Source organism: Janthinobacterium sp. 75 (assembly GCF_004365495.1).
Taxonomy (GTDB): Bacteria; Pseudomonadota; Gammaproteobacteria; order Burkholderiales; family Burkholderiaceae_D; genus Janthinobacterium.
Genome location: NZ_SORD01000002.1, coordinates 517,175 through 569,151, shown reverse-complemented (window position 1 = coordinate 569,151; position 51,977 = coordinate 517,175). Strand labels below are relative to the sequence as shown.

The 51,977-nt window shown below is 61.0% G+C and carries 39 protein-coding genes, 2 rRNA genes and 1 pseudogene (1 of these 42 cut by a window edge); 27 read left to right on the top strand and 15 right to left on the bottom strand.

The features are described 5' to 3' along the window. Positions 1-122: ribosomal RNA gene (locus tag C8C89_RS26850) — 23S ribosomal RNA — on the top strand; the annotation flags it as partial. Between the two features lie 138 nt (positions 123-260). Next, positions 261-373: ribosomal RNA gene (rrf, locus tag C8C89_RS26845) — 5S ribosomal RNA — on the top strand. A 130-nt stretch (positions 374-503) separates the two neighbouring features. On the opposite strand, the gene uraH is transcribed toward rrf, so the two are convergent. Continuing rightward, positions 504-857 carry a hydroxyisourate hydrolase gene (gene uraH, locus C8C89_RS26840; RefSeq protein WP_010395048.1) on the bottom strand — a complete coding sequence of 118 codons (354 nt, stop codon included), beginning with the start codon at positions 855-857 and terminating at the stop codon, positions 504-506. Between the two features lie 121 nt (positions 858-978). Between uraH and puuE the strand changes: the two genes are divergently transcribed. The 10 genes from puuE to C8C89_RS26790 all read left to right on the top strand — a co-directional run bounded on the left by puuE (position 979) and on the right by C8C89_RS26790 (position 18,158). Then, on the top strand, positions 979-1,932 hold the full coding sequence (gene puuE, locus C8C89_RS26835) for an allantoinase PuuE (RefSeq protein WP_101483973.1): 954 nt from the start codon (positions 979-981) through the stop codon (positions 1,930-1,932). 99 nt (positions 1,933-2,031) lie between these two features. Continuing rightward, positions 2,032-3,498, top strand: a complete 1,467-nt coding sequence (xdhA, locus tag C8C89_RS26830; RefSeq protein WP_133994149.1) for a xanthine dehydrogenase small subunit — start codon at positions 2,032-2,034, stop codon at positions 3,496-3,498. A 10-nt stretch (positions 3,499-3,508) separates the two neighbouring features. Continuing rightward, on the top strand, positions 3,509-5,854 hold the full coding sequence (gene xdhB / locus C8C89_RS26825; protein ID WP_133994147.1) for a xanthine dehydrogenase molybdopterin binding subunit: 2,346 nt from the start codon (positions 3,509-3,511) through the stop codon (positions 5,852-5,854). 9 nt (positions 5,855-5,863) lie between these two features. Further along, positions 5,864-6,943 carry a xanthine dehydrogenase accessory protein XdhC gene (xdhC, locus tag C8C89_RS26820; RefSeq protein ID WP_133994205.1) on the top strand — a complete coding sequence of 360 codons (1,080 nt, stop codon included), beginning with the start codon at positions 5,864-5,866 and terminating at the stop codon, positions 6,941-6,943. Between the two features lie 9 nt (positions 6,944-6,952). After that, a complete protein-coding gene (gene guaD / locus C8C89_RS26815; RefSeq protein ID WP_133994145.1) occupies positions 6,953-8,269 on the top strand; it encodes a guanine deaminase in 1,317 nt (438 codons plus the stop codon). 43 nt (positions 8,270-8,312) lie between these two features. After that, positions 8,313-9,815, top strand: a complete 1,503-nt coding sequence (locus C8C89_RS26810) for an adenosine deaminase (RefSeq protein ID WP_133994143.1) — start codon at positions 8,313-8,315, stop codon at positions 9,813-9,815. A gap of 792 nt (positions 9,816-10,607) precedes the next feature. Beyond that, complete coding sequence (locus C8C89_RS26805) at positions 10,608-14,018, top strand: TonB-dependent receptor (protein ID WP_133994141.1); 3,411 nt, start codon at positions 10,608-10,610, stop codon at positions 14,016-14,018. A gap of 113 nt (positions 14,019-14,131) precedes the next feature. Continuing rightward, positions 14,132-15,829 (top strand): bifunctional metallophosphatase/5'-nucleotidase, encoded by a 1,698-nt coding sequence (locus C8C89_RS26800; RefSeq protein WP_166674926.1) that lies wholly within the window; start codon positions 14,132-14,134, stop codon positions 15,827-15,829. A gap of 17 nt (positions 15,830-15,846) precedes the next feature. Beyond that, positions 15,847-17,076, top strand: a complete 1,230-nt coding sequence (locus C8C89_RS26795; protein WP_133994139.1) for a phospholipase D-like domain-containing protein — start codon at positions 15,847-15,849, stop codon at positions 17,074-17,076. A 14-nt stretch (positions 17,077-17,090) separates the two neighbouring features. Then, positions 17,091-18,158, top strand: a complete 1,068-nt coding sequence (locus C8C89_RS26790) for a S1/P1 nuclease (RefSeq protein WP_133994137.1) — start codon at positions 17,091-17,093, stop codon at positions 18,156-18,158. Between the two features lie 54 nt (positions 18,159-18,212). Here C8C89_RS26790 and C8C89_RS26785 read toward each other — a convergent pair whose 3' ends face one another. Continuing rightward, positions 18,213-18,977, bottom strand: coding sequence for a DeoR/GlpR family DNA-binding transcription regulator (locus tag C8C89_RS26785; protein WP_133994135.1), 765 nt, complete (start codon positions 18,975-18,977; stop codon positions 18,213-18,215). Positions 18,978-19,072: 95 nt separating this feature from the next. Between C8C89_RS26785 and C8C89_RS27470 the strand changes: the two are divergent. Further along, a pseudogene (locus C8C89_RS27470) lies at positions 19,073-19,657 on the top strand (NUDIX domain-containing protein); the annotation flags it as partial. Between the two features lie 425 nt (positions 19,658-20,082). Here C8C89_RS27470 and C8C89_RS26775 read toward each other — a convergent pair. The 7 genes from C8C89_RS26775 to C8C89_RS26745 all read right to left on the bottom strand — a co-directional run bounded on the left by C8C89_RS26775 (position 20,083) and on the right by C8C89_RS26745 (position 28,218). Beyond that, on the bottom strand, positions 20,083-21,054 hold the full coding sequence (locus tag C8C89_RS26775) for an ABC transporter permease (RefSeq protein WP_101483983.1): 972 nt from the start codon (positions 21,052-21,054) through the stop codon (positions 20,083-20,085). Positions 21,055-21,058: 4 nt separating this feature from the next. Next, entirely contained in the window at positions 21,059-22,138 is a 1,080-nt protein-coding gene (locus C8C89_RS26770) for an ABC transporter permease (protein ID WP_133994131.1), read from the bottom strand. Beyond that, positions 22,135-23,664 carry an ABC transporter ATP-binding protein gene (locus C8C89_RS26765; protein ID WP_101483985.1) on the bottom strand — a complete coding sequence of 510 codons (1,530 nt, stop codon included), beginning with the start codon at positions 23,662-23,664 and terminating at the stop codon, positions 22,135-22,137. Before C8C89_RS26765 ends, C8C89_RS26770 begins: the two co-directional genes overlap by 4 nt. A gap of 81 nt (positions 23,665-23,745) precedes the next feature. Beyond that, complete coding sequence (locus C8C89_RS26760; RefSeq protein ID WP_101483986.1) at positions 23,746-24,741, bottom strand: BMP family ABC transporter substrate-binding protein; 996 nt, start codon at positions 24,739-24,741, stop codon at positions 23,746-23,748. A 396-nt stretch (positions 24,742-25,137) separates the two neighbouring features. Next, complete coding sequence (locus C8C89_RS26755; RefSeq protein ID WP_133994129.1) at positions 25,138-26,040, bottom strand: LysR family transcriptional regulator; 903 nt, start codon at positions 26,038-26,040, stop codon at positions 25,138-25,140. An 87-nt stretch (positions 26,041-26,127) separates the two neighbouring features. Beyond that, entirely contained in the window at positions 26,128-27,048 is a 921-nt protein-coding gene (locus C8C89_RS26750) for a pseudouridine-5'-phosphate glycosidase (protein WP_101484873.1), read from the bottom strand. Between the two features lie 12 nt (positions 27,049-27,060). Next, positions 27,061-28,218 carry a carbohydrate kinase gene (locus tag C8C89_RS26745; RefSeq protein ID WP_133994127.1) on the bottom strand — a complete coding sequence of 386 codons (1,158 nt, stop codon included), beginning with the start codon at positions 28,216-28,218 and terminating at the stop codon, positions 27,061-27,063. Positions 28,219-28,607: 389 nt separating this feature from the next. Here C8C89_RS26745 and xapA point away from each other — a divergent pair, with 389 nt between their 5' ends. The 7 genes from xapA (at position 28,608) to C8C89_RS26710 (ending at position 37,242) form a co-directional block, all read left to right on the top strand. Then, positions 28,608-29,447 (top strand): xanthosine phosphorylase, encoded by an 840-nt coding sequence (gene xapA / locus C8C89_RS26740; protein ID WP_070312734.1) that lies wholly within the window; start codon positions 28,608-28,610, stop codon positions 29,445-29,447. Positions 29,448-29,564: 117 nt separating this feature from the next. Beyond that, positions 29,565-30,758, top strand: a complete 1,194-nt coding sequence (locus C8C89_RS26735; protein WP_101483990.1) for a phosphopentomutase — start codon at positions 29,565-29,567, stop codon at positions 30,756-30,758. Then, positions 30,755-31,714 (top strand): deoxyribose-phosphate aldolase, encoded by a 960-nt coding sequence (gene deoC / locus C8C89_RS26730; RefSeq protein ID WP_133994125.1) that lies wholly within the window; start codon positions 30,755-30,757, stop codon positions 31,712-31,714. Before C8C89_RS26735 ends, deoC begins: the two co-directional genes overlap by 4 nt. A 42-nt stretch (positions 31,715-31,756) precedes the next feature. Further along, entirely contained in the window at positions 31,757-34,108 is a 2,352-nt protein-coding gene (locus tag C8C89_RS26725) for an aldehyde dehydrogenase family protein (protein ID WP_133994201.1), read from the top strand. Positions 34,109-34,183: 75 nt separating this feature from the next. Further along, entirely contained in the window at positions 34,184-35,506 is a 1,323-nt protein-coding gene (deoA, locus tag C8C89_RS26720; protein ID WP_133994122.1) for a thymidine phosphorylase, read from the top strand. A 106-nt stretch (positions 35,507-35,612) separates the two neighbouring features. Then, a complete protein-coding gene (locus tag C8C89_RS26715) occupies positions 35,613-36,020 on the top strand; it encodes a cytidine deaminase (RefSeq protein ID WP_101483994.1) in 408 nt (135 codons plus the stop codon). 10 nt (positions 36,021-36,030) lie between these two features. Continuing rightward, the gene (locus C8C89_RS26710) at positions 36,031-37,242 is read left to right on the top strand and encodes a nucleoside deaminase (RefSeq protein WP_133994120.1); all 1,212 of its coding nucleotides are present in this window, start codon (positions 36,031-36,033) and stop codon (positions 37,240-37,242) included. Here C8C89_RS26710 and C8C89_RS26705 read toward each other — a convergent pair. The 6 genes from C8C89_RS26705 to C8C89_RS26680 form a co-directional block, all read right to left on the bottom strand. Continuing rightward, positions 37,239-38,402, bottom strand: a complete 1,164-nt coding sequence (locus tag C8C89_RS26705; RefSeq protein WP_133994118.1) for a dipeptidase — start codon at positions 38,400-38,402, stop codon at positions 37,239-37,241. The genes C8C89_RS26710 and C8C89_RS26705 overlap by 4 nt on opposite strands. A gap of 11 nt (positions 38,403-38,413) precedes the next feature. Then, on the bottom strand, positions 38,414-38,836 hold the full coding sequence (locus C8C89_RS26700) for a VOC family protein (protein WP_101483997.1): 423 nt from the start codon (positions 38,834-38,836) through the stop codon (positions 38,414-38,416). Between the two features lie 161 nt (positions 38,837-38,997). Next, the gene (locus C8C89_RS26695; protein WP_133994116.1) at positions 38,998-39,267 is read right to left on the bottom strand and encodes a hypothetical protein; all 270 of its coding nucleotides are present in this window, start codon (positions 39,265-39,267) and stop codon (positions 38,998-39,000) included. Positions 39,268-39,404: 137 nt separating this feature from the next. Next, a complete protein-coding gene (locus C8C89_RS26690) occupies positions 39,405-39,920 on the bottom strand; it encodes a hypothetical protein (protein WP_133994114.1) in 516 nt (171 codons plus the stop codon). A 93-nt stretch (positions 39,921-40,013) separates the two neighbouring features. Continuing rightward, a complete protein-coding gene (locus C8C89_RS26685) occupies positions 40,014-40,691 on the bottom strand; it encodes a TetR/AcrR family transcriptional regulator (RefSeq protein ID WP_101484000.1) in 678 nt (225 codons plus the stop codon). 10 nt (positions 40,692-40,701) lie between these two features. After that, complete coding sequence (locus tag C8C89_RS26680; protein WP_243858456.1) at positions 40,702-42,105, bottom strand: PLP-dependent aminotransferase family protein; 1,404 nt, start codon at positions 42,103-42,105, stop codon at positions 40,702-40,704. 253 nt (positions 42,106-42,358) lie between these two features. Between C8C89_RS26680 and C8C89_RS26675 the strand changes: the two genes are divergently transcribed. From C8C89_RS26675 to C8C89_RS26645, 7 genes are all read left to right on the top strand, one after another. Then, on the top strand, positions 42,359-43,675 hold the full coding sequence (locus C8C89_RS26675) for an aspartate aminotransferase family protein (RefSeq protein WP_133994110.1): 1,317 nt from the start codon (positions 42,359-42,361) through the stop codon (positions 43,673-43,675). A gap of 8 nt (positions 43,676-43,683) precedes the next feature. Further along, positions 43,684-45,186 (top strand): CoA-acylating methylmalonate-semialdehyde dehydrogenase, encoded by a 1,503-nt coding sequence (locus C8C89_RS26670; RefSeq protein ID WP_133994108.1) that lies wholly within the window; start codon positions 43,684-43,686, stop codon positions 45,184-45,186. A 45-nt stretch (positions 45,187-45,231) separates the two neighbouring features. Beyond that, positions 45,232-46,599: an NAD(P)-dependent oxidoreductase gene (locus C8C89_RS26665; protein WP_101484004.1), complete on the top strand. Its 1,368-nt coding sequence runs from the start codon at positions 45,232-45,234 to the stop codon at positions 46,597-46,599. Continuing rightward, a complete protein-coding gene (preA, locus tag C8C89_RS26660) occupies positions 46,599-47,879 on the top strand; it encodes an NAD-dependent dihydropyrimidine dehydrogenase subunit PreA (protein ID WP_208327820.1) in 1,281 nt (426 codons plus the stop codon). The genes C8C89_RS26665 and preA overlap by 1 nt, the downstream gene beginning before the upstream one ends. A 123-nt stretch (positions 47,880-48,002) precedes the next feature. After that, positions 48,003-49,487: an NCS1 family nucleobase:cation symporter-1 gene (locus C8C89_RS26655; RefSeq protein ID WP_133994106.1), complete on the top strand. Its 1,485-nt coding sequence runs from the start codon at positions 48,003-48,005 to the stop codon at positions 49,485-49,487. 17 nt (positions 49,488-49,504) lie between these two features. Continuing rightward, positions 49,505-50,896, top strand: coding sequence for a dihydropyrimidinase (gene hydA, locus C8C89_RS26650; RefSeq protein ID WP_101484007.1), 1,392 nt, complete (start codon positions 49,505-49,507; stop codon positions 50,894-50,896). 10 nt (positions 50,897-50,906) lie between these two features. Continuing rightward, a protein-coding gene (locus tag C8C89_RS26645; RefSeq protein ID WP_133994104.1) for a Zn-dependent hydrolase crosses the window boundary here: on the top strand, positions 50,907-51,977 show its 5' portion. Its footprint extends 165 nt past the window's final position; the window shows 1,071 of its 1,236 coding nt (coding positions 1-1,071); the start codon lies at positions 50,907-50,909; its stop codon lies off the right edge, out of view.

The window sequence follows — 51,977 nt, the reverse complement described above, 5'->3', positions numbered from 1 at the left end:
GATTTCCCAGAGCCTTGAGCTCTTTGAAGGGTCGTTCGAGACCAGGACGTTGATAGGCTGGGTGTGGAAGTGCAGTAATGCATTAAGCTAACCAGTACTAATTGCCCGTACGGCTTGTCCCTATAACCTTAGCAGGTACAGAGGATAAGACGGTACAACGTTGTGAGTTTGTTGATACTACTATTCATTACCCCAATCTTTGCTTCTTCCAGATTCAGGCTTTGTCGCTCAATTGAGGACAAATGCCAGTACAAGTTATGCCTGATGACCATAGCAAGTTGGTCCCACCCCTTCCCATCCCGAACAGGACCGTGAAACAACTTTGCGCCGATGATAGTGCTGCAACCAGTGTGAAAGTAGGTTATCGTCAGGCTTGTTATTCGTAGTAGAGAAAAACCCCACCGGACTCCGGTGGGGTTTTTTTTCGTCTGCTGCTTTGTCTTGCAAAGCAAACAGGCGTAAAAAAAGCAGCGCTGCGCGCTGCTTTTGTCGCTTAACGTCGCTTAACTCCCTCGATAAGTCGAATACGACCAAGGAGATACCACCAGCGGTACGTGGTAGTTTTCATCGGTATGTGCAATGCCGAAGGCCAGGGTAACCAGGTCGATGAAGCGCGGTGTAGGCAAGTCGAGGCCTTGGGCGGCGAAGTAGTCGCCTGCGTTGAACACCAGCTCATACTGGCCCGCTTTCATGCTGTCGCCTTCCAGCAAAGGCGTGCTGCAACGGCCGTCGCTATTGGTCATATCCATCTTTAACAGCACTTTTCCTTCCGGCGCGACTGAAAACAAGGCTACCTTGACACCGGCTCCCGGTCTGCCGTGGGCGATATCGAGTACATGCGTGCTGAGTTTTCCCATTTGCTATCCTGTATATAGGGTGAGTGAATGTGCTTATCGTGCAAATCATATACCGGTGACTACGCCCCGCTATATGATTGGGCATATAGCCAACATTGTCCTCCTATAGGCGCGCCTCCGCATGAACAATTACGAACATTATCCACGCGACTTGATCGGCTACGGCCGCACGCCACCCCATCCTCAATGGCCAGGCAAGGCCCGCATCGCGCTGCAATTCGTCCTCAATTACGAGGAGGGGGCGGAAAATAGCGTGCTGCATGGCGACCCCGCGTCGGAAACGTTTTTATCGGAAATGATCGGCGCGGCCGCTTTTCCTGCGCGCCACCTCAGCATGGAGTCGATTTATGAATATGGCTCGCGCGCCGGGTTGTGGCGCCTGCTGCGCATGTTTGAGGAGCGGCGCTTGCCGTTGACGGTGTTTGGCGTCTCGATGGCCTTGAAGCGCAATCCGGATGCGGTGGCCGCGTTCCAGGAACTGGGACATGAAATCGCCTGTCACGGCTTGCGCTGGATTTCTTATCAAAATATGGATGAAGCGACGGAACGCGAACACATGCGTGTCGCCGTGCAGATCATCCGTGAATTGACGGGAGCCGCCCCGCAAGGCTGGTACACGGGGCGTGATTCGCCCAATACACGTAAACTGGTGGTCGAGCACGGCGGTTTCCGCTACGACGCCGATTATTACGGCGATGACTTGCCATTCTGGGAGAAAGTGGCGTATACGGATGCAGCCGGCATGCCGGCCGTGCAGCCGCAGTTGATCGTGCCCTACACCCTGGATACGAACGACATGCGCTTTGCCGCCATGCAAGGCTTTAATTCGGGTACGCAGTTTTTCGATTATCTGAAGGATGCCTTCGATGTGCTGTATGCGGAAGGCGATCCGAACGGCTTGAATCAGCCGAAGATGCTGTCGGTGGGCTTGCATTGCCGTCTGGTGGGGCGTCCTGGACGGGCCGCGGCACTGGCGCGCTTTCTCGACTATGTACAGCGACACGAGCAGGTGTGGATCACGCGTCGCATCGATATTGCCGAACACTGGCATGCGACACATCCCTATGCCGCTTGATAGGTATTGATATTGGATGATAAGTAAAATCAGTCTTTGCATATAGTTGTCCCATATGCCGGTGTTAATCTCCTATACTGGGACTATACCGAGGCCAGCATGTCAGAACCGATCCGCTTTTACTACCGTGGTGCCGTACAGGAAGTACGTAACGCCGCCCCTACGCAGACTGTGTTGCAGCACCTGCGGGAGGATTTGCATTGCACGGGCACCAAGGAGGGCTGCGCGGAAGGCGATTGTGGCGCCTGCACCGTCGTCATCGGCAGCCTGGTCGATGGCCAGGTCGAGATGAAGGCCGTCAACGCCTGCATCCAGCTCACCCCTACCCTCGACGGCAAGGCCCTGTTTTCCGTGGAAGACTTGCAACAGCCCGATGGCGCCTTGCACCCGGTGCAGCAGGCGATGGTCGAGTGCCACGGTTCCCAGTGCGGTTTTTGTACGCCAGGTTTCGTGATGTCGTTGTGGGGCATGTATCTGCAGAAAAACGGCGAAACCCCCACGCGCTGCGAAATCGACGATACGCTGTCCGGCAATTTGTGTCGCTGCACGGGCTACCGGCCGATCATCGATGCGGCCAGGCGCATGGGCGAGTTGCCGCATGTCGCGTTTGACCGCGATGCTCTGGCGCAACAATTGCAGGCGCTGCAGCGCGGCGGCCTGAGCACCTATGAACATGGCGGCCAGCACTTCCACGCACCGCGCAGCATCGACGAACTGGTGGCGCTGCGCGCGGAAAAGCCGCAAGCGTGCCTGCTGGCCGGCTCTACTGACGTGGGCTTGTGGGTCACCAAGCAACTGCGTGACCTCGGTGACATCATTTATCTGGGCAACGTGGCCGCGTTGAAAACCATCAGCATCGTTGACGGCAAGCTGCACATCGGCGCTGGCGCCAGCCTCAACGATGCCTATGCGGCGCTGTGCCAGCACTATCCAGACGAGTTGTCGGAACTGTGGCAGCGCTTTGCCTCTTTGCCGATCCGCAACGCGGGTACTTTGGGCGGCAATGTGGCCAATGGTTCGCCCATCGGTGACTCGATGCCGTGGCTGATTGCGCTGGGTAGCGATATCGTGCTGCGCGGCCCCGGAGGCCAGCGCGTGATGCCGCTGGAAAACTTCTATCTGGCTTACCAAAAGAAAGATCTGCAACCTGGCGAATTCGTCGAAGCCGTGCGCGTACCCTTGCCGCGTGCCGATGTGCATTTCCGCACGTATAAACTGGCGAAGCGTTTTGACCAGGATATTTCGGCCGTGTGCGCCGCGTTTGCCTTCCGTCTGGATGGCGACGTGATCGTCGATGCGCGCATCGCCTTTGGCGGCATGGCGGCCACGCCGCAACGGGCAGCGCAAACGGAAGCATTTTTGCTTGGGCAGGCGTGGACGGAGGACAACCTCGTCATCGCCATGCGCTTGCTGGCCGACGATTACGCGCCGCTGTCGGACATGCGTGCCTCGAATACCTACCGCATGACGACGGCGCAAAACCTGTTGCGCCGCTTCTGGCTGGAAACACGCCCTGGTGCGCCGCTGCTGCGCACTGCCGTCAACGCCTACGCTTGCCGCGCCTGAAAGGACCAGCATGAACCATCCTGTCACGCCCGAATTGCAAGCGCCCGCCTGGGCCGCCGTGGGCAAGCCCAGCCCCCATGAATCGGCGCAATTGCATGTGCTGGGGCAAGCCACGTACACGGACGATATCGCCGAATTGCAGGGTACTTTGCACGCGGCGCTGGGCCTGTCGCAAAAGCCTCATGCGCGCATCACGGCCATGGACTTGTCGGCCGTGCGCAATGCGCAGGGTGTCGTCGCCGTCTACACGGCGCAGGATATTCCCGGCACCAATGATTGCGGCCCCATCATCCATGACGACCCCATCCTGGCTTTTGATCTGGTGCAATACGTGGGCCAGCCCATCTTCATCGTCGTGGCCGATACGCATGACCATGCGCGCCGCGCCGCCCGCCTGGCGCAAGTGTCGTATGAGGAATTGCCCGCGATCATGACGCCGCAGGCGGCCAAGGCGGCGCAATCGTACGTGCTGCCGCCGATGCAGCTGACGCGGGGCAACTACCAGGCCGCGTTCGAGAAGGCGCCGCACGTGGTCAAGGGCCAGCTGTATGTGGGCGGCCAGGAACAGTTTTACCTCGAAGGACAGATTTCCTACGCCATCCCCAAGGAAGCGCAAGGCATGTTGGTGTTGTGTTCGACCCAGCATCCGAGCGAGATGCAGCACGTGGTAGCGCATGCGCTGGGCGTGCATTCGCATAACATCACCGTCGAATGCCGCCGCATGGGCGGTGGTTTCGGAGGCAAGGAATCGCAATCGGCTCTGTGGGCGGCGGCGGCATCGATTGCGGCAGCCAAACTGAAGCGCCCCGTGAAGCTGCGTGCCGACCGCGACGACGATATGTTGGTGACGGGCAAGCGCCACTGTTTTTACTATGAATACGAAGTGGGCTATGACGATGACGGCAACATCCTTGCCGCCAAGGTCGACATGACCACGCGCGCCGGCTACTCGGCGGACTTGTCCGGTCCCGTCGCCACGCGCGCCGTCTGTCACTTTGATAACACCTATTATTTGTCCGACGTGGATATCCGCGCCGCCTGCGGCAAGACGAATACCCAGTCGAACACGGCTTTTCGCGGATTCGGCGGGCCCCAAGGCGCCATCGCCATCGAGTACGTGATCGATGAAATTGCCCGCCATTTGCAACGCGATGCGCTCGATATCCGCCTGCTCAATTTCTATGGTCGCAATGATGCGGAAGGGTGCAACGTCACGCCTTACGGGCAGAAAATCGTCGATAACGTGATCCATGAACTCGTTGCCGAACTGGAAGACAGCAGCGATTACCGGGCGCGTCGCCGCGCCATCGATGCCTTTAACGAGGCCAGCCCTGTCTTGAAGAAGGGCTTGGCATTCACGCCCCTGAAATTCGGCATCGCCTTCAACGTCACGCATCTGAACCAGGCCGGTGCGCTCGTGCACGTGTACGTGGATGGCTCAGTGCTGGTCAACCATGGCGGCACGGAAATGGGACAGGGCATCAATACCAAGGTGATGCAGGTGGTGGCGCACGAACTGGGACTGGACCTGGACAGAGTACGTGCCACGGCCACCGACACCAGCAAGGTGGCGAACACCTCGGCCACGGCAGCGTCCACCGGCGCAGACCTGAACGGCAAGGCGGCGCAGGATGCGGCGCGCCAAATCCGTGAACGCCTGGCCGGTTATGCGGTCAAACTGTATGGCGGCGAGCCAGCTTGCGTGCGCTTCTTCGACAATCACATCCACGTCAACGGCCATGTCGTGCCGTTTGCCGAGCTGGTGCAGAAGGCTTACCTGGCCAGGGTACAACTGTGGTCGGATGGTTTTTATGCCACGCCCGGCCTGTCGTGGGATGCGAAGACGATGACGGGCCATCCGTTTTCCTACTACGCGTATGGCGCGGCCGTGGCCGAAGTGGTGGTCGATACCTTGACGGGCGAATGGAAACTGCTGCGTGCCGACGCCTTGTATGACGCGGGCCAGTCGCTCAATCCCGCGATTGATCTGGGTCAGGTGGAAGGCGCATTTATCCAGGGCATGGGCTGGTTGACCACGGAGCAGCTGTGGTGGAATGCGGCGGGCAAGCTGATGACGCACGCGCCATCGACATACAAGATTCCCGGCATTTCGGATTGTCCGGAAGATTTCCGTGTGAAACTGTTCCAGAACCGCAACGTGGAAGACAGCATCCACCGTTCCAAAGCCGTGGGCGAGCCGCCGCTGCTGTTGCCGTTTTCCGTGTTCTTTGCCATCCGCGACGCCATTTCCAGCGTGGGAAATCACGCCGTGCAGCCGCCGCTGAATGCACCGGCCACCAGCGAGGAAATCCTCAAGGCAATCATGGCCGTACAAGCGGTTTGCGCCAAGGTATAGGAACAGATGATGAGCGACTGGTTGACGGCAATCGAGAACGACACGCAGGCATCCGTGCTGGTGACGGTGGCCCTGGTGGAAGGCTCGGGTCCGCGCGAAGCGGGGGCGAAGATGCGCGTCACCCTCGATGGCCAGGTCGATACCATCGGTGGCGGCCACCTGGAATTGCGTGCAGTAGAAATCGCCAAGACCATGCTGGCCACGGGAGACACCCATGCGCGGCTCGAGCGTTTCGCGCTGGGCCCCAGCCTGGGCCAATGCTGCGGCGGCGTCGTGCACCTGGCATTTGAGCATGTCGACGCCAGCCTGACAGCGTTGCTGGCCGCCTTGCGCGAGCGCCGTCAGCAGGATAGTTGGCGCCTGACGGCGCTCGATGGCGACACCGCCGCCGCCCTGTTCGATGCGGCGGGCGCGCTGATCGCCGGTGTGCCGGCACAGGCGCCGGACACGTTTTCGCGCGAACGCAGTACCCATGTTGCGCAGGATGGCACGGGGCGGCGCTGGCTGGTCGACCCTTGCCGGGCACCGCGCGCGCACCTGACCTTGTTCGGCGCCGGCCACGTGGGCGCCGCCATCGTGCGCGCGCTGGCCCACTTGCCCTGCAATATCACCTGGGTTGACGAGCGCGAAGACATGTTTCCCGCAGCGTTGCCTGCGGGGTTGCCAGCGAATGTGCGCATCGCCGCCACCGATATGCCGGAGGAATTTGTTGCGATGGCGCCGCCGGGCGGCAGTTTTCTTGTCATGACACATAGTCATGCGCTCGATCAGCGCCTGACGCAAGCCATCATGGAGCGCGAGGATGCGGGCTGGTTCGGCTTGATCGGCTCGCAAACGAAACGCAAGCAGTTCGAGCACCGTCTGCAGGCGCGCGGCGTGCCGGATGAGCGCATTGCCGCCATGGTGTGCCCGATCGGCATGCCAGGCATCCGCAACAAGGCCCCGGCCGTGATCGCCGCCTCCGTGGCCTGTCAATTATTGATGGTGTGGGAAGAGGCCGCCAGCGCGGCCCTGGCCGCACCGCTGCGGCTGGCTAATGCCAGCACGCCACTGCGCCGCCCAACCCGCGCCGCCATTCACCCCTTATAGAAAGAAGTCATGCCGATTGTTCCTGCCACATTGCAAGCTTACCGTGCCAGCTTGCTGCACTTCCACGCCGATCCCGCTGTCAACGAGGAGGCGCACGCCTGGCATGCGGATGGCTTGCTGATCGTGGCTGATGGCAAGGTCGTGGCAGCGGGCGATTACGCGCAACTGCTGGCCACCTTGCCGCCCGGCACGCCTGTCGTCGATTACCGGGGCAAGCTGATCGTGCCCGGCTTTATCGACACGCATTTGCATTTCCCGCAGACGGAAATGATCGCCTCGCCCGCGCCCGGTTTGCTGCCGTGGCTGGAAACGTACACTTTCCCCACCGAACGCGCATTTGAAGACCCTGTCCATGCGCGCGATGTGGCCGAGTTTTTCCTCGATGAACTGCTGCGCTGCGGCACCACGACGGCCATGGTGTATGGCAGCGTGCATCCGCAATCGGTCGATGCCTTCTTTGGCGCCAGCGAGGCGCGCGGCTTGCGCATGGTGGCGGGCAAAGTCATGATGGACCGCAATTGTCCTGAATTCCTGCGCGACACGGCCGAGTCCGGTGCGCGTGAAAGCGAGGAACTGATCCGGCACTGGCACAAGCATGGCCGCTCGCTATATGCGATCACCCCCCGTTTCGTACCCACCTCGACGAACGAACAGATGCACCTGGCGGGCGAGCTGGCGCGCGCCTATCCGGATACGTATCTGCAAACCCACGTGTCGGAGAACGAGGATGAGTGCCGCTGGGTGCGCGAACTGCATCCGCAGGCGCGCAGCTACCTCGATGTGTATGACCAGTACGGCATGCTGCGCCCGCGCGCCATGTTTGGCCACTGCATCTGGCTCGATGAGCGCGACCGCGCGCGCATGGCGGAAACGTCCTCGGCGGCCGCCATTTGTCCCACATCCAACCTGTTCCTGGGCAGCGGCCTGTTCGATTTCGAGCGGGCCGATGCGGCGAGAGTGCTGCTGTCGCTGGCCACCGACGTGGGCGGCGGCACCTCGTTCTCGATGTTGCAAACCATGAACGAAGCCTATAAAGTAGCACGCTTGAAAGGCAGCTATCTGCCCGCCTTGCGCATGTTTTACCTGGCAACCCTGGGCGCAGCACGGGCCATGCAACTGGAAGGCATCCTGGGCAATTTCACGGCTGGCACGGAAGCGGATTTTATCGTGCTCGACAAGCAATCGACGCCGCTGCTGGCTCGCCGCACGGCCGGCTGTCAAAGTCTGGAGGAATTGCTGTTTGCCTTTGCGCTGCTGGGCGACGACCGGGCCGTGGCTGCCACCTATTCAGGCGGGCAATGCGTGCATGTGCGGGGGCAGGGCTGACCTACCCGTTGTTCCATACGAATTATCCTGAGCGAGAACGCGAATGCACAAGAAACTCACTGGCCTGGCGCTTGGCGCCGCGCTGGCATTGACCGGACCGGCGCAAGCAGCCAAAGCAGTGGCCGCCCCAACTTCCAACGAAGCTGCCACCGCGCGCCATTTTGCCGCCTTGGTTGCGGGTACGCAGCCGAAGACGGCCGAGTTGAGCCTGTTCTTTTCCATGATGCCCAAGGGCGGGGACTTGCATCACCATTACTCAGGCGCCATTTACGCCGAGCAATTCCTCGACTGGGTCGACAAGGAGAATTACTGCGTCAACAAGACGACCTACCGCATCGAAAGCAACAAGGACGTCGTGGCGGCCGAGCGCGCCAAGCCGGCCGCGCAGCGTGGCTGCCTGTCGTCCACGGAAGTGTTTGCCGATGCGGGCCTGTATGCGGAATTGCTGCAGCGCTGGTCAACCAAGGATTTCTACAACCACGGCGCCATCCAGACGCCGCCGGACCGCACTTTTTTTGATACCTTTGGCTATTTCGGCCCCGTGGCGTCGAGCAACACGGCGGATGGCCTGAAAACCCTGAAGCAGCGCGCCATCGCGGAAAACCTCAGCTACATCGAGACGATTTTCGAGCTGTCGCCCTTCGTGCAGAACGCGCAGTTCGACCAGCAAGTGCTGGCGCCGGGCTTGCAGCCGGCAGCGTTGCAAGCCGTGCTGGCCAACTGGACGCAGAGCCTGGAGCAGGACGCCAGCTTTCAGAAAAGCATCACCGCCTACAACGATAACGTCAACGCCAGCAGTGCCGGCATTGACGATGCGAATTTCACCATGCGTTACCAGGCGTATGTGCTGCGTTTCCTGTCGCCATCGCAAGTTTTTTCCTCGATGGTGGCTGCGTTCAAGGCAGCGAGCCTGAATCCGCTGCTGGTGGGCGTGAACATCGTGGGCCAGGAAAGCGTGAACGTGTCCATGCGCGATTACAGCCTGCACATGGAAATGTTCAAGTTCCTCAAGGCAAAGTATCCGAACGTCAAGATCGCCCTGCATGCCGGCGAGCTGGCGCTGGGCATGGTGCCGCCGGAAGGCATGGCCTTCCATATCGCCGAAGCCGTCGATGTGGCGGGCGCCGACCGTATCGGCCACGGCATGGATATCGCCTACGAGCACAATGCGCTGGCCACCATGCAGAAGATGCGCGAGCGGGGCATTCCCGTGGAAGTGAATCTGACCAGCAACGATTACATTCTCGGTATCAAGGGCCAGGCCCATCCGATCACCCTGTACCGCAAGTATGGCGTGCCATTCGTCATCTCCACTGATGATGCGGGCGTTTCGCGCAATACCCTGTCGAATGAATATGTGCTGTTTGCCAGCCAGTACAAGACCGATTATGCGGAAATCAAAAAGCTGTCCTATAACAGCCTGCGGTATTCCTTCCTGGCGGAAGCGGACAAACAACGTTTGCTGAAAGCACTCGATGCCCGTTTCACCCGTTTTGAAGCGGACATTGCCGCAGCCGACAAGGCAGGCAAGAGCAACAGACCGTAAGTTGCGCGACGTTCACGACTGATACTATCAAGGCGGCCGGATCTTCCGGCCGTTTTTCATTTTCCCCCTCAAACCTTCGCGATGCTATTTTGCTAATTTTGTGGCAGCCATGCGACACAATTCACACCAGATGCACGACTTTATACAATTTCCTGGATGAATCAATTTCAAGTACATATTGCTCATTTATAATCTCGCGCCATAAGCCCGGACGCTGCCAGCACGATATCAATCCAGCTAGTTACTCATGCTATTTATACTTTAAACATATAAATATGTAAAAAAAAACGTATTTGTCATCCATTTTTTGATGATGCATAGTGGGATGAGGGTGATATTAAAAAGTCACAATTTACTTTGGCGATATCGTATGAAGATGGGTATTTGCAGTAAATAAAGGTGAGATGCAGAGTGAAACACACAGTCGCGCAGCTAGATGACGACATTCTTCTGTATTTTGCCACCGTGTCACAGTCTTGAAATATTTAACAATTACACTCGCGGCTTGCCATGTTAGCCGGGTAAGGCTGTCGGGTGAATGACACAGGTGCTAGCGCCCTGGGTCGTACGGATCGGTCGCAGTTTTTTCCGCCGTTTTTGTCTGGATAGGAATAGTTGTGATGTGTGGAGCGGCGTTTTGTGATGGTCTTGTCAGGACCGCAGCCAGTCCCGCCGGCGTAACAGTTGCAGCATCGTAAAGAGGAGATCTTGAGTTTGTGTTGCTGTGCGGCGCAGCCGGACGGTGGGGCAATCCAGGATTTTCAAAAATAATAGTCTTTTCTGGGGTTAAAGATGATCAATCACAAACGACTTCGGCTAACGCAAATCGCGTTCAGCCTGTCTATTGCACTGGCGGCGGTACCATCGTTCGCGCAGAACACTACTTCCTCCATTGGTGGCCGTATCTCGGCCACGGACGGCAAGCCGGCAGCTGGTGCGCAAGTCACTATCGTTCACGTAGATTCCGGTTCGGCGAGCAACGTGACCACCGATGCAGAAGGCCGTTACGTCGCTCGCGGCTTGCGCGCCGGCGGTCCTTACACCATCACCATTACGAAGAATGGCGTAGTTGAAAAACGCGAAGGCGTGTTTATCGCCCTGGCCGAAACGGCCAACGTCGACGCCACGCTGGGCGCCGACATGCAAGTGGTGAAAGTCAGCACCAATGCTATTCGCAATCAGGTTTTCAACCGCAACAACATGGGTGCCGGCACCAATATCGGCCCGACCGAACTGGCTACCCAGGCATCGATCTCGCGCAGCCTGCAAGACTATGCCCGCGCCGACCCACGCCTGTCGCAAACCGACAAAGAGCGCGGTGAAATCTCCGTTGCCGGTCAAAACTCGCGCTACAACTCGATGACGATTGACGGCGTGGCCGTGAACGACACCTTCGGCCTGGAAGCGTCCGGCACCGCGACCGGCAAGCAGCCGATTTCGATCGAAGCGATCCAGTCGGTGCAGGTTAACGTTGCCAACTATGACGTCACCCAAAAAGGCTACACCGGCGCGAACGTCAACGCGGTGACCAAATCGGGCACCAACAAGGTCAAGGGTAGCGTCTACTACGTTTTCCGTAACGACACCATGGCGGGCGACCGTTACAACAGCACCGACGACACTTACTACGCAGCGCCGAAATCGAAAGACACCACCAAGGGCATCACCATGGGTGGCCCGCTGATCGAAGACAAGCTGTTCCTGTTTGCCAACTACGAAAAAACCACCAGCTCGCGCGGCGCGCCAGCATTCGGTCCTATCGGCAGCGCACAGACCAACGTCGCCATTACCCAAGGCGCCATCGATAGCGCGATTGCTATTGCCAAGGACAAATACGGTATCAATGCCGGTACTTCGGCAGTTCCTACGGGTTCCGAATTCACGGCAACGGAAAAGTTGCTCAAGCTGGACTGGAACTTGACCGACACCCAGCGCATGATGCTGCGTTACACCAAGACCGAACAGTCCGAGCCGATTTACACGGGTTTTTCCGGCACTGGCCTGTCGCTGAGCTCGTACTGGTATGACCAGAACAAGAGCCTGGAAACCCTGGTTGGTCAATGGACCGCCGAGTGGACCCCGACCTTCTCGACCGAAGTCAAAGTGTCGTCGCGCGACTACGACAGCGTACCGCGCAACAACGCTTATCTGCCGGCAATCGGCCTGCAGTTCAGCGGCGCGCTGCCAGCTGGCGCACCTTCTAGCCTGGCTACTGGCAACCGCTTCCTGAACTTTGGTACGGAACTGAGCCGTCAGCGTAACATTCTTGGCACCAAAACCAAGGATTTCTACGCAGCCGGTACCTGGTCGCTGGGCGACCACGAAGTCAAGTTCGGCACCGACTACAGCAAGAATGACGTTTATAACGCGTTCCTGCAGAACGTCAACGGTAACTACACCTTCGGCTGTATTAACAGCAGCGCCACGTTTGCCTATTCGTTCGGCGCCATCAATTGCGGTAATGCCACGGCAGCGCAATTGCAGGCAGCCGTGCTGGAAAACTTCAGCCGTGGCCGTCCTAGCTCGTACACCTACCAGGTGCCACAAGCAGGCCGTACTCTGGACGATGCCGTGGCGACGTTCTCGCTGAAAAACATCGGCCTGTTCCTGCAAGATACCTGGGAAGTCAACAAGCAGCTGACGTTGACCGCGGGCCTGCGCATCGACGGCACCCGCATCGGCGAAAAGCCGATCTACAATGCGCGTGCAGCACAGGCAACTGTCGCTCGTACCACGCCTAACGGTCGTCAGACCGGCGGTTTCGGTATCGATAACTCGCATACCATCGATGGCGAAAACCTGTATCAGCCACGTTTTGGCTTCAACTACAAGCTGGAATCGGCGCGTCCGACGCAAATTCGCGGCGGCTTCGGCTTGTTCCAGGGTGCGGCGATGAGCGTCTGGCTGGGTAATCCTTACCAGAACACCGGTATGGCAACCCAGAACATTACTTGCGCCTCGTCTGCCGGCACTTGCCCGACCACCGATGGCTTCTTCAACCCCGATCCAACCAAGCAGCCATCGAGCGTGCCAGCGGTTATCCCGGCAATGAAGGTCGATGCCTTGAGCACGGACCTGGCGCAACCATCGGTGTGGAAAGCCAACCTGGCCATCGAACATGAGCTGCCATGGATGGGCCTGATTGTCAGCGCGGAATACCTGCGTTTCCAGACCAAGAGCGCGATTTACTACGAAGAGCTGAACATGGGCGCGCCAACGGCAACCGGTAGCGATGGCCGTCCAATGTACTATGGTCCTAACGCCTACAATACGGCTTGCTGGAATGCAAATGGCGCCCTGATCGGCGGCGCAAATTGCAGCGCCTTGACCAAGGCTGGCAGCAATGCAGCCTTCGGCCAGGTGCTGATGGCTAAAAATACCGACAAAGGCGAGTCGAACGTGCTGACCCTGTCGGTGCGCAGCCCGACCCGTGATGGCCTGTCGTGGGGCTCGTCGTACACGTACAGCGATGCCACGGAAGTGTCACCACTGACGTCGTCGACCTCGAGCTCGAACTGGGGTTCGCGCGCCGTGTTCAATCCGAACGAAAACGTGGCGTCCAACTCGAACTACCTGGTCAAGGATCGCTTCACGGCCAACATCAACTGGCAAAAACGTTTCTTCGGCGAATACAAGACCACCTTCGGTCTGTTCTATGAAGGCCGTAGCGGTAAGCCATACAGCTGGACCATCAACAACGACTTGAACGGTGACGGCCTGGCCGGCAACGACTTGATGTACATCCCTAGCGCGCCAGGTTCGGGCGAAGTGGTGTTCGCCGGTGCGACGCCAGCAGCACGCGCCGCCAATGAGGCAGCGTTCTGGAAAGTGGTCAATGCGAATGGCGACCTGCGCAAAGCCAAAGGTAGCGTGATCGGCCGTAACGAGAGCTTTGCTCCATGGACCAACAGCTTCGATGTGCGCATGAGCCAGGAAGTACCGGGCTTCTTCAAGGGTAACAAAGGCATCTTTACCTTCGATATCCTGAACGTCGGTAACCTGCTGAATCGCAAATGGGGCCGCATCAATGAAGTGGGCTTCCAGGGCTCCGGTGGCCTGGTGCGCAGCTTCGTTGACAATGTCGGTATGGAAAACGGCAAGTATGTGTACAACACCCGTCCTGTGGTGGAAAGCCTGGAAACGCGTCAAGTCAAAGGCGAATCGCAATGGGCGCTGCAAGCAACGATCAAGTACGAATTCTAATTTCGTCCTTGCCTCGTAGCTCGGCAAAGTAAAAAACGGCTGGTGGCGACACCAGCCGTTTTTTTTATACACAAGATGGTTTACTCTTCCCACTTTTCAATAAATATCATTCCATGGCTCACTTCCTACGCACTCCGGTCGCTGCCGCGGCCCTGATCCTGATCCTGTCCGCCTGCAGCAACCTGGCGCCTGCACCCAGCGGCCCGATTGAAGTGAATTTGGTTGCCCTGAACGATTTTCACGGCAACCTCGACCGCAGCAAATTCACCTACACGAGCGCTGCCGATGCGGAGCGCAAGACGGTGCAGGCCGGTGGCATCGATACCTTGTCCGGCGCGTTGACGGCCTGGCGGCGCGAAGATGCGCAGCTGATCTTTGTCGGCAATGGCGACCTGGTCGGTGCCAGCCCCGCCATGTCGGCGCTGTGGGCGGACGAACCGAGCATTGTCGCCATGAATATGCTGGGCATGAAGGCTAGCTCGGTCGGCAACCATGAATTTGACCAGGGCAAGGAGGAGCTGCTGCGCCAGCAGCGCGGCGGCTGCGAGTCGTCGCGCTCCGACAAGGCCTGCAAGTTCACGCCCGACTTCAAGGGCGCCAGCTATACCTATCTGGCCGCCAACGTGATCGACAAGCAAACGGGCAAGTCCCTGCTGCCGGCCTACCGCATCGAAGAGGCGCATGGCGTCAAGGTGGGCCTGATCGGCGCCGTGCTGAAAGATACCCCGTCCGTGGTGACGGCCGCCGGCATTACCGGCTTGCAGTTCGGCGATGAAGCCGACGCCATCAACGCCACCTTGCCGCAGTTGCGCGCGCAGGGCGTAGGCGTGTTCGTCGTGCTGTTGCATCAGGGCGGCGAGACGAAGGAAGCCGTCGACCAGCCCGATTGCAGCCAACTGAAGGGCGCAGTGGTCGACGTGGTGAAACGTCTCGACCCTGCCATTCAACTGGTCATCAGCGGTCATTCGCACCAGGGTTATCTGTGCCGTGTCGATGGCCGCCTGGTGACGCAGGCACAGATGGGTGGACACATGTTGACGCGCATTAAGCTCAAGGTCGATCCCCTCAAGAATGCGCTGATCAATGCCAGCGCGCAAAACGTTGTCATGTTGCCGGGAATGTATGAGCCGGACCCGGCCGTGGCAGCTTACCTGGAATCGGTGAAGCAGCGCAGCGCGCAAGAATTGTCGCGCCCCGTGGCCGCCATCGCCGTGCCCACCGTGGGCCGCAGCACCAAGGGCAGCGGCGCTTCCGCGCTGGGCGACCTGGTGGCCGACAGCACCCTGTTCGGCGCGCGCGCTGCCGGTGCACAAATCGGTCTGATGAACAATGGCGGCATCCGCAAGGATCTGGAAGCGGGCGCCGATCTGATGACGAACGTGGGCCAGAACCAGGCGGTTGTCCCGTTCGGTAATACCCTGATCGTGGTCAGCCTGTCCGGCGCACAAATTCGTACCTTGCTCGAGCAGCAATGGCCGGGTGCCGAAGCGGAAGACAACAACTTGCTGCAAGTGTCCGAAGGTTTCAGCTATCGCTGGGACAGTACACGTCCCCAGGGCCAGCGCGTGCTGCCGGGCAGCATCATGCTCAATGGCGTGGCTATTGATGACAATCAACAATACCGTGTCGCCGCCAATAGTTTCCTCGCTGGCGGCGGCGACCGTTTCACCGTGCTGGCGGCCGGCACCCGCCGCCTCGACACGGGCGTGCGCGATATCGACGCCTTCAGCGATTACCTGATTGCCCGCGCGCGCGCCGGCAAGCCCGCTGGCAGCGCCACGGCAGCCGGCCGCATCGTGCGCGTCAAATAACATTTCAAGGAATAACCATGCGTCGCTTATTTGTTTCCGTACTTCTCTCCAGCCTGTTCGCAGGCACGGCCCACGCCGATTTCACCATTCCCGGCTTTGAGCTGGTGCATACTTCGCCCGTGGAAACCACCTTGGCCAATCCCGACCTGCGCGAGCCCGTCGCCGTGTGGAGCGAGCTGTTCGATGCGGCAAAAAAAGAGATCGTCATCGCCCAGTTTTATGCCGTCAGCAAGCCGGGTACGGCTTTTGACAAGGTGCTGGCCAGTTTGACGGCCGCCGGCCAGCGTGGCGTGAAAATCCGCTTCCTGCTGGACCAGAAGGGCGTGGGCTTGTCGGAAGCGGCGACCATCGCCCAGATCAAGGCGATTCCTAACCTGGACTTGCGCCTCATCGATTTTAATAAAATCACGGGCAACGGCATCGTGCACGCGAAATACCTGGCCGTCGATGGCCAGGTGGCGTACATCGGCAGCCAGAATTTCGACTGGCGTTCGTTCGAGCACATCCATGAGACGGGTTTGAAGATCACGGAAGCTACGATGGTGAGCCAGGTGCAAGCCATCTTCGAGCAGGATTGGCAAGCCCAGGCATTGACGTCCCAGGGCGGCCGCGCCACGGTGCTCAACAGCAAGGTGGTACCGGCCAACTACGCGCAAAACGCCTTTTTGCTGGCCAGCCCGAATGCCTACAACCCGGCTGGCGTGGGCGATTCGGAAACGGGCTTGCCCGCCTTGCTGGCCGAAGCGAAAAGCGAAGTGCGCATTCAGCTGCTCGACTATGCGCCCTTGTCGTATGGCCCGAACCGCACGCGTCCGTACTACGCCGTGATTGACAACGCCGTGCGCGCAGCTGCCCAGCGTGGCGTGAAGATCAAGCTGATGGTATCAAGCTGGAATACGGAAGCGCCGGCCATCGCCTACCTGAAAAGCCTGGCCCTGCTGCCGAACGTCGAAATCCGCATCGTGACGATTCCTACGGCTTCGACAGGGTTCATTCCGTTTGCGCGCGTGATCCACAGCAAGACCATGAGCATCGATGGCAAGCTGGCCTGGGTCGGCACGAGTAACTGGGCGGGAGGCTATTTCGACTTGTCGCGCAACCTGGAAGTGGTACTGCGCAATGATGCCATGGCGCAGCGGATTGCCGCGCTGCATGAACAGACGTGGAGCTCGGCGTATGCGCAGCCCATCGACATCAACAAGCAGTACCCGAAACCGGCCAAGGCAGCGCCGCAAGGCAAGGAGTAATGGTGAGAAAATCGATGAAGAAGTTACTTTGCGTGCTGGCGCTGGGCGCCGCTTTTGCTTCCGGCAACGTACTGGCCTGGGGCAACGACGGTCACCGCGCCGTGGGCGCCATCGCCGACCAGTTGCTCAAGGGCAGCGCCGCCCAGGTTCAGATGGCCAAGTTGCTGCTGCCGGGCGAAAGCCTGGAAAAGATCGCCAACTGGCCCGACTGCGTGAAGGGTACGTATTGCGGCCCGCAATCGCCGGAAATGTTGACCTATGTCGCGGCAAACCCCAAGCATGGCCAATACCATTACACGAACGTGCCATTCCAGAACGAGCACTACCATGACCATGGCGTGGGCACGGCTGACGACGATATCGTGCAAACGCTCAAGCAGGCTATCCTGGTATTGCAGGGCAAGGCTGATGCCGCCAGCAATCCGCATGGCTTCAGCCAGCGCGAGGCGCTGATCCTGATCACGCACCTGGTGGGCGATATCCACCAGCCATTACATGTTGGCAATGCGTTTCTCGGCAAGGATGGCCAGTTTTTCGTGCCCGCCACGCAGGCACAGATCGACGACGTCGCCATTTTCAATGCGCGCGGCGGTAACGACTTGCTGCTCGACGATGCGAAGATCACGGCGCTGTCGGACGCCGTGATTCCCGCGCCGCTGCCGGTGGAAGAAGGCATGGCGAAAGCTCCCGCCTATCCGAAGTCGCCTACCAAGCCCCTGCATTCGTACTGGGATACGACCGTGGTCGATTACGCCATGCGCCGCCTGAGCACGCGCACGCCGCAGCAGTTTGCGCGTACGGTGATTGCCAGCCAGCCACAAGTGAGCGGCAATACTGGCGACCCTGCCACCTGGCCGTATCAGTGGGCTGATGCCTCGCTGGCGGCATCAAAAATTGCTTTCACGGACGTGGTAGCCGGTCCGGCCACGCAGCAGACCAGCCGCAAGGGCGAGGTGTATAAGGTGTGGGCCTTGACGGTGCCGGACAATTACCCCGTGCCCAGCTCGGCGCTGGCGAAGCAGCAACTGATCGAGGCGGGCTATCATCTGGCTGCCGTGTTGCAGGTGATTTGGCCACAGTAATTTGGCGGCGACAGGCTGAGGAATAGAAAGAAAGCGGCCTGCGGGCCGCTTTTTTTATGCCAGGGTGATGGCAATTCCCATGTCGCGGTAGGGCGCGACCAGGGCGTCTTCGATGTCGCTGTGCACGATGATGTCGCTGACCTGGCTCAAGGGCGCGATCTGGAACGGCGAGGCCGTATTGAACTTTTCCGGCGAGGCCAGCACGACAGTGCGGTTTGACGCCTCGCTCAGCGCGCGTTTCACGCACGCTTCTTCATAGTCCCCGGTGGTGATGCCCGCTTGCGGATGCAGGCTGGCCACGCCCATGAAGTACAGGTCGGCGCGGATGCGGCCGATGGCTTCCACTGTCGCTGCGCCGACGCCCACGATGGAGTGTTTGTACAGGCGCCCGCCCAGCATCAGCACCTCGATTGATGGGTGATTCACCAGTTCGACGGCAATCGAGGGACTGTGCGTGACGACGGTGGCGTGCAATTCGCGCGGCAGCTGGCGCGCCAGTTGCACGGCGGTCGTGCCGCCGTCAATGAACACCACGTGTCCCGCTTGTATCATGGCCGCGGCTGCGCGGCCGATGGCGGGCTTGGCTTCGGGTGAGATCTGTTCACGCCCGGCAAACGGCGCCAGGGCGGGCGAGCGGGGCAGCAAGGGCAAGGCGCCGCCGTGCACACGTTCCAGCAAGCCCTCCTTGGCCAGTTCGCGCAGGTCGCGCCGTATCGTATCTTCCGACAAGCCCAGGGCGTCGCTGACGGCCCTCGCGACGATCTGTCCTTCGCGCTGGAGCAAGTCCAGCAGGTATTGTTTGCGCTGATGTGTGAGCATGGATTTTCTTGAGTTTTCTTGTATTTTCTTGATATTGCACGAGTCTGCATGATAAAGTCGGCAAAAGCAAGTACACGCAAGCACAAGGAGATGACATGCGCGAAGACAGTACAAAGCAGGAACGGGTTCGCATCCAGCAAGTGCAGACCCTGTCGCACGACTGGTATCTATTGCAAAAGACGACGTTCGACTATCTGCGCCACGATGGCCAGTGGCAGACGCAGACGCGGGAAACCTATGACCGCGGCGATGGCGCCACCATCTTGCTCTACAACAAAGTCAAACGCACGGTGATCCTGATCCGCCAGTTCCGCTTTCCCACGTATCGCGAGGGGCACGATGGATTCCTGATCGAATCAGCGGCCGGCTTGCTGGAAGAAGCCAGCGCGGAGCAGCGCATCCGCGCCGAGGTGGAAGAGGAAACCGGTTACCGGGTGGGGCAGGTGCAAAAGATATTCCAGGCCTTCATGAGCCCCGGTTCCGTGACGGAGCGTTTGCATTTCTTCGTGGCCGAGTACGACCCCGCCAGCCGCATCGGCGACGGCGGCGGCCTGGCGCACGAGGGAGAAGACATCGAAGTGCTGGAATTGCCGCTGGCGCAGGCACTGCAGATGGTGGCCGATGGCCGCATCTGCGATGGCAAGACCATCATGCTGCTGCAGCATGCGCAGTTGCACTTGATGCCGCGCAAACGGGGACTGCAGATTCTGGTTGCCGGCCCTTACCGTTCGGGCACGGGCGACGATACGGTCTTGATTGCGCGCAATGTAGCGGCCATGGAAGCCGTCTGCCTGCCCTTGTACGCGAACGGTCACATGCCCGTGCTCGGTGAATGGCTGGCCTTGCCCATGCTGGCGCTGGCCGGCTCAACCCGGGTGGGCGACCTTGTGTATGAAGAACTGTTCCATGCACACGCGACGCGCCTGCTCAGCCACTGCGATGCCGTGCTGCGCATCGGCGGCGCGTCCCAGGGCGCCGACCAGATGGTGGATGTGGCGCATGGCCTGGGGCTGCCGGTCTATTTGTCGCTGGACGAGATTCCACCGGCGTAAAAAAAGCGAAGCCCGCGGGCTTCGCTTTTTTTTGCATCAAGTTACAGTCAGACTTAGCGAGATTTTACAAAGGGGATGCCAATAGCTTTTGGCGCGATGGATTTCGCCATCAAGCCCGCCAGCACGATCACCGTGACCACGTAAGGCACCATCTGGATCAGCGAGCCGGGGATGCGGCCCACGACTGGTAAATCCACGCCTTCGATCTGGATCTGGATGGCCGCGAAGAAGCCGAACATCAAACAGCCGAGGAAAGTGTAGACAGGGCGCCAGTTGCCGAACACCATGGCCGTCAGGGCCAGGTAGCCGGCGCCGGCCGACATGTCGCGCAGGAAGAAGCCGCTTTGCACGATGGCCAGATAGGCGCCCGAGAACGAGCACAGAACGCCTGCCACCAGCATCGCCATGTAGCGCGTTGCTTCGACGCTCACACCAGCGGAGTCGGCCGCATGCGGGTTTTCGCCGCAGGCACGCAGGCGCAGGCCGAAGCGCGTGTGGTACAGCAGCCAGTGCACGAGCGGTATCAGGAGGAACGCCACGTAGACGAGGATGGAATGGCCGCCGATCAGGTGGGCATACACCCAGCCGATGAAGGGAATGTGTTCCACATACTGCGTGCCTGGCAAGACCACGTCGAACAAGCGCGCCGAACCGAGGTCGGGCGTACGGCCGCCTTGCTGGAAGAAAAATTGTGCCAGCACAAACGTCAGGCCGCTCATGGCAATGTTAATCGCCATGCCCGCCACCAGCTGGTTGCCCTTTTGCGTGATGCTGACATACGCTTGCAGCAGGGCCAGGGCGACGCACACGAGCATGCCGGCAGCCATGCCGTAGTATGGGTTTTGCGTCGTGTAGGCCACGGCGGCGGAGGCGAAGGCGCTGGCCAGGATCTTGCCTTCCAGGCCGATGTCGATCATGCCGCTGCGTTCGGCAAACAGGCCGGCCATGGCGGCAAAGATCAGGACGGGCGCATTGCGCACGGTCGATACCAGGATGCTGGCGAATTGAAAGTCGTCGAGTGTCATGGTGTTAGCCTTTGGTGCGCTTGAGCAGGGCGGAAATGGCCGGTGCGTAGAAGTTTTCCATGGCGCCGCAGAACAGGATGATCAAGCCCTGGATGAAAATGAAGGTTTCCGTCGGGATATTCGGTTTTTCCAGCGACAGGTCGAAGCCCCCCTGGATCAGGGCGCCGAACAGCACGGCCGACAAAAAGATGCCGACCGGATGCTGGCGGCCCATCAGGGCGATGGCGATGCCGATGAAGCCGGCGCCGCCGACGAAATTGAGCGACAGATAATGCGTCGAACCCATGATGGAATTGACGGAACCGAGGCCCGCCAGCGCGCCGGAAATCAGCATGACGATGATGATCATCTTGCTGATCGACACGCCCGCGTAGTGCGCCGCATGCTTGTTGAGGCCGGTGGCGCGCAGCTTGAAACCCCACGACGAACGCCAGACCATCACGCCATAGATCACCAGCGCGGTAATTGCCAACAGAAAACTGATGTTCAGCGGCGTATCGCCCAGCGACGGGAACCAGGTGGAGAGGCGCGGCATTTCGCCGCTTTCCGCGAAGACACGGCTGGCCGTGTTCTGTTCGCCGGGCGGAATCAGGTACTTCACGATCACGAAGTTCATCAGGCTGGCGGCGATGAAGTTGAACATGATGGTGGTGACCACGATGTGACTGCCGCGCTTGGCTTGCAGGTAGCCGGGCAGCAAGCCCCACAGCGCGCCGAACAGGGCCGCGCCGATCATGGCTGCGGGAATCAGCAGCCATGCGGGCAGCGTCTGGTCGAAGGCCAGCATGGCTACCGTCAAGCCCAGGCCGCCGATATACATCTGGCCTTCGGAACCGATATTGAACAGGCCGGCCTGCATCGCCACGGAAACCGACAGGCCCGTGAAAATGAAGGTACTGGCATAGAACAGGGTGTAGCTCAAGCCTTCCGGATTGAGGATGGCGCTGTGGATCAGGATCGACAGCGATTCGGCCGGGTCTTCGCCCAGCATATAAATGACCAGGGCTGCGACCAGCAAGGCCGACAGCAGGTTTAACATGGGCATGACAAAGGCTGTCGCCCAGCGTGGCAAGTCGTTATTCATGATTTATGCATTCCCCCCATCAGCAGACCGATGCGGGTGGTATCGAATTCTTCAATTTTCAGTTCGCCGGTGATGCGTCCGCCGCACATGACCAGAATGCGATCGGCCAGCGCCCGCACTTCTTCCAGTTCGACGGACACCAGCAGGATCGCCACGCCCGCGTCGCGCAGGGCCAGCAATTGCGTATGGATGCTTTCGATGGTGCCGATGTCGACGCCGCGCGTGGGCTGGCCCACCAGCATCAGTTTCGGCTTGGCCAGCACTTCGCGCGCGATCACCACCTTTTGCTGGTTACCGCCAGACAACAAGCCGATGCGCAGGTCCGGATTGGCCGGGCGCACGTCGAAGGTTTTCAGCAGTTGCGCGCAGCGGGCGCCGATGGCCTTGAAGTTGAACAGGCCCCAGCGGTTTTTCAGGTGATCCTGGTAACCGAGGATGGTGTTTTGCATGACGGAGAAATTTTTCACCACACCATCGCGCAAGCGGTCTTCCGGAATGTGGGCGATGCCCAGTTCGCGGAAGGCCAGCGGCAAGCCGTCGGCATCAGTGCGCTTGCCAAACGGCAAGTCCTTGTCCAGGAAACGCAGCTTGCCGGACGTCGGCAAACGCATGCCGGACAGGATTTCCAGCAATTCGCTCTGACCATTGCCGGAAACACCCGCGATGGCGACGATTTCGCCGGCGCGCAAGTTGAAACCGATGTCGGCCAGCAGCTTGACTTGCTGCGCGTCGGCCAGTTGCAAACCGTCCACTTCCAGCACCGTGGCGCCCGGATTGTAGGGCGCGCGTGGCAAGTGGCTCTGGATGGGGCGGCCCACCATCATGTTGGCCAGTTCCTCTTTCGAGGTGCCGGCTGTCGCCACGGCACCCACCACCGTGCCGCCGCGCATGACGGTGACGTTGTCGGTGATTTCCAGGATCTCTTGCAGTTTGTGCGTGATCAGGATGATGGTCTTGCCCTGTTCCTTGAACAGGCGCAGGATTTCAAACAGCGAGGCCGTTTCCTGGGCCGTCAGCACGGCCGTCGGCTCGTCGAGGATCAGGATGTTGGCGCTGCGGTAAATCTGCTTGAGGATTTCCACGCGCTGCTGCGCCCCGACGGAGAGGTCTTCGATCTTCGCCAGCGGGTCGACGTCGAGGCGGTAGCGCGCGCAAATCTCGCGCAATTTGGCTTCCGCTTCGGTACGGTGGCTGGCCAGGCGGAAACCGCCTTCCGTGCCCAGCATAATATTGTCGAGGACGGTGAAGTTCTCGACCAGCATGAAATGCTGGTGCACCATGCCGATGCCGAGATTGATCGCTTCCTGGCTGTTGCGGATAGGCTGTACTTTTCCGTCGAGCAGGATTTCTCCGCCGTCGGCACGGTAATACCCGTACAGGATACTCATCAAGGTCGATTTGCCGGCGCCGTTCTCCCCCACCAGGCCGTGGATACTGCCCTTGGCGATGGAGAAACTGACGTCGGCGTTCGCCTTCACATGTCCAAACTGCTTGGAAATGCTGCGAAATTCTACTGCTGGCTGCATAGGTTCATAACTGGATAGTTTCATGGAAACGCGCCGCGCGGAGACAGGCCCCGGCGGCGCGCTAAAAGATACGGAGAAAAATTAAACCGGGCAGCTGCTGCCGACGCGGTAATCGATCACTTTGATCTTGCCATCGATAATGTCCTTACGCGCACCCAACACGCGTTTTTCGATTTCCGGCGTAATCAGCTTGCGGTTGTTCGCATCGAGCGCCCAATCCACGCCGCCTTCTTTCAAGCCTTTATAGCTGACGCCGCCCTTCCAGGTGCCGTTCTTGACTTCCATGAAGCTGTCATACACCGTGTTGTCGACGCGCTTGACCATCGAAGTCAGGATGCTGCCCGGGTACAAACCATTCTGGTTCGAATCAACGCCGATGGCCAGCTTGCCTTTTTCCTTGGCCATTTGCAGGGTACCCATGCCGCTGCCGCCAGCGACGGCGAAGACGACATCGACGCCGCGCTCGAATTGCGAGCGGGCCAGTTCGCCACCCTTGGCCGGGTCATTCCAGGCGCCGGACGTGGTGCCGACCATGTTTTGCGTGATTTCCGTCTTTGCATTGACGGCCTTGACGCCTTGCGCGTAGCCGCAGGCGAAGTTGCGGATCAGAGGAATATCGATGCCGCCGATGAAGCCGACCTTCTTGCTCTTGCTGGCCATGGCTGCAGCCACACCCACCAGATAAGAGCCTTCTTCTTCCTTGAAGACGACGGAATTGACGTTGCTGCCGGCAGCCTGGCCGTCGATCAGCACGAATTTCACGTTAGGGAATTCTTTTGCGACTTTTTGCACGGCTTGCGTTTGCGCAAAGCCGATGGCGGCGATCATGTCGAGTTTCTTGCGGGCCAGGCCACGCATGACTTGCTCGGCTTGCGTATCGCTCGATGCCTGAACTTCGATGAAGGAAATGCCTGTGTCTTTTTTGAAGCGCGATGCGCCTTCGAAAGCGGATTGGTTGAACGACTTGTCGAACTTGCCGCCCGCGTCATACACGACACCCAGTTTTGGGGTAGCCGCGGACGCTTGAGCAGTCAGAAATACGGCTGCGATCGTCAAACTAAATTGTGTAAGTTTCATGAATTGGCTCCTGGAAGATCGATATTGTATATTTTTTATAGGTGAAACATATAATTTGGGGCTGATTTAGCCTGTTTTTGATGCACGAGATGATAATTCCTTATCAACATTGCACCGTATTGCACAAGATCATTGCCGGCCTCGTGTGCTTTTATGTCAACAGTGTGATGCTCATGCAACAGTCGCGCCCCGTCTCTTTTATAGTTACAACATCGAATGGGGCTGCCGGAGCGGGCTGGGATGCGCCGTCAATGGACGGGCAGGGCAGGCGCAGGACCGGCGCCACGATGGGCGTCCGAATCACTATGCATCATGCCAGATATGTATGACAAATACGTTTTTGTTTAACTATTTATATGAATGCCATATAAATAGCCCTTGTCAGGCCGGGCAGCGTCAGGATGATGGGGGATTGATGATATTCAGGAAGGCCCGCACGACGGGAGCGTCGTCGAGCGTGGTGTAGCTGATGTACAGGTTGGCCGACGGCGGATTGGTCTTGATCGGCAGGAAGACGACGCCGGGCCAGCCGATGCGGCTTGTCGTTTCCGGCACCAGAGTCACGCCCAAGCCCGCGCCCACCATGGCCAGCAGGGTTTGCGGCTCGCTCGCTTCCTGGAAAATTACGGGTTCGAAACCGGCATTGATGCAGCATTGCACCAGGTAGCGCGGAAACGCGGATTTATCGAGGTTCAGGGTCAGCATCGGCTCGTGGGCGATGTCGATCAGCTCGATGGCCGTGTTTTTTGCCAGCGGATGGTGTTCGTTGACGGCCACGCAGACATTTTCGCGGAAGCACAGCTCCTGGCGCAGGTTGTCGTGGCGTAAGTCGTCGTCATTGAGCTTGGGTTCGCGCCAGAAACCCACGTCGATCTGCTTGGCGCGCAAGGCTTCGTATTGCACTGTGGGACCAAATTCGTGGATGGTCCAGCTGACGCGGGGAAATTTGGTCTGGAATTCTTCCAGCAGGCTGGGGATGGGACCCCACATGGCCGAGCCGACGATGCCCACGCGCAAGCGGCCCACTTCGCCACGGTCGATCTGGCGGATGGTATCGATGGTCATGCGCATCTTGGCCAGCAGGTCGGCCGCTTCGTTCATCAGCGCCTTGCCTGCCACGGTCAGCTCGAAGGTACGCGTGGTGCGCGCAAACAGGCGCACGCCCAGTTCGCTTTCCAGTTTCATGATCTGCTGGCTCAGGGGCGGCTGCGAGATATGCAGACGCTCGGCGGCGCGGCTGAAGCTTTTCTCCTCGGCGACGGCAAGAAAATACTTTAACTGTTTCAGATCGATGGACATGCTTTCCTTGGCGTTGCGTGGTGCTTGGCGATGGAACGGCGCGCAGACCTTGACGCAGGCATGCGCGCTTTCTTTACAGCAGTCCTATTATCGTGCCACGACTGCCTGCATGGCAATGGCAAGTGCCGTACCGACCTGGGCATTGTGCTTGACCAGGGCGATATTCGTCGCCAGGCTGCGCCCGTCCGTCAGCTGCTTAATGCGCGACAACAGGAATGGCGTGACTTGCTTGCCTTTCACGCCGCCCGCATCCGCTTCCTGCAAGGCCTGCGTGGTGATCGCATCGATTTCTTCCTTGGGCATGGCTTGCGCGGCTGGCACGGGGTTGCTGACGATCACGCCGCCTTTCAATCCCAGTTGCCACTTGGTACCGATGAAGGCAGCCTGCTCGGCGGCCGTGTCGAGGCGGAAATCGGCTTTGTAGCCGCTTTCGCGCGTGAAGAAGGCGGGGAAACCTTCCTGGCCTACGCTGATGACGGGCACGCCATGGGTTTCCAGGTATTCCAGGGTCAGGCCGATGTCGAGGATGGATTTGACGCCCGCGCAGACGACGGCCACCGACGTTTGCGCCAGTTCCTGCAAGTCGGCGGAAATGTCGAAGCTGGTTTCTGCGCCGCGGTGCACGCCGCCGATGCCGCCCGTGACGAATACGGCGATGCCGGCCAGTTCCGCGCAAATCATGGTGGCGGCCACGGTGGTGGCGCCCAGCTTGCCTTGCGACAAGACGAACGGCAGGTCGCGGCGGCTGACTTTCATGGCGTCGGGCGAAGTGCCCAGCAATTCCAGCTGCTCGGGCGAGAGGCCTACGCAGATTTTGCCGTCGATGATGGCGATAGTGGCCGGCACGGCGCCGCCGTCGCGGATGATCTGTTCCACTTCGCGTGCCATTTCCACGTTTTGCGGATACGGCATGCCGTGCGAAATGATGGTCGATTCTAGTGCCACGATGGCCTTGCCGGCGGCGCGCGCGTCGAGGACTTCTTGCGAGAACGAGAGGAAATTATTCAGTTGCGTCATGGTTCAATCCTGTTGAAAGAGGGTAGGGGGAGGTGGCGCCAGATCGGCGTCGTCGATGTCGTCGAGCGCGCCCGCCGAAATCAGGGGCGAGACGGTGGCATCGGATTCCAGCGTCATGGCGGCCAGCTTCAGGCCGCGCCGGCACGCCAGTTTCAAGTCGCTGCTGTCGTGGTAGAGCGACCAGCAGACGGCGGCGGAAAACGCGTCGCCGGCGCCCGTCACGTCGACGGCGTCCACTTCGCGCGCGGCCAGATGCACGACAGGCGCGTCCGGGCTTTCGCCATCTGTAAAGTACACGCCTTCGCCGCCGCAGGTGACGATCACCTGGCGCGCGCCCTGGCGCTGCACTTCACGACAGGCGGCGCGCACGTCAAACGCCGTTGGCAAGGCCCGCGCCACGCGCGTTTCCAGTTCGCCCCGGTTAAGGATCAGCAGGTGCAAGCCCGTCAGGTCTTGCGGCAAGTGCGCCATCTTCGGCTGCGAGACGGCGACGATGACGAGCGGCGTCGCGTTGGCCGCGTCCTGGCGCGCGTCGGCCAGCAATGCCTGCACGCTGTCGTGGCCCAGGTTCAGGTCGCAGACGGTGAGGGCGGCGGCGGCGCGCTGCGGTTGACGGCTATGCAAGAAGGCCGGGGTCAGCTGTTCGTAGAGTTGCATGTTGGCCATCGCCAGCAGCATTTCGCCATGTTCGTCGAGCACGGCCGTATAGGTGCCGCTGCTGGTGTTGCTCAGATGCAAGCTGCCGCGCATATCGATGCCCGCGTCTTCCGCATGCGTCTGCAGGGCGTGGCCGGCCGCGTCGTCGCCCAGCGCCGTCAGCAAGGCGACGGGAATAGCCAGGCGGGCCAGGTTTTCCGCGATGTTGCGGCCTACGCCGCCAAACACTTCTTCCGAACGCACGGGATTCGAGGTCCCCATCTGCAGGGTTGCCATGGTGCGCATCTTGCGGTCGAGGTTGGCGGCGCCTATGCACAGCACGGGGCGGCTATCGGGCAGCACGTAGGCGCGTCCCAGCAGGCGGCGCTCGCGGATCAATCCGGCGATGTGGCCGGCGACGGCAGAGCGCGACAAGCCCAGTTCGCTCGCCAGGTCTTGCTGCGAGATGAAGGGGTTGTTGCGGATCAGCGTGTACAGCTGGTCTTTTTTATTGGTATCGGTCACAAGGTTTTCACTGAAGGTTTAAACATTTGTCTGAAACTGTAAACATTTGTCTGTTTGATGTCAAGTTCGTGTCAGGAGAGCGCGAAACGTGTTCGTATGGAGCATGTATGCATGCATTTCCGGGGCATCGCCGGGGCGTGGCCGCTGCTGGCAGGCGAGCGCTTGCCTGGACTATAATATCGGCCATTTATATTTGAATTGTATAAATGGGCAAGAAAAATGGTATTTGCCATACATATTCCGTTTGATGCATAGTGGCGGCAAATAGAAGCAATACGCATTTCGATATACCTGTAACAGCAAACATACCCGATACCTGGGCCGTAATCCCTCACCGGGCACGGCCACGCAGGCAGCAACCATCATCATTAGTCAATCAGAGGATAACCATGTCGAACAACACCCCTTTCCACGCCGCCGAAATCATCCGTGCCCGCGCTCCTGAAAATTTCAAGCCGCGCGTGGCGATGATCCTCGGCTCCGGCCTGGGTGTGTTGGCCGAGCAGATGACGGATGCCGTCAGCATCAGCTTTGACGAATTGCCAGGCTTCCCTATCAGCACCGTGCACGGCCATGCCGGCGAACTGGTGGTCGGTACCCTGTCGGGCGTCGCCGTCGTCTGCATGAAGGGCCGTGGCCACTTCTATGAAGGCTATGGCATGGGCGTGATGACGAGCGCCATCCGCACGCTGAAACTGCTGGGCTGCGAAATGCTGTTCGTCACTAACGCCGCCGGTTCCCTGCGCCCTGAAGTGGACGCCGGCAGCCTGGTGGCCATCAGCGACCATATCAACCTGCTGCCAGGCACGCCGATGGTCGGCCCGAACGACGACCGCTTCGGCCCGCGCTTCTTCAGCATGGCCAACGCCTATGATGCGGACCTGCGCAAGCTGGTCAAGGACACGGCTGCCTCGAACGGCATCACCCTGCACGAGGGCGTGTTCGTCGCCTACCCTGGCCCGAACTTCGAGACGGCTGCTGAAATCCGCATGATGGCCCGCCTGGGCGCCGACACGGTCGGCATGTCCGTGGTGCCGGAAGTGGTCTCGGCCCGTCATTGCGACCTGAAAGTGGTGGGCGTGTCCGTCATCACCAACCTGGCCGAAGGCATGTCGCCATTCGCACTGTCGCACGAGCAAACCCTGAAATACGCGGCCATCGGCGCGAAAGATCTGGTCAAGCTGATCCTGGCTTTCCTGGCGACCGTATCGGCTACGCCGCAAGCCTAAGCACCTTTTTACGCAGTAGCGGCGCGCCGGCCACCGGCGCTGCCGCGCGGCAGGCCGGGGAAATCCGGCCTACACTGTCCGCATCACCCCGCATCAATCCATAAAGCGAGCCTTATCATGTCACGCGCATTTATCCTCCTGCTTGATTCCTTCGGCCTTGGCGCGACGCCAGACGCCGCCAAGTATGGCGACGCAGGTGCCAATACCTTTGGCCACATTGCCAGCACTGTCGCCAAAAGCGGCAAGACCTTGAAACTCCCGAACATGGAACGCCTGGGACTGGGCGCCGCCGCGCACCTGGCCAGCGGCGAATGGGCCTCGGGCTTCGACCAGCGCGACGGTTTTACCGGTGCCTACGGCGCGGCGCGCGAGCGCTCCACCGGCAAGGACACGCAGAGCGGCCACTGGGAAATCGCCGGCGTGCCCGTCGAATTCGACTGGGGCTACTTCCCTCGCACCACGCCGTCGTTCCCCGCTGACCTGACCGACAAGCTGAAAGCCATGTCCGGCGTCCCCGGCTTCCTGGGCGACTGCCATGCCTCGGGCACGGACATCATCAACAAGCATGGCGATGAACACGTCGCCACCGGCAAGCTGATTATTTATACGTCGGGCGACTCGGTGATGCAGATCGCCGCGCACGAAGAATCGTTCGGCCTCGAGCGCCTGTACCAAGTGTGCGAAATGGCTTTCAAGCTGGTGGAGCCATACAACATCGGCCGCGTCATCGCCCGCCCGTTCACGGGCAGCAATGGCAACTACACGCGCACTTCCAACCGCCACGACTACGCCGTCGCGCCACCCGCACCGACCCTGCTCGATCACGTGAAAAATGCGGGCGGCGAAGTCGTCGGCCTGGGCAAGATCAGCGACATTTTCGCCACCCAGGGCATCTCGCGCGTCGTCAAGGGCGTCGACAACATGGCGCTGTTCGAAGCGCTGTTGAAGACGGCCGATGAAGTGCAGGACAAGTCGCTCACTTTTGTGAACTTCGTCGATTTCGACCAGGCTTTCGGCCACCGTCGCAACGTCGAGGGCTATGCCGATGCGCTGCGCGAAATGGATGCCCGCCTGCCTGAATTCATGGCCAAACTCAAAGATGGCGACCTGGTCGTGATCACCGCCGACCATGGCTGCGACCCCACCTGGCACGGCTCCGACCACACCCGCGAACATATACCGATGATCTTCTTCGGCCCCGGCGTCGCCCCGCGCGCACTGGGTATTTCCGAGACCTTCTCCGATATTGGCCAAACCCTCGCCAAGCACCTTGGCGTACCACCACTTGCTAATGGAACCAGCTTGTTATGACACTCATGCACCCCGAATTCAAGCGTAACGAGGCCGTAGGCCTCGACCTGGGCTGGATCAACCAGATCCGCGTCAACCGCGCCGCGACGGACCGCCGCGCGGCCAGCCTGGCGAACCGCCGTACGGTGAAAAAGGAATACCAGGCCGCCTGGCTGGTCAAAGCCATCCAGATGATCGACCTGACCACCCTGGGCGGCGACGATACGCCAGGCCGCGTGGAACGTCTGTGCATGAAGGCCATGCGCCCGCTGCGCGCAGACCTGATGGATGCACTGGGCCTGACGGAACTGAGCACCGGCGCCGTGTGCGTGTACCACGAGATGATCGCCCCGGCCGTAAACGTCATCCAGGGCCGTTTGCCTATCGCCGCCGTGTCGACCGCCTTCCCGGCCGGCCTGACGAACATGGAAACGAAGCTGCGCGAGATCGAACTGTCGGTCGCCGCAGGCGCTTCCGAAATCGATATCGTCATCACGCGCCAGCACGTCCTGAACGGCAACTGGCAAGTGCTGTACGACGAAATGCTCGCTTACCGCAAGGCGTGCGGCGAAGCGCACGTGAAGGCGATTCTCGCCACGGGCGACTTGCTGACCATGGAAAACGTGGCCAAGGCATCGTGGGTCTGCATGATGGCGGGCGCCGATTTCATCAAGACCTCCACCGGCAAGGAAAGCGTGAACGCCACCATACCCGTGGCCCTGACGATGGTGCGCACGGTGCGCGAATACTACGAGCAGACGGGTTTCAAGGTGGGCTTCAAGCCGGCCGGCGGCGTCAGTTCGGCCAAGAGCGCGCTGCAGTTCCTGACCCTGATGAAGGAAGAACTGGGTAACGAATGGCTGCAGCCGCACCTGTTCCGCATCGGCGCTTCCAGCCTGCTGACCGACATCGAGCGCCAGCTCGAGCACTACGTCACCGGCAGCTACTCGGCCAATCATCGTCACGCACAACCTTAAAGAACAATCGTCATGCCAACAATTAACGAGATTCTCACTACTATGGACTACGGCCCTGCTCCCGAAAGTCAAAAAGAAGCGCAGGCGTGGCTCGATGGCCACCAGCGCACATTCGGTCTGTTCATCGACAATGCATGGAGCGAGCCGGCGGAGCTGTTCGCCTCGACCAATCCTGCCGACGGCACGCAGCTGGCCGAGCTGACGCAAGCCACTGATGCTGACGTGGAACGCGCCGTGGAAGCGGCACGCCGCGCGCTGCCCGTATGGCAGGGCATGGGCGGCCACGGCCGCGCGAAAGTCATGTATGCGCTGGCCCGTCTGCTGCAAAGGCATTCGCGCCTGTTCGCCGTGCTCGAAACCCTGGACAACGGCAAGACCATCCGCGAAACGCGCGATATCGACCTGCCGCTGGCCGCGCGCCACTTCTACCATCACGCCGGCTGGGCGCAGCTGCAATCGGAAGAATTCGCCGACTACCGCGCCGTGGGCGTGGTGGGACAGATCGTGCCGTGGAATTTCCCCCTGCTGATGCTGTCGTGGAAAATCGCCCCGGCGCTGGCGGCCGGTAACACGGTGGTCTTCAAGCCGGCCGAATTCACGTCGCTGACCGCCATGCTGTTCGCTGAATTGTGCGTGCAGGCGGGCGTGCCGGCCGGCGTGGTCAATATTGTCACCGGCGACGGCCGCGTGGGCTCGGCCATCGTCAAGCACCCTGGCGTCGACAAGATCGCGTTTACGGGCTCCACGGAAGTGGGCCGTTTGATTCGTGTAGCGACGGCCGGCAGCGGCAAGAAGCTGTCCCTGGAGCTGGGAGGCAAGTCGCCGTTCATCGTCTTCGAAGACGCTGACCTGGATGGTGCCGTGGAAGGCCTGGTCGATTCGATCTGGTTCAACCAAGGGCAAGTGTGCTGCGCCGGTTCGCGCCTGCTGGTGCAGGAATCGATCCAGGAGCGCTTCCTGAACAAGGTGCGCGCGCGCATGGAAAACCTGCGCCTTGGTTCGCCCCTGGACAAATCGATGGACGTGGGCGCGCTGGTCGACCCTGTGCAGCGCCAGCGTATCGCCGCGCTGGTCGATTCGGCTAGAGCCGAAGGCTGCGACGTCTGGCAGCCCGCGTGCGAATTGCCGGCGGACGGCTCCTGGTTCCCGCCTACGCTGATCACGGGCGCGTCGACCTCGGCTGCCGTGGCACAGGCTGAAATCTTCGGCCCCGTGCTGGTGGCCATGAGCTTCCGCACGCCGCCCGAAGCGGTGCAGCTGGCGAACAACACGGTGTACGGCCTGGCCGCCAGCGTGTGGACCGAGTCGATCAGCCTGGCGCTGGACATTGCTCCCGCCATCAAGGCCGGCGTGGTGTGGATCAATAGCGCGAACCAGTTCGACGCCGCTTGCGGCTTCGGCGGCTACCGCGAGTCGGGTTTCGGTCGCGAAGGCGGCCGCGAAGGCATGCTGGAATACATGACGGCCCTGGCCGAAGATGCGCGCCCGGCCTTGCCGGTAGTGGAAGCCAAGGCTAAAGGCAACGCGAAACCGGCGGCAGCCGATCCGTTCGCCATCGACCGCACGGCCAAGATGTACATCGGCGGCAAGCAGGCGCGCCCTGACAGCGCCTACAGCGCACCCGTGTTCGGCGCCAATGGCACTCTGCTGGCCGAAGTGGGCGTGGGTAGCCGCAAGGATATCCGCAATGCCGTCGAAGCGGCACATAAAGCGTCCGGCTGGACCAGCGCTACGGCGCACAACCGCGCGCAAGTGCTGTACTACATCGCCGAGAATCTGGCAGCGCGCGCCGACGAATTCGCCGCCCGCATCGCCGCCATGACGGGCAGTAAAAATCCGGAGAAGGAAGTACAGGCATCGATCGAGCGCCTGTTCTACTACGCCGCCTGGGCCGACAAGTACGACGGCCTGGCGCACCAGCCGCCTACCAAGGGCATCACCGTGGCGCTCAACGAAGCGGTCGGCGTGATCGGCATCGTCTGCCCGAATGAAGCGCCACTGCTCGGCTTCATCTCGCTGGTGGCGCCGGCCATCGCGCTGGGCAACCGTGTGGTGGTAGTGCCGTCGGAGGCGCATCCGCTCTCCGCGCTGGACCTGTACCAGGTCTTCGATACGTCCGACTTGCCGGGCGGCGTCGTCAACATCATCAGCGGCAACGCCGATGAACTGGCGCGCACCCTGGCGACACACGCCGACATCGACGCCGTCTGGCGCCATGACGGTTCCGGCGAAGGCTGCGCGGAAGTCGAGCGTCTGTCGGCCGGTACCCTGAAGCGCACCTGGGTCGGTGGCGCCAAAGGCCGCGACTGGTACAGTGCCGCTCAAAGCGGTGGCCGTGCCGTGCTGGCGCATGCGTCGCAAGTGAAAAACGTGTGGATCCCTTACGGCGTCTAATCGATAAGTAGTGCTGGAAAAGCTGGGGTCAGAGCCGTCGGCTCTGACCCCAGATCTCATGATTGGAGTTATTCCATGTTGTTAACCCAAGAAATCATCCGCAAGAAGCGCGACAAGGGTGTTTTGAGCGCCGAGGAAATCCAGTTTTTCGTGCGCGGCATCACTGACGGCAGCGTCAGCGAAGGCCAGATCGCGGCACTGGGCATGGCCGTCTTTTTCAATGACATGAACATGGACGAGCGCGTGGCGTTCACCCTGGCCATGCGCGATTCCGGCCACGTGCTGGACTGGCGTTCGCTGAACCTGCCTGGTCCCGTCGTCGACAAGCATTCGACGGGCGGCGTGGGCGATGTGGTTTCCCTGCTGCTGGGTCCCATGATCGCCGCGTGCGGCGGCTACGTGCCGATGATCTCTGGCCGCGGCCTGGGCCATACCGGCGGCACCCTGGACAAGTTCGACGCCATTCCCGGCTATTGCACGGTGCCGGACAATGAATTGTTCCGCAAAGTAGTCAATGAGGTTGGCGTGGCCATTATCGGCCAGACGGCGCAGCTGGCACCGGCCGACAAGCGTTTTTACAGTATCCGCGACGTCACCGCCACGGTGGAATCTGTGGCCATGATCACCGGCTCCATCCTGTCGAAGAAACTGTCGGCGGGCCTGGACGCGCTGGTGATGGACGTGAAAGTGGGCACGGGCGCCTTCATGCCTACCTACGACAAGTCGGTGGAGCTGGCCGAGAGCATCGTCGCCGTCGGCAATGGCGCGGGCATGCAGACCTCGGCTATTTTGACGGACATGAATGAATCGTTGGCGCCGTACGCCGGCAATGCGCTGGAAGTGCGTGGTGCCATGGATTACCTGACGGGCCGTTCGCGTCCCGCACGCCTGCATGAAGTGACCCTGGCGCTGTGCGCCGAGATGCTGGTGCTGGGTGGCCTGGCCGCCACCGAAGAGGAAGCGCGCGTCAAATTGATGGCGGCCCTCGATTCGGGCGAAGCGGCTGAACGCTTCTCTCGCATGGTGTCCGCCCTGGGCGGCCCGGCGGACCTGGTCGAGAATCCGGACAAGCATCTGGAACAGGCGCCATTCGTCGTGCCGGCGCCAGCGCTCACCGCCGGTTTTGCCAATGTGCGCGATTGCCGCGGCATCGGCCTGGCAGTCGTCGCACTGGGCGGTGGCCGTCGCCGTCCAAGCGACAGCATCGATTTCGCCGTCGGCCTGACGGATTTGGTGGGCCTGGGCGAGCAAGTTGCCGTTGGCCAGCCGTTGGCCATGGTGCACGCGCGCACGGAAGCGGCGGCGCAGCAAGCCGTCAAGGAAATCCAGGAAGCGTATGCCATCAGCGCGATCGCGTTGACGGCCAATCCGGTGATTTACCGTACGATTCGTCCCTAAAGTAACACAGGGGTCTGCCTCCCGTTTGCGAGAACGCTGAGCTATGCGTCAGCGGCATTGAGGGGCTGACCCCGGCCTTAATGATTTCAAAGGTATGACAGAAAAAATGAACAACCAAGAACTGATCGCGGAAGCCAACGCCGGCCGTGAACTGGCCTACGCGCCGTATTCGCGTTTCAAGGTGGGCGCGGCATTGCTGTGCAAGGATGGTCGCGTCTTCCGTGGCTGTAACGTGGAAAACGCCGCGTATGGCCTGTGCAACTGCGCCGAGCGCACGGCGTTTTTCAGCGCCATCGCGCATGGCTGCAAACCGGGCGACTTCGCCAAGCTGGCCGTCACGGGAGACACGGCGGAACCGATCTCGCCATGCGGCGCCTGCCGCCAGGTGATGTTCGAGATGGGCGGCGCCGACCTGCCCGTGATCCTTACCAATCTGAAAAACGATGTCATGGAAGTGACGGCGGGCTGGCTGCTGCCACACGGCTTCGGCAATTCCGACCTGGACATGAAGTAACAGGATACGCTTGAACAAGACGATCGACATCCAGGCGGCCGTGGCGATTGCCGCGGCCGAAGCCATGGCGGCCAAGACGCAAGGTACCTTTGGCGTGGGCGGCGTGCTGCTCGATGGCACCGGCAACGTGCTGCAATCGATGCACAACAATGTCGTGCGCCAGGGCCTGGTGTTCGACCCCACCGCGCATGGCGAGCGTCAGTTGGTGGACTGGTATTTCGCCGAGCGCGCCAAGGGCACGCCCTTGCCGCCGCCAGGCGAACTGACTATCGTCACTTCGCTCGACCCTTGCTGCATGTGCACGGGGGCGATTTTGGCTGCCGGTTTCAATGTGGTGGTGGCCGCGCCCGATGTCAAGGCCGGCGTCAATTACGATGGCGCTGCCACGTTCACGGCCTTGCCGGCGCCGCTGCAGGTGCAGGCTGGCCGCAGCTTTTGCTATCCGGCCGTGCGCGGCGCCACCGAGTATGCGCGCGTGCCTTCCGGCGCCGCTCCCAAATCTTTTTTCATTGGCAAGAGCATCCACGAGGCGACGCAGGCACTGTGCTCGCTCGTGTTTGAAGCGACATCGGCCCAGGTGATGCAGCTGTTGAACGCCGGCGACGATGTGCACTTGCGCGATCCCGCCACCTTGCCATCCGAGCATGCCGTGGTGCGCGCTTTGCGCCGCCGCTATCCCGACGCCCTGACTTACCGCTGCGCGCCGCATGCGCCCGATGCCGGCCTGGCGCCATTCCTGCAGGCGGCCATGGAGCAGGACGCGCGCGATGGCGGCCAGGGCGACGCAGCCGCCTTGCTCGATTCCTTTGGCAACCTGCTGCTGTGCATGCCGGGCCAGCTGGCGCGCTCTCTGATTCGCACGCCTTTCATGGAATGCACGCGCCAGTACGCGCAATTGCGTTATGAATTGATGGCTGGCGCCGAGCCGGCGCTGCAGGAAGAAATCAAAAGTTATCTGGGTCATCCCAAGCATGGCACCTTCGTGCTGGCCGTCGGGCCGGACGACAGTGCCGCCAGTTTCATGACCCTGGGCGCCTATGGTTCCACCATGGAAGGGGCGGTGCCGGAGAATAATCCCGCGCAATTCCAGTACGTGCGCCCGGCCATGGCGCAAGACGCGCTGCTGGCGCTGTGCGACGCCATGCCGCCGCTATACCGCAAACTGATACGTATCCGGCCACACCAGGTGGCGGACCAGGCCCTGGTCAAGGCCTTGGCCTAGGCGTCATCGTCGGGCAGGTTCTTGAGTAAAAAGTCGCGCACGTTTTCGCCCGCCACGCGGCGAATTTGCGCTTCCGACAAGCCCGCATCGAGCAGCGCCTGCGTCAGGCGCGGCAGGCCTGCCGCGTCGATAGCGGTGGTGACGGCGCCATCGAAGTCCGAACCATAGGCCACGTGTTCCGCGCCGATCAGTTTTACCGTGTACTTGATGGCGCGCGCGATGGATGCCACATCCTTGCCGCAGACGGCCGTATTCCAGAAGCCGATGCCCACCAGGCCACCCTGGGCGGCGATGCGTTTCAATTGTGCGTCGCTGAGGTTGCGGCCGTTGGCGCAAGTGCCGCGCACGCCCGTGTGCGACACCATCACGGGGCGTTTCGCCATGGTTAATACGTCGTCGATGGTGGTTGGCGAGGCGTGCGCCAGATCGACGATCATCTTGCGCTGTTCCATGTCGCGCAACCATTGCCGGCCCAGCGGCGTCAGGCCGCCTTTTTTCAGGCCGTGCTGGGAGCCGGACAGTTCTGTATCAAAGAAATGCGTGGGCGCGGCCATGCGGAAGCCCGCCTTGTACAAGGTATCAAGGTTGTCCAGCTTGCCTTCGAGCGCATGTGCACCTTCCAGTGTCAGCCAGCCGGCCAGCAGGGCGGGGTCTTTTTCGCGCGCGGTAATGAAGCTGCGCAGCTGGGCGCGGCTGCCGATCACCCGGACCTTGCCATTGCTCCTGGCCACTTGCTGGCGCAATTCATCGGCCTGGTAAGTGGCGCGCGCCAGCAGGCTGTTCCAGGTGGCAGGTGGCAAAGCTTGTGCCACTACCAGTGCCGTGATGTTGTCCGTGTCGCTGCCATTGCGCTCGATATTCATCTTGCGCGGCGTCTTGGTGACAACGGAAAAGGCTTGCAGTGCCACGTTGCCCCGCTGCAGGCGGGGAAAGTCGACATGGCCGCGCTGGCTGTCGCGGTTCAGATTGCGTTGCCACAGCAGGCTGTCGGCGTGCAGGTCGGCGATCCACAGGCGCTGGTGCAGGGCCTGGGTAGTGGCCGTCGGCGCCTTGGCAGCTTGGGAATAGACTCGATTGATTTGCTGGTCGACCAGTCCGGGAGCGGACAGGAAGCCGCCGACCAGTGCAAGGCTGGCGGCGGTGAGGGTGGTGATAATCATTGTTCTCCGTCTTACCATGGATCGTAGGTGCCCAGGCTCCAGATATGGCCTTCCGGATCGCGGCAGGTAAAGCCCCGTCCGCCGTAGTCTTCATCCTTGATGTCGAGCACGATCTCGGCGCCGGCTTCGCGTGCGCTGCGGTAGACGGCATCGGCATCGCTGACGACCAGGTAGCAGTTTTGCGTGTTGGCGCCGCCGATGTCGCCAGGCAGTTTCATCAGGCGGCCATAGTCGCTGTCGAGGGCTGGTGCCACCATGACCATACCATTGCCAAAGCTCAGTTGCGCGTGGGCGACACCACCGTTGCCGTCAGGCACGATCAATTGTTTTTCAAAACCGAGTGCGGTACACAGCCATTCGATGGCTGCGGGGGCATCGCGGTAGCGCAGGCAGGGAATGGTCGTACCTGTTGTGGCTTTTGCTGTCGTGGTCATCAGAAAACTCCTATGGCAGATGGGGAGTAGCTTCGATTATTAATCTTGCGCGGCGTTCCGTATCAGACCCCATCCATCGTGATGGGTTTGATGTCCGTCAGTGCCGCGCGCACTCATAGTGCCATAGAACAATCATTGCACTCTTGCCACGACGAAAATTTTTATTGCGGCGACTGCTGCGAATCCGGCGTTTTCTCGTCTGCACTGGCATCGTCGCTGTTGCTTGCCCATTTCAGCAGCATGACGAGGGCAAACAGCATGATAGCAAGCGGCAAGATGGTGATCAGGAACGCCAGTCCCAGGCAGCACGCCAGCAGCATGGGCCAGGACATGGCGCGCAGGGCGGCCATGCCCTGGCGCGTGTAAGCGCACAGCTCGCTCCAGAAAGCGCTGAAGGAAGTGCTGCCCGGTGCCGAATTGATGTCTTTCATGCCGTTCTCCTGTGGTTGCCGCTGCCGTATGCAGGCTGGCGATGAAACCACTATAGGCAAAACCTTGCCGCCGAACATCGCGTATGCGACGAATGGCAGGAATGGCGGAGCGAACGGTGACAGGCGAAGACAAACGGTTACTCGAAGACCTTGAGTTTCAGCTGGAAACTGAGGGCGCCATACAGGCGGTCCTTGTAGGAAGGCACGATGGCGATATTCACGCCCACGCGCTGGTATTCATAGCTGATGGTGGGGACCAGGGCCGGGAACCAGCCGCCATCGCGCATCTTCGGATAGCCGCTGAAGCCGCCAACGACGGCGCCGACGCGCAACGGGCCTACCTTGATGGGCTGATAATACACGCCCACATAGTTCGAGTAGGCGCGGTCGCTATTGTAGAAGCGGCCGGTCGTGGCCGACGCGACCGTGGAAAAACGGTATTCGGCGCCCAGGCCCGGATTGCTGTCGTTCAGATTCTTGTCGCGCTGAAAGTGATACGAATAAAAGCCCGCGTTGAGCCAGGTTTCGCTCAGCGGCTGATTGTCTATCATGCCCACTGTCTGCGCCTGTGCCGTGGATGCCACTGCCAGCAGCGCCGCGCAGGCAGCCTTGCCCAGCAATGACGCGGTGCGCGCCGATGACCATTGTTTCATGCCTGTTCCTTATCCTGTCGATAGATGGCGTCGCTATTGCAAACGCTCCAGCGCGCCATGCTATCACTGCCAGATTGTTCGTTGGAAATTTCGTCACGTAGCGGGCGCTGCCGCAGGCAGGGCGATGGCCGCCTGCACCATGTGCGTGAGCAGGATTTCGGCATCCTCGTAATCCTTGCGCGTGAGCTGCTTGCGTTCCAGCACCAGGGTCATCTGCGCCGAAAAATCCGCATACGATTGCGTCATGGCCCAGATGGCGAACATCAGGTGGGTGGCGTTGACGGGCGCGATCCTGCCGGCGGCGATCCAGGCTTCGAAAACGGCGATATCCTTGCGCAGCAGGGGCACGACCCTGTCGCGTATCTGTGCACCGTACAGGGGGGCGCCATTGATCACTTCGAGCGCATACACGCGCGAAGCCCATGGCTGTTCGCGCGAAAAACGCAGCTTGGCGCCGATGTACGCACGCAGCACGTCGCGTGGCTCGTCGTGTTCATTGGCCAGCGACTCCATGCGCGCCAGCCAGTCGTCGAGCACGTCGTCGAGCACGCGTTGGTAGAGCAGCTGCTTGGACGGGAAGTAATACATCAGGTTTTGCTTCGACAGGCCGGCTCGCTCGGCGATGGTGGCGATCGACGCGCCCTCATAGCCGCTTTCGGCGAACGCGCGCACGGCTTGCTCCAGGATGTCCGTTTCCAGGCGGTCGCGGTTTTGCAGGCGCCGGCCGCCGGCAGTTTTCACGGAAAGGGCAGGGGATTTGTCGCTGGCCATGGCGGATTCTTTAGCGTGGGCGTATCGATTGCAGGAATGCCTGCAGCACGGAGTTGTCGGTGTAGGCCACGTTGAAGCGGAACCACACCGTCTCGGGCGCGCGCAGCATGAAAAATTCGTTCGGCGACAGCAAGATGCCGGCCTTTAATGCCATGTCGGCGATGATTTTGCCATTCCATTCCGGCGTCTGGATATCGGGCCAGCCGGCGCTGACGAACATGCCGCCACGCGGACGCGCCACCGGCGCCATCCCCGCCTGCGCCAGGCAGTCGATGCTGCGTTCCCGGGCCGAGTCGAGCTGCGCCACCAGCCGTTCCACCATGCGCTTGTAGGGCCGCGCGGAGATGGCGTGGTAGACGGCGCGCTCATTGATTTCGGATGTCGTCAGACCCGCCAGCATTTTGACGCGCACCAGTTCGGCCACCAGAGGGGGCGAGGCACAGATGGAGCCGACGCGCAGCACGGGCGACAAGGTCTTGGAAAAGCTGCCCACGCGGATCACGCGGCGCAAGCCATCCATCGCCGCCAGCGAAGCTTCGCCGCGCGCCGCCAGTTCGCGGTAGATATCGTCTTCCACCAGCCAAAAATCGAATTGCTCGGCCAGCGCCAGCAGGCGGTGCGTCTGCGCCTGGCTCAGTGAGGTACCCAGCGGATTTTGCAGCACCGTGTTGACGAACATCAGCTTGGGCTGGGTGCGCGCGGCCTCGCTGGCCAGTGCATCGAGGTCGAGTCCCGCCTCGCCACGCGCTATACCGACGGGGATGCAGCCGTGGTGGCGTATCAGCGACTGCAGATTGCTGTAGCCGGGGTCTTCCACCAGCACGGTGTCGCCCGGCTTGGTCAGGCTGCGCAAGATCAAATCGAAGGCGTGCGTGGCGCCGTGCGTCAGCAGGACCTGGTCTGGCTCGACCTGGAACAGCTCTTCCGACAGGCTTGTTGCCAGGTGCTGGCGCAGCGAGGGAAAGCCCAGCGGATGGCCGTAGCCGCGCAGCCGGCTGGCGGGTATGCGCATGGCCTGGCGCACGGCATCGAGCACGGTCGCTTCGCCATACATCTCGGGCGGCAGCCAGCCCGCACCCACGGGCAGGGCATCGGACACGCCCGAATACAGGTCCGGCGTGAGGGCGTCGATGGCGGTGGGGCTGGCATGCACCGCCGCTTGCGGCGAGGCGGCGATATCGTGGCGTGCGACGAAATAGCCGGAGCCGCGCCGCGACGACAGCAAGCCCAGGTTGACCAGGCGATCATACGATTCGACGACGGTGAACGTCGACACGCCATTGCACCGGGCGAACTGGCGCACGGAGGGCATGCGCGTGCCGATGCGCAGGGCGCGGCTACCCACCATGACGCTGATGGCGATGACGATCTGTTCGACGAGGCCGCCCTTTTTCTGGCGGTCGATGTCCAGCATGGGCCAACCACTGCCTTGCTCGGGGGCATCGTCTGCGCTGTCGCTGTGCTTCACGGTGGCTCCTTATGCTGCCTTGCACAAAACTGTAATGGTTTTCCGACCTGTACGGTTGGGATACTTTGCCGTTTGTGTATCTGTGCCATTGGGAATGTCCTGACTATTATTACATCAGCTTTTTGCCAACTGGTAAATTATTTTACGCTTCGTCAAAAACGATCCTGGCGCTCTGCCAGCCCATCTCAAGGAGAAGGTCATGAACGAAACAAGGCCGGAATCGATGTCGGCATTCTGGATGCCGTTTACCAATAACCGTGATTTCAAGGCCAACCCACGCTTGCTGGTCTCGGCCGAAGGCATGTATTACAAGGATGTCGATGGCAACGCCATCCTCGATGGAACCGCCGGCCTCTGGTGCGTGCCATGCGGCCATGCGCAGCCGAAAATCGTCGGCGCCATCCGCGAAATGGTGGGCCAGCTCGACTTCGCACCCACCTTCCAGATGGGCCATCCAGCCGCCTTCGACCTGGCGGAAAAACTGATGGACTACACGGGCCACAAGTTCGGTCACGTCTTTTATACCAACTCCGGTTCCGAGGCCGTGGACACGGCGTTAAAAATCGCGCTGGCCTATCACCGGGTGCGCGGTGAGGGTGCACGTACTCGTTTGATCGGCCGCGAACGCGGTTATCACGGCGTGGGCTTCGGCGGCATTTCCGTGGGCGGCATCGGTGGCAACCGCAAGACCTTCGGCCCCTTGCTGCCCGGCGTGGACCACCTGCCGCACACGCATAACCTGGACAAGAATGCCTACACGGTGGGCGAACCCGAATACGGCACCCACCTGGCCGATGAACTGGAACGCATCGTTGCGCTGCACGACGCCTCGACGATTGCCGCCGTCATCGTCGAACCTGTGGCTGGCTCCACGGGCGTGCTGATCCCGCCGAAAGGCTATCTGAAACGCTTGCGCGAGCTGTGCACCAAGCATGGCATCCTGCTGATTTTCGATGAAGTCATCACGGGTTTCGGCCGCATGACGACGCCATTCGCCGCCGACTATTTCGACGTCGAGCCGGACCTGATGACGGCGGCCAAGGGACTGACCAATGGCATGGTGCCGATGGGCGCCGTATTCAGCAAGCAATATATCCACGATGCCTTCATGGACGCGCCACCCGGTATTGAACTGTTCCACGGCTATACGTATTCCGGTCACCCGCTGGCCTGCGCCGCCTCGCTGGCCACCCTGCAGGTGTTCGAGGAGCAGGACATCCTGGGTCACGCGAAAAGCATGCAGGCGTATTGGAGCGACGCCGTGCATTCCCTGAAGGGGCTGCCGCACGTGATCGACTTGCGCAGCATCGGCCTGATCGCCGGCATCGAACTCGCCCCCATCGCCGGCAAGCCCGGTGCGCGCGCCTTCAACGCCTTCAAGCAGGCCTTCGCCGACGGCGTGCTGATACGCACGACGGGCGACATCATCGCCCTGTCGCCGCCGCTGGTGCTGGAAAAACAGCATATCGACGAGCTATTCGGCAAGCTGGCCAAGGTATTAAAAAATCTCGATTAAGGACGGTCATGAACGATCTCGATACCATCACCCACTACATCAACGGCGCCAAAGTCGACACCCGGAGTGGCCGCTACGGCGACGTCTACAACCCCGCCCTGGGCGTACCCGTAGCCCGCGTGGCCCTGGGCACCGTGGAAGACGTCGACGCGGCCGTGCAGGCGGCGGCCGCCGCCTTTCCTTCGTGGTCCGCTACGCCGCCCCTGACGCGCGCCCGTGTCCTGTTCCGCTACCTGCAGCTGTGCCAGCAGCACACGGATGACTTTGCCGCCATGCTCACGCGCGAGCATGGCAAGACCTTTGCCGATGCACAGGGCGAAGTGGCGCGCGGCATCGAGATGGTGGAGTTTGCCGTCGGTATTCCGCAGCTGTTGAAAGGTGAATTCACGGACCAGATTTCGCGCGGCATCGACGCCTGGTCCATGCGCCAGGCGCTAGGTGTGGTGGCCGGCATCACGCCATTCAACTTCCCCGTGATGGTGCCGATGTGGATGTTCCCCGTCGCCATCGCCTGCGGCAATACCTTCGTCTTGAAACCGTCCGAGCGCGATCCGTCGGCCTCCTTGCTGCACGCGAAATTGCTGAAAGAAGCAGGTCTGCCCGACGGCGTTTTCAACGTGGTGCAGGGAGACAAGGTGACGGTCGATGCCTTGCTCGACCACCCCGTGGTGCAGGCGATCAGCTTTGTCGGCTCGACGCCGATCGCCGAATACATTTATGCGCGTGGCAGCGCCAGCGGCAAGCGCGTGCAAGCGCTGGGGGGCGCGAAGAACCACATGGTGGTGATGCCCGACGCGGACATGGACATGACGGTCGATGCACTGATCGGCGCCGCTTACGGTTCTGCTGGCGAACGCTGCATGGCCATCTCCGTCGTCGTGGCCGTGGGCGACGCGGGCGACAAGTTGATCGACGCACTGGCAACGCGCACGGCTGCACTGAAAGTGCGCGACGGCATGGCTGATGGGGCGGAAATGGGACCGGTCGTGTCGCTGGCAGCCAAGCAGCGCATCGAAAAACTTATCGCCTCGGGCGTGGAGCAGGGCGCGACTTTGGTGGTCGATGGCCGCAACCATGTGGTGCCGGGCCGCGAGAACGGCTTCTTTGTCGGCGGTACTTTATTTGACCATGTGACGCGCGACATGAGCATCTACAAGGAAGAGATTTTCGGCCCCGTGCTGTGCGTGCTGCGCTGTCCTGACGTGGTGCATGCGGTGGAGCTGATCAACGCCAACGAGTATGGCAACGGCGTGGCCATCTACACGCGCGACGGCGGCGTGGCGCGCGAATTCGTGCGTCAGATCCAAGTCGGCATGGTGGGCGTCAACATTCCCTTGCCCGTGCCGATGGCCTTCAACAGTTTTGGCGGCTGGAAGCGCAGCATGTTTGGTGACCACCATGCCTATGGTCCCGAAGGCGTGCGTTTTTATACGCGGCACAAGGCCGTGATGCAGCGCTGGCCAAACACGGCAAGCGCTGGTGTGGAATTTGCTTTTCCCCAGATGAAGTGACGGTTTTACACTAAATCCACCGCAGGATCAAAGAAGGAAAACGCGATGATCGAGTCCCTGAACTATTTGCCGCATCCCGCCCTGCCCAACGAGGAATTGGCGGGCCATTTCACGGACCTAGCGCCGCCTTTGAGCGCGCGCCAGGCAGCCATCGAAAGCGCCCGCTGCCTGTACTGCTACGATGCGCCGTGCAGCCGCATCTGTCCGTCGGAAATCGACGTGGCCAGCTTCATCCGCAACATCCACGACAAGAACATCAATGGCGCCGCCGCTGGCATTCTGAAACAGAACATCCTGGGCGGCAGCTGCGCCCGCGTCTGTCCCACGGAAATCCTGTGTGAAGACGTCTGCGTGCGCAACCACGACGCGGAAGGCCAGCCTGTCAAGATCGGCCTGTTGCAGCGCTATGCTGTCGACCACATGCATTTCACGGCGCACCCGTTCAAACGGGCGGCCGCCACGGGCAAGACGATTGCCATTGTCGGCGCTGGGCCGGCCGGGCTGTCGTGCGCGCACCGCCTGGCCATGCTGGGGCACGACGTGGTGATCTTCGAGAAGGAAGGCAAGGCAGGTGGCTTGAATGAATACGGCATCGCCAAGTACAAGCTGACGGACGATTTCGCCCAGAAGGAGGTCGAATTCTTGTTGGGCATAGGCGGCATTGAAATCCGATGTCGCCAGGTGTTGGGCGAGAACCTGCAACTGCGCGACCTGCACGCGCAGTACGATGCCGTCTTCCTCGGCCTGGGCCTGGGGGCCAGCCGCAAGCTGGGCTTGACGGGCGAGGACGCACCCGGTTTGCTGGCTGCCGTCGACTACATCGCCGCGCTGCGCCAGGCGGACGACCTGGCCGCGCTGCCCGTGCCGAAGCGGGCCATTGTGATTGGCGCCGGCAACACGGCCATCGACATGGCCGTGCAAATTCAGCGCCTGGGCGCGGAGGAGGTTACCCTTGTGTACCGGCGCGGCTTCGACGCCATGACGGCCACTCATCACGAACAGGAGATCGCCAAGGCGAACCAGGTGCGCATGCTTACGTGGGCCCAGCCGCAGCAGGTGCTGCTCGACGCGGCTGGCCATGTGGCCGGCATGCGTTTCGAGAAAACGCGGATGCAGGGCACGCGCCTGGCGGGCACCGGCGAGACCTTCGACGTGGCGGCCGACGCCATCTTCAAGGCGATCGGCCAGAGCCTGGACACTGAAGTACTGCATGACCCGATGGCGTCTCTGTTGAAACGCGAGGGCGACAAGATCGCCGTCGATGCGGGCTTTCGCACGGTGCTGCCGGGCATCTACGCGGGCGGCGACTGCGTGGCGCCGGGGCAGGACTTGACGGTGCAAGCCGTCCAGCATGGCAAGCTGGCCGCACTGGCCATCCATTCCGATTTCCTGAATAAAGTGGAGGCTGCATAATGGCTGATCTCAGCATCGATTTTTGCGGCATCAAGGCGCCGAATCCTTTCTGGCTGGCTTCTGCGCCACCCACCGACAAGGCCTACAACGTGGTGCGCGCGTTCGAAGCGGGGTGGGGTGGCGTCGTGTGGAAAACGCTGGGTGAAGACCCGGCCGCCGTCAACGTCTCGTCGCGCTACTCCGCCCTGTACGGCAAGAACCGCGAAGTGGTGGGCTTCAATAATATCGAACTCATTACCGACCGCTCGTTGGAGATCAATCTGCGCGAAATCACGCAGGTGAAAAAGGACTGGCCCGACCGCGCCATGATCGTCTCCCTGATGCTGCCCTGCGAAGAGCACTATTGGGCCGACATTTTGCCGAAGGTGGAAGCGACAGGAGCGGACGGCATCGAACTCAATTTCGGCTGCCCGCATGGCATGCCGGAGCGGGGCATGGGGGCCGCCGTGGGCCAGGTGCCCGAGTACGTGCAGATGGTCACCGCGTGGTGCAAAAAGCACAGCCGTCTTCCCGTCATTGTCAAGCTAACGCCCAACATCACGGACGTGCGGATGCCGGCGCGCGCGGCCAAGGCGGGCGGTGCGGACGCCGTTTCGCTGATCAACACCATCAACTCGATCACCTCGCTGGACCTGGACCGCATGGTGGCCCTGCCCATTGTGGGCGGCGCCAGCACGCACGGTGGCTATTGCGGGTCTGCGGTGAAACCGATCGCCCTGAACATGGTGGCGGAAATCGCCCGTGATCCGCAGACGCGCGGCTTGCCCATTTCAGGCATCGGCGGCATCGGCAACTGGCGCGACGCGGCCGAATTCATCGCCCTGGGCGCCGGCTGCGTGCAGGTGTGCACGGCGGCCATGCTGCATGGTTTTCGCATCGTCGAAGAGATGAAGGATGGCCTGTCGCGCTGGATGGACGAGAAGGGCTACGAACGCATCAGCGATTTTTCCGGCAAGGCCGTGGCCAATACGACGGACTGGAAATACCTGGACATGAATTACCAGGTCATCGCGCATATCAACCAGGATGATTGCATCAAATGCGGCAAGTGCTACGTGGCCTGCGAAGACACCTCGCACCAGTCGATTGCGCAACTGATCGACGCTGCAGGCATGCGGACGTATGAGGTGATCAAGGAGGAATGCGTGGGCTGCAACCTGTGCGAAATCACCTGTCCGGTGCAGGGCTGCATCACGATGGTGCCGCAGGTCACGGACAAGCCGTACATGAACTGGACGCAGGACCCACGCAACCCGCATGCGTTGGTGGAGACGGCATAGGGAACGCAGCAAGGCATGTATCTTGCGTGTGTTTATTTTGTAAACGGCAGCCGTCCTTTGCGGTAAGCTAGGCTGCAGCCGTTTCTATAATACCGATCCCCTCCCAACCGATGGAGCATACCTGTGAACCACGACTATTCAGGCAACACGCAACTCTGGAATGAAGACCTTGCGCCCACCACTGCGGCGCAGCGCACCTGGCGCTGGTATCACTTCGCCGCGCTGTGGGTTGGCATGGTGATGTGCATTCCCGCCTACACCCTGTCGGCCAGCCTGATCGACAGCGGCATGTCCGGCTACCAGGCGGTGCTCACGGTATTTCTCGCCAACGCCATCGTGCTCTTGCCCATGCTCCTGATCGGGCATGCTGGCACCAAGTACGGCATTCCGTATGCCGTACTGGCGCGCGCCTCGTTTGGCACCATGGGCGCCCGGCTGCCGGCCCTGATGCGCGCCATTGTCGCCTGCGGCTGGTATGGCATCCAGACGTGGTTCGGTGGCCAGATGATTTACACCCTGATGGGCGTGCTGTTGGGGCATGAACTGGGCGGCGAGAAGATCGCGGGACTTGGCATCAACGGCAGCCAGTTGCTGTGCTTCCTGGCTTTCTGGGCCATCCAGTTCTATTACATCCTGCACGGCATGGAATCGATCCGCAAGCTGGAAACCTATACGGCGCCCTTGAAAATTCTCATCTGCTTTGTGCTGCTGTACTGGGTGCACAGCAAGGCCGGCGGCGTGGCCAGCCTGCTGGACCAGCCATCGCAATTCATCCCCGGCGGTAAGAAGGCGGGCCAGTTCTGGAGCGTTTTCTGGCCATCGTTGACAGCCATGGTGGGTTTCTGGGCGACCCTGGCACTGAATATTCCCGACTTCACGCGCTTTGCCAGGACGCAGCGCGACCAGGTGATCGGCCAGTCCATCGGCTTGCCCGTGCCCATGGGATTGCTGGCCATGCTGGCCGTGATCGTCACGGCAGGCTCCGTGGTCATGTATGGCAAGGCCATCTGGGATCCTGTCGACCTGGCCAGCCGCATGACGGGCGCCGCCGTGTTGATCGCCCTGATCATCTTGCTGATCGACACGGTCAGCGTCAACCTGGCGGCCAACCTGGTGGGGCCGGCCTACGACTTTTCCTCGCTGGCACCCAAGCAGATTTCGTACAAGATGGGCGGCTACATCACGGCCTTCATCGCCATTGTCATGATGCCGTGGAAGGTGCTCGAATCGACGCAGGGCTATATCTTCACGTGGCTGATCGGTTACTCGGCCCTGCTGGGGCCCATCGCCGGCATCCTCATCGTCGACTACTACTTTGTGCGCAAGACGCAGCTCGACGTCAGGCAGCTGTACCGCGATGACGGCATCTACTCATATGGCAATGGCTGGAACATGGCAGCGCTGATCGCCTTTGTTATCGCCGTGCTGCCGAATATCCCCGGTTTTCTGAATGCGGCCTTTCCCACGGCGTTTCCCGGCGTGGCCGAAGGCTTTAAGGCCATCTACACCTACGCCTGGTTCGTGGGCGTGGCCATCGCCGCCGTCGTCTACGGCGTCATGATGAAGGGCAAGGCCGTGGCGCACGTGCAGCAGGCGCCGCAGTCGTAATCACTCAAGGAGACAAGATGACTACACTGATACGTGGCGGTACTGTCGTCAACGCCGACCGCGCCTTCCGCGCCGATGTGCTGATCGAGGGTGACATGATCGCCGCCGTCGGCGAGAACTTGCCGGTGCCGGTCGGCGCCACCGTGATCGATGCGGGCGGCCTGTACGTGATGCCGGGCGGGATAGACACCCACACGCACATGAATTTGCCATTCATGGGCACCGTGACGTCGGACGATTTTTTCACGGGCACCGCTGCGGGACTTGCAGGCGGCACCACCACCATCATGGATTTCGTCATTCCCGCCCCCAAGCAATCCTTGCTCGAGGCCTATCATCAGTGGCGCGAGTGGTCGTCCAAGGCGGCCGGCGACTACACCTTCCACGTGGCGATCACATGGTGGAGCGAGCAGGTACATGAAGAGATGGGCACCCTCGTTCGCGAGCATGGCGTGAACAGTTTCAAGCATTTCATGGCCTATAAAAACGCCATCATGGCCGACGATGAAACCCTGGTGAAAAGTTTTACCCGCTCGCTGGAACTTGGGGCTTTGCCGACTGTGCATGCGGAAAACGGCGAGCTGGTATTCCAGTTGCAGCAGGCGCTGCTCAAGAAGGGCATCACGGGGCCGCAGGCGCATCCCCTGTCCCGCCCTCCTGCCGTGGAGGCAGAGGCGGCCAACCGCGCCATTGCCATCGCCAATGTTCTTAATACCCCCGTGTACATCGTGCACGTCTCGTGCGCCGAGTCGCTCGACGCCATCACGCGGGCGCGCGCCAATGGCCAGCGCGTGTATGGTGAAGCGCTGGCTGGCCATTTGGTGATCGACGATAGCGTCTACCAGAGTGATGATTTCGACTACGTGGCGGGCCACGTCATGAGCCCGCCGTTTCGCGGCAAGCACCATCAGGCGGCCCTGTGGCACGGCCTGCAAAGCGGCAACCTGCACACGACGGCCACCGACCACTGTACCTTTTGCGCCGAGCAGAAGGCGGCCGGCAAGGACGACTTCACGCGCATCCCGAACGGCTGCGGCGGCGTCGAGGAACGCATGGCCGTCGTGTGGGACGCTGGCGTCAATTCCGGCATGCTGACGCCCTCCGAGTTCGTCAAGGTCTCGTCGACCAATGCGGCGCAGATCTTCAATATGTATCCGCGCAAGGGCGTCATCGCCGCAGGCAGCGACGCCGACATCGTGCTGTGGGATCCGCAGGGCACGCGCACCATTTCCGCCGCCACGCAGTTTGCCAGGGGAGGCTTCAATGTCTTCGAAGGGCGCACCGTGCGCGGCATCCCCAGCACCACGATTGCCGCCGGCAAGGTGGTGTTCCACAAGGGCGAGCTGATGGCCGTCGAAGGGGCCGGACGCTATATCGAACGGCCCGCGTTTTCCGCCACCACCGCATAAGGAGTTGACGATGGATGAATTGCGTATCAATGGCGAGCGCCTGTGGGCGGCCCTGATGGAACTGGCGCAGATCGGCGCGACAGTAAAGGGCGGCGTCAAGCGCCTGGCCCTGACTGACCTGGATAAACAGGGGCGCGACCTGGTGGTGCGCTGGGGCACGGAGGCGGGCATGAGCATTACCATCGACCAGATCGGCAATGTTTTCATGCGCCGCGACGGCACCGATAATAGCTTGCCGCCCGTGATGACGGGCAGCCATATCGACACGCAACCCACGGGCGGCAAGTTCGATGGCAATTACGGCGTGCTGGCCGGCCTGGAAGTGGTGCGCACCCTGAACGATTTACAGATCAAGACGCTGGCACCCATCGAGGTGGCGTTCTGGACCAACGAAGAAGGCTCGCGCTTTGTGCCCGTGATGATGGGCTCCGGCGTCTTTTGCGGCGCCTTCTCGCTGGAAACCGCCTACGCGGCGAAAGACACGGAAGGGAAAACGGTGGGCGAGGAGTTGGCGCGCATCGGATACAAGGGCGAGCAGGTGCCGGGCGACCATCCCATCGGCGCCTATTTTGAAACGCATATCGAGCAGGGTCCCGTGCTGGAGGACGCGGACAAGGTGATCGGCGTGGTACCTGCCGTGATGGGGTTGTCGTGGTACGACTGCGTGGTGACGGGCATGGAAGCGCATGCGGGACCCACGCCCATGGGCCTGCGCAAGGATGCGCTGCAGGTGGCCACCAGCATCATGCAGGAAGTCGTCGCCATCGCCAACCGCTACCCGCCGTATGGGCGCGGCACGGTGGGCATGGTGCAGGTCTTCCCTAACAGCCGCAACGTGATTCCCGGCGAAGTCAAATTCAGCATCGACCTGCGCAATGTGAACGACGAACTGCTCAACACCATGCATGGCGAAATCACGGCTTTCATCGACGCTACGCGCACCGGTACGGGACTGGATATATCTCTTGAACGGGTTTCCTATTATCCGCCATGCCCGTTCCACCCCGACTGCGTGGGCGCCGTGCGCAATGCCACCGCAAAGCTCGGTTATTCCGTGATGGACGTGGTGTCGGGCGCCGGC

What these genes read in the sequence shown, in the direction of transcription:
- uraH (WP_010395048.1), bottom strand. Translation starts at nt 857, where the DNA reads ATGGGAAAACTCAGCACGCATGTACTCGATATCGCCCACGGCAGACCG.
- puuE (WP_101483973.1), top strand. Translation starts at nt 979, where the DNA reads ATGAACAATTACGAACATTATCCACGCGACTTGATCGGCTACGGCCGC.
- xdhA (WP_133994149.1), top strand. Translation starts at nt 2,032, where the DNA reads ATGTCAGAACCGATCCGCTTTTACTACCGTGGTGCCGTACAGGAAGTA.
- xdhB (WP_133994147.1), top strand. Translation starts at nt 3,509, where the DNA reads ATGAACCATCCTGTCACGCCCGAATTGCAAGCGCCCGCCTGGGCCGCC.
- xdhC (WP_133994205.1), top strand. Translation starts at nt 5,864, where the DNA reads ATGAGCGACTGGTTGACGGCAATCGAGAACGACACGCAGGCATCCGTG.
- guaD (WP_133994145.1), top strand. Translation starts at nt 6,953, where the DNA reads ATGCCGATTGTTCCTGCCACATTGCAAGCTTACCGTGCCAGCTTGCTG.
- C8C89_RS26810 (WP_133994143.1), top strand. Translation starts at nt 8,313, where the DNA reads ATGCACAAGAAACTCACTGGCCTGGCGCTTGGCGCCGCGCTGGCATTG.
- C8C89_RS26805 (WP_133994141.1), top strand. Translation starts at nt 10,608, where the DNA reads ATGATCAATCACAAACGACTTCGGCTAACGCAAATCGCGTTCAGCCTG.
- C8C89_RS26800 (WP_166674926.1), top strand. Translation starts at nt 14,132, where the DNA reads ATGGCTCACTTCCTACGCACTCCGGTCGCTGCCGCGGCCCTGATCCTG.
- C8C89_RS26795 (WP_133994139.1), top strand. Translation starts at nt 15,847, where the DNA reads ATGCGTCGCTTATTTGTTTCCGTACTTCTCTCCAGCCTGTTCGCAGGC.
- C8C89_RS26790 (WP_133994137.1), top strand. Translation starts at nt 17,091, where the DNA reads ATGAAGAAGTTACTTTGCGTGCTGGCGCTGGGCGCCGCTTTTGCTTCC.
- C8C89_RS26785 (WP_133994135.1), bottom strand. Translation starts at nt 18,977, where the DNA reads ATGCTCACACATCAGCGCAAACAATACCTGCTGGACTTGCTCCAGCGC.
- C8C89_RS26775 (WP_101483983.1), bottom strand. Translation starts at nt 21,054, where the DNA reads ATGACACTCGACGACTTTCAATTCGCCAGCATCCTGGTATCGACCGTG.
- C8C89_RS26770 (WP_133994131.1), bottom strand. Translation starts at nt 22,138, where the DNA reads ATGAATAACGACTTGCCACGCTGGGCGACAGCCTTTGTCATGCCCATG.
- C8C89_RS26765 (WP_101483985.1), bottom strand. Translation starts at nt 23,664, where the DNA reads ATGCAGCCAGCAGTAGAATTTCGCAGCATTTCCAAGCAGTTTGGACAT.
- C8C89_RS26760 (WP_101483986.1), bottom strand. Translation starts at nt 24,741, where the DNA reads ATGAAACTTACACAATTTAGTTTGACGATCGCAGCCGTATTTCTGACT.
- C8C89_RS26755 (WP_133994129.1), bottom strand. Translation starts at nt 26,040, where the DNA reads ATGTCCATCGATCTGAAACAGTTAAAGTATTTTCTTGCCGTCGCCGAG.
- xapA (WP_070312734.1), top strand. Translation starts at nt 28,608, where the DNA reads ATGTCGAACAACACCCCTTTCCACGCCGCCGAAATCATCCGTGCCCGC.
- C8C89_RS26735 (WP_101483990.1), top strand. Translation starts at nt 29,565, where the DNA reads ATGTCACGCGCATTTATCCTCCTGCTTGATTCCTTCGGCCTTGGCGCG.
- deoC (WP_133994125.1), top strand. Translation starts at nt 30,755, where the DNA reads ATGACACTCATGCACCCCGAATTCAAGCGTAACGAGGCCGTAGGCCTC.
- C8C89_RS26725 (WP_133994201.1), top strand. Translation starts at nt 31,757, where the DNA reads ATGGACTACGGCCCTGCTCCCGAAAGTCAAAAAGAAGCGCAGGCGTGG.
- deoA (WP_133994122.1), top strand. Translation starts at nt 34,184, where the DNA reads ATGTTGTTAACCCAAGAAATCATCCGCAAGAAGCGCGACAAGGGTGTT.
- C8C89_RS26715 (WP_101483994.1), top strand. Translation starts at nt 35,613, where the DNA reads ATGAACAACCAAGAACTGATCGCGGAAGCCAACGCCGGCCGTGAACTG.
- C8C89_RS26705 (WP_133994118.1), bottom strand. Translation starts at nt 38,402, where the DNA reads ATGATTATCACCACCCTCACCGCCGCCAGCCTTGCACTGGTCGGCGGC.
- C8C89_RS26700 (WP_101483997.1), bottom strand. Translation starts at nt 38,836, where the DNA reads ATGACCACGACAGCAAAAGCCACAACAGGTACGACCATTCCCTGCCTG.
- C8C89_RS26695 (WP_133994116.1), bottom strand. Translation starts at nt 39,267, where the DNA reads ATGAAAGACATCAATTCGGCACCGGGCAGCACTTCCTTCAGCGCTTTC.
- C8C89_RS26690 (WP_133994114.1), bottom strand. Translation starts at nt 39,920, where the DNA reads ATGAAACAATGGTCATCGGCGCGCACCGCGTCATTGCTGGGCAAGGCT.
- C8C89_RS26685 (WP_101484000.1), bottom strand. Translation starts at nt 40,691, where the DNA reads ATGGCCAGCGACAAATCCCCTGCCCTTTCCGTGAAAACTGCCGGCGGC.
- C8C89_RS26680 (WP_243858456.1), bottom strand. Translation starts at nt 42,105, where the DNA reads ATGCTGGACATCGACCGCCAGAAAAAGGGCGGCCTCGTCGAACAGATC.
- C8C89_RS26675 (WP_133994110.1), top strand. Translation starts at nt 42,359, where the DNA reads ATGAACGAAACAAGGCCGGAATCGATGTCGGCATTCTGGATGCCGTTT.
- C8C89_RS26670 (WP_133994108.1), top strand. Translation starts at nt 43,684, where the DNA reads ATGAACGATCTCGATACCATCACCCACTACATCAACGGCGCCAAAGTC.
- C8C89_RS26665 (WP_101484004.1), top strand. Translation starts at nt 45,232, where the DNA reads ATGATCGAGTCCCTGAACTATTTGCCGCATCCCGCCCTGCCCAACGAG.
- preA (WP_208327820.1), top strand. Translation starts at nt 46,599, where the DNA reads ATGGCTGATCTCAGCATCGATTTTTGCGGCATCAAGGCGCCGAATCCT.
- hydA (WP_101484007.1), top strand. Translation starts at nt 49,505, where the DNA reads ATGACTACACTGATACGTGGCGGTACTGTCGTCAACGCCGACCGCGCC.